Source organism: Nitrospirota bacterium, from assembly GCA_040754395.1.
Lineage (GTDB): Bacteria > Nitrospirota > Thermodesulfovibrionia > Thermodesulfovibrionales > SM23-35 > JBFMCL01.
Map to the genome: position 1 here is coordinate 1 of JBFMCL010000016.1, position 57,671 is coordinate 57,671.

The window sequence follows — 57,671 nt, forward strand, 5'->3', positions numbered from 1 at the left end:
CCGTCTACAGGAACCAGTATCTTCATTTTTTCCTCCTTAGACTTCCTTCTTTACTTTCGCCTTCTTCATGCTCAGTCCTATGCCCTCAAAGATGAAGAAGATCGCATATCCCCACCACATTGTATAGACCACATAGAATACCAGCAGGGTTGTCATCATGCCGGCTTTATCCTTCACCTTCACCGCATCAACCTTGTAGAAGTTGTAGGAGGCCTCAATCGCCTTCTTGGTCACATCCGAAACTATCTTGGCTTCCTCGATCTTCTTCTCCTTCTTGAATGCCTTGTCTATCTTGGGAAGGACATTGTTCCACTGACGGAACATCTGCTTTTCGTCATCAGTCGCCATGGCCTCCGCATATTTGGCTTTTATCTTGTCGCCCTCATTCCTAAACATGACATCCGCATCCTCCAGGGCTGCCTTCAGGACCATGCCAAGGTCGCCTTCGATTTTCATTTCCGCGCCATTCACCTCTACCGTGGATCCGGGATTCACCGTGAACAGCTTTGATGCGCGCTCAGCCCTTTTTTCGGACTCTCCGGGCTTATCCTCAGGTTTGCTGATATTGATGGTGACCGAAAACATCTTTCCCATAAACTGTTCGTTGTTTTTCTGTACCTTGGGGATGAAATACGATGACCCCTTTGCAAGCTGGTTGAACATCTCATCAGCCCACTGCAATCCGTTCTGCGGCTTTCCTTCTGGCGTCTTCGGGAATATCGGTGAAAACATCAGAAACAGCACCACGAAAAAGGATATGGCCAAAATTATGCCGATCCCCATATGTTTTTTTGCCTGTGCCATTGTTATCCCTCCTCTCTTAATTTCCCGATGTTGACAAAGAACTTGCTGATAACCCACACACCGAAAAACCCGATTATGATCCAGAATACGATATTGCCCACGAATTCGATCTGTGTCACCAGGGACTTGGACATATTTATGTACTCAAGTTCGGTCAGTTTTTTCGGCAGCACCGTTGCCCTGTTGACAAAGCCTGCGAGGATTGACATTGCATAGAACCCTCTGATGTGTATCCCCTTCACGACCTTTGTCGTCAGCGCTCCTACCTGGATCCCGATCAGGGAGCCGATCAGCATGCCCATGGCGAGGGTGTAGAACACGTACCCGTAAATGGCATACTGCGCGATCGATGCAAGACCCGCGGTAAAGATGATCTGGAGGATATCGGTACCGACAGTTGTTGCGGTAGAGACACCGAATATATACACGAACATCGGAAAGGTGATAAAACCGCCGCCGACACCCATGATCGCTGCGAGCATTCCGACAATGACTCCACCCATCGCAAGAAACAGCCAGGAGATTCTCCTGCCGCCGAAGTCCTCATCAAAGGTGATCATCGGCGGGATATTGACCTTCTGAATGCTTACTGCAAGGGAAGTCATGCCTGTCGGTCCGCCATGGGCGTCATGTCCGCCTCCGCCACCGGAAGGTTTTCTCGTCGCCTTCAAAAAATCTATCATGGCATATGTGCCGAGGAACCCCAGCAATACCGCATACACCGTGCTGATAAAGGCCTCGCTCAGAAGCGGGTCCTTATTGTACAGCGTTTTATTGATCCAGCCGCCGATAAACGTACCGCCAGCCGAACCGACAAGAAATGCAATGGCAAGTTTGACCGAGACGTTGCCCAGTTTCTTGTGCACCGCGGTTCCCATGATCGCCTTTGCAAAGATATGGAACACATCCGTGCCGACCGCAAGAATTCCTTTCACTCCCGCTGCCATCAGCGCCGGAGTAATGATAAAGCCGCCCCCCGCGCCAATGCAGCCGGTAATCAGACCGGCCGCAAGGCCTACCGCGATCGAAACAATAAAGATCAGGTTTGAATAGTGGGCAGGCGCATATGCCGTCTTTCCGCCTATCACATCTGCTGCCTGTATCCAGGATACACCCAGTATCGGCAGCAGCAGGAGAAACAGGATCAGAAGTTTTTTCCGGTTTTTGATGATGTTCATCGAAACCTCATAATCCCATTTCGCATGAGCAATACTGGCCATTTTCAGAAATTCATACATCCTTCTTGGGAAACTCATTTCATCCCCTCCTTTTTGAAATTTCTATCGGTTATTTGATACGTTCGAATTCCATCTGGAACTTGTGCTTTTTCCAGCTTCCGATAAGCCTGGAATACGCAAGAACAGTTCCGTCTGAACCTGACAGGATCCTGCTGATCAGCAGTACTGAAGAACCCTTTTCGAGATTCAGATCTGCTGCAATGTCATTCTTCACTGCGGAGACTTCAACAGTCTGAACAATTTTAAATATCTTTTTTGTACCCTTTTCCTCTATCAGATCATAAAGGGACCTTTGGCGGATATCTTCCTGATCGATATCGGGAAGCAGGAACAACGGGATGATAAATTCTTCCGTATACGGTTCTTCCCCGATAACCTTTTTGCTCCTGATATAATAGACCTTATCCTGTGACATCATGATATTCCCGATGTCCTCAGAGGCCCCCCGAATGCCTCTCTCAAGTATCTCTCTCTCTGCCGTCACCTCCTCTCCATCGATATCTTCTGATAATCTTGTTCTCATCATAACCCCCGGCTGAGGGACAGAATACATTACAAAAGTGCCCTTGCCCTGCTGCCGTTTCAGACACCCTTCACGAACAAGTTCCTGAATTGCCTCTCTCACCGTCACCTTGCTTACATCGTATGTCCTGCAAAGCTCATCTTCGGTAGGTATTTGTGTGCCTACCGGCCACGCTCCGCTGTCTATCTTTTCCTTAATGATGGCATAGATCTGAACATACAGTTTCAGCTTGCTGTCTCTGTCTATGGTCTTTTCAATCCTCATATGCTTATTACTTCATGTCTTTATAATCTTTCCGTTAAAAAGCAATGATCATGCCATCTTTGCAACTAATTGAATTATCGATGTTATTTTATCTCAGCAATGGCAAGGTGCACCATTTTGTTGCGATTATTGGGGTTTTTTGGGACAATTAGTGCTGATTCATTATGTTGCAGTGAACTACTATGTTGCTATTTTTAGTTGCTTGATTTTTCTCTGGAGCTGTTGTCGGTACACACCAAGTTCCTTTGCCGCCTTCGAAATATTGCCACCCGACCTTTGCAGCGCAGACCATATTAATTCCTTCTCTATGTCGGTAATCGTCTCCTTCAGTTTCGGGGTTGCGATCACCTGCTGTGTCGGGGTCTTCAGCAGATACGAGGGCAGATCGGAAGGCAGTATTTCAGGGCTGTTTGCGAATGATATCGAATGTTCAATGATATTTTCAAGCTCCCTGATATTTCCGGGATAGGAGTAACTCATGAGGATGTTCAGGGCCTCTTCGGAAACCGTGCGTATCAGGATATCCTTTCTTTTCGCGGCATGCTTCTTCATGAAATGATTTACCAGAGAGGGAATATCTTCCATTCTGTTTTTCAGCAGAGGAAGATGGATGTTGATGACATTGATCCTGTAGAAAAGGTCTTCCCTGAAAACTCCCCTTTTACAGGCTATTGAGAGATCCTTGTTCGTCGCTGCAATGATCCTGACATCTATCTTGATATTGCGTGCACCCCCGATTCTCATCATCTCGCCTTCCTGAAGGACCCGCAGAATCTTTATCTGAAACAACGGGGAAACATCCCCTATTTCATCGAAAAAAACCGTACCTCCGTCAGCAACCTCAAGCAGACCCTTTTTGGTATAATTCGCACCGGTAAATGCGCCCTTTTCGAAACCAAACAGCTCCGATTCAAGAAGCGTATCAGGGATTGCGCCGCAGTTTATCGTCACGAATGACTTTTCATTTCTCGGACTCCACTTATGGATAGCTCTCGCCACCAACTCCTTCCCGGTTCCGCTTTCCCCGGTGATGAGCACGTTACTTTCGCTTACCGCTGCTTTTTTAATGAGACCGAACACCTCCTGTATAACAATGCTGGTACCGATCGTCTCGTCAAAACCGTATTCGGTGTCGAGTATCTTCTTTTTATGGTCCCTGACTACTCTGTTGATAATCTCGCCTGTCAGAGGTTTTTCCAGAAAATCGGTTGCGCCAAGTTTCATGGCTGCTACCGCTTTCCTGATATCGGAACTCCCGAATGCGATAACCGGAATGCGCTGCCGGAGCTCAAAAAGGTTTTTCTGCCAGTTTTCCATGTCGAGATCAAGAAACGCAATATCATATTTCAGGGGATTGACCGGGTCAGTGCCGACAGAAATGCCTTTCAGTTTCACATCTTTCCTACTGGCAGACTTGAATAAGGAACTTATATCTTTGGATTCATTCGACAGAATCAATATACTTCGCATTTCTTATTGTAAACCAGTCCGGGGGGAAAAAAGAATATCAGCAGGAAATGCATGTTCTGAACAGTCCTGCAAGGGTACCCGGAATCCCGGGCTTCTGCTCTGTCAGTCTGCATCCTCATGAATCAGGTCTATCACCGTCACTTCAGGGGGTGACAAGAGACGGATCGGCGGCCCCCATGTGCCTGATCCCCTGCTGACATAGAGCCAGGATCTTGCAGAGAGCTGTGCCAGTCCCGCCTGTGTAGGATAATAAAACCATGTAATGATGCTGAAAGGGAATATCTGCCCCTTGTGGACATGGCCCGAGAGCTGCAGGTCAAACAGTCCTGTTGAATTCGGGTCAATCAGCGGCCGGTGTTTCAGCAGCATAATAAACCTGTCTCCCGGGAAACCTGAAAGCAATGCAGTTTCGGTAATTGTCGGGGCAAGGCCTGCAGCCTTTACCTGAGAGTCATCTACTCCGGCAATAACAATGCTGCCTGCAGCAATTTCAGCCTCCCCGCGGAGCAGTCTGAACCCTGCCTTTTCGGTGAAATTCATCGCCTGACCGAGACCTGCATACAGTTCATGGTTCCCTGTGACCGCATATTTTCCGAACCTTGGCCTGACCTCCTGCAGCATTTCAGACAGTCCCGAAAGGTTGTCGAGCTGACCGTCCACAAGGTCACCTGTTGATACCAGGATATCCGGGTTTGCCCCTTTCACATGCCGGAGAATCCTTCTCAGTCTTTCCTCCCGCATAATCAGGCCGATGTGGACATCGGATATCTGCACTATCCTGAGTCTGCCGGTTTCCGCGGGTATCTTTGGAGTGGGTATCACTATTGTTTCAGTACGGATGTCTTTCGCCTCAAAATACCCGTATATTGAAAAGAGCAGGGCCAGTGAAAGCGGGATGAAAAACGCAGAATTCTTCGATACTGAGAGAGATGACAGGTCTTTATTGAGCATGACTCCCGAAGCATGCACTGTGAGCCTGTAGACATCGATTACCAGTGCAACAGATATGAATAAAAAAAGGATTCCCAGCCACATATATCCTGCATATGACGCCAGTCGTGCAAACGCCTCAAGGCCTGCCCTTTCGGACAGTCGTACGATGACCGGGGCAAAAATCATTGCCAGCATGAAGAGTGCAACGACTATGCTCGCAAGGGTGTTGAACGCGAACACAGACCTTGCCTTCAGGAAGACATACAGATGCATGCTGCCGTAGATGAGGAAAAAAGTGAGCAGAAAGAGTGTCATGACAAAATACCGTTATTCTTTATAATACACAATCGCCGGGAGAACATTCTTTTTCAGCTACTTTATCAGTCCTGATTATTCATGAACCATATTTACTAATAACAGAACATAGCGTGTTCTCTCATTCCCGGTCTTCGCCCCTCTCAATGCATTCCCGGTGCAATGCCCGCCTCTCCTCTCCTCATGAAAAAGACGAGCGGAACAATACAGAGCATCAGAATGCAGACAAGAAAAAACGCATCGTTGAATGACTGCATCGATGATTGCCTGAGGAGTTCCTTATACATGAGCCCGAGTGCCCCCTGCCCTGAGACTGATTCCTGCACACCCCTGTGTTCAAGGAAAGCTCTGCTTTGCTCGGCAAAAATCTGATAGTTGCTGTCAAAAGGGGTAAGATGTTCAACAAGACGGTTCTGATGGAACTGTGCCCTGCGTGAGAGAATCGTGGTAACGAAGGCAACACCGAAACTCCCGCCGAGGTTTCTGAGCAGGTTGTAAATGGCAGAGGCGTTCCCCATATCTTCCTTCCGTATCCCTGACATGGTCATGGTCGTGAGCGGAATGAAAAAGAACCCCATCCCTACGCCGAGAACGATCCTCGGCCATATGACGGTCCCGAAATCGGCATACAGGTTGAAATTGGACATCAGATAGGTTGCGTAGGCATTCACGATGATGCCGAAGGCGAGCAGGAACTTCGGATTGACCCGGTTCACCAGATTCCCTGCAACAGGCAGGGATATCAGGGTTGCCATGCCTCCCGGTCCCAGAACAAATCCAGCGAGAAAAGCGGTATAGCCCATGAGCGTCTGGAGATAGATCGGCAGGAGAACGATGCTGGCGAAGAGATTGAAAAATCCCATAAACATGATGAGGTTGCCGGTGCTGAACGAGATGTTTTTGAATGCCCTCAGGTTTACGACCGGGGATTCTGCATACAGCTCAACCACCACAAAAGCAATCAGGGAGACTACCGAAATGATGCTCATCCAGAAGATGAAGGGCGATGAAAACCAGTTCTCCTGCTGGCCCTTATCAAGGACTATCTGCAGGCAGCCGAGCCCAAGGGCGAGCAACACAAGCCCCCAGTAGTCAATCTTCAGTTTCGCCTTTGTCATATACGGCGGGTCCGTGATCACGAGCATGGTGAGGAAGATAGAGAGTATTCCTATCGGCACATTGATAAAGAATATCCAGTGCCACGACCAGTTGTCGGTTATCCACCCGCCGAGAAGCGGTCCCACAATGGGGCCGAACATAATTCCGACACCAAATACTGCCATCGCGATTCCGTGCTGCCGGGGGGGGAATGTCTCGAGCAGGATTGACTGGGACAAAGGCTGTAACGCCCCGCCTCCGATCCCCTGAAGGATCCTGAAGAAGATGAGACTCTGGAGACTCCATGCAGCCCCGCAGAGAAAAGAGCTTATGGTAAACATGGTGATCGAAATGATCAGGTATCGTTTCCTGCCGAAAAACCTGCTCAGCCATCCTGTCATGGGGATGATGATCGCGTTGGAAACAAGGTAGGAGGTGATCGACCAGGTCGACTCGTCGATGCCTGCAGACAGGCTGCCCCTTATATGGTCGAGGGCTACGTTGACCACAGAGGTGTCAATGATCTCTATGAGGGTGGGGATCATGACGGTGAGTGCAACGAGCCACTTATTCATGGCAACTGAGGAATTCTCTCACCTTTGCCCTGTCATTCGATCAGAACCGTCGGCACCACTGACATCCCAATGCGAAGGACATGTTCTTTGTCCGTATCTTTATCAAGCACAATCTTTACAGGAATTCTCTGGACAACTTTTACGTAATTCCCGGTCGCATTTTCGGGCGGGAAGAGAGAAAACACTGCTCCGGTACCTGACATGATGCTCTCTACCCTGCCTGAGAAGCTTTTCCTGCTATAGGTATCAACCTTTATCTTAACCTTCTGCCCCGGCCTTATCTTTTCGAGCAGCGTCTCCTTGTAATTTGCGGTCACCCAGATGTCGTCAAGCGGGACAACCGCCATGAGCGGCTGTCCCGTCTCAATCTGGTTACCGGTCTCAACCGATTTTTTCGTGATATACCCGTCGGACGGGGCATAGATCTTTGTATAGCCGAAATTCAGCCTGGCTGCATGGTATTTTGCCTCTTTCTCCCTTATCGCGGAATGCTGCGCCTCCTTCAATGCCTCAACCTGTTTTGTCACTGCTTTTTGTGTCTCGAGCGCCTTTTCTGCCTGCTTCAATTGCTCTTTCGCAGCCCTGACCTGTGCCATCGCAACATTATATGCGGTCACGGTCTTTTCGTATCTCTCCCTCGAGATGGTCTCCGATTTGTAGAGGTTCTCTGCCCTTTCGCTGTCCCTCGCTGCCTGCCTGAGCAGGGCTTCCTGCAGGTCGAGACCTGCTTTTGCGGTTTCCACTGCTGCACCAAGTTCTGCCAGTTGCGTGCGTGAGACGCCGATTCTTGCTTCTGCCTCTGCGAACTTCGCCTTCTCGGCACTTACCCCCGACATAGCCTCCTGAACCTTTACCTCATAATCGGCAGGATCAATTTCAATGAGCAAATCTCCCTGCCTGACCGCCTGATTCTCCTTTACATAGACGGCCTTCACGGTTCCCTTGATTCTTGATGCAATCGTATGTATCCTCCCGTCAATAAAGGCATCGTCTGTGGTAATATGAGTAGCCTTGTATCTGAGATAGAAAAAAAGGGCAACAGCACCGAGAAGTACAATCACACCAAGGACAAGAAATCCTATCTTTTTCTTTTTCTTATTCCCCTGTGCCGATGCATCGTTCATTTCATCTGTCATGTCCTTACCCTTTTCTCTTCTTTCCCATTTTTTCCTGCAGCTCATCAAAAAGGTCGTACACGACCGGCACTACCACAAGGGTTAAAAGAAGTGACGTGAGAAGTCCCCCGATGGTGGATATCGCCATCGGTGATCTCGTCTCAGCACCCTCACCGATTCCCATGGCAATCGGCATCATACCGAAGACTATCGCAAACGTCGTCATGAGTATCGGCCTCAGCCTGATCGGCCCCGCTGTGAGGATCGCTTCTTTTCTGTCCATTCCCTGGGCTCGTAACGTATTCGTATAGTCCACCAGAAGTATAGCATTTTTCTTCACCAGCCCCATGAGGAGGATCAGCCCTATGAAACTGAAGAGGTTAATGGTTTTCCCCGTGAGAAACAGTGCGCCGAATGCACCGATAAACGACAGGGGCATCGAGAGAAGAACCGTGACCGGGTGAATAAAGCTCTCGAACTGGGACGCGAGGATCATATATGCAAGTACAGCCCCGAGCACAATAGCAAACATCAGGTAATAGAAAGACTCGCCCATCACTTCGGCAGTTCCCTTGTAACTGCCCGCATAGCCCGGGGGAAGGATTCCCGCAGCTATCGAATCGAGTTCTGCCTTTGCCTGACCCAGCGGCTTTTCTTCCAGGTTTGCGAATACGGTGACCGCCCTCTGCCTGTCAACCCTGTTGATCACGCTCGGGCCACCGGCCTCCTGGATCCTGACGATATTCGAAAGCTCCACGAGTCTGCCGTCTCTGGCCCGCACAAAAATCCTCCCGATATCTTCAGGCATTGATCTGTCTTCGGGTGTCAGCCTGGCCCTCACATCATATCTTCGTCCCTTTGTTTCATCCTTGAATTTGGTCACGTCAGCCTCTCCCCCGATCAGAAAATTTGCCGCTTCCGCCACCGTTGCAATATCGACCCCCAGATCAGCCGCCTTGTCTCTGTTGATAAATACCTTGATCTCAGGTTTCCCGGTCTCAAGAGAGGTGTCCACATCGACTATTCCGGGAAGCTTCGAAAATTCCGTAATGATCTGTTTGGCATACTGTTCAACTGCCTTCAGATCGCTCCCCATGACCGAATACTGTATCGGCACGTTCCGGATTCCGCCGCCGATCAGCGAGACATCCTCTGCCGTGCCCTCCAGGCCTACGATGCCCCGGAACTGCTTTCTGATCTCCGCCATGATCTCCTGCTGTGTTCTGTCCCTCTTGTCTTTAGGCACAAGTGAGATGAACATCAGCCCCCTGTTCACCTGCCCCATCGAGAGCCCCTGTGCATAAAAGCATGTCTTCACCTCGGGGGTTGACCGCACAATATCTTCGGCCCTCTTGAAAAGCCTGTCAACCTCATCAACCGAATAGTCTATAGGGGCCTTCAGCCTTACCATAAATCTCGACTGGTCCTCAGGAGGCACAAATTCCTTGCCGATGAATGCGGTCATGAACATGCTGAGCACGAAGATGCCCGAGGCCGCGAGAATAACAAGCGCCCTGTGGTTCAGGGCAACCTGAAGAATCTTCCGGTAGAGGTCTTCGAGCTTCCCGTACCAGGCTTCGAGACGACCGGAAATCCGGGAAAGGACCGGTTTTTTTTGCTCAGGTATTCCCCCTCCGGGTTTTTTCCCGGCTTTAAGAGATCCGCCATGTCTCCCGAGATACCGCGATGCCATCATCGGCGTGAGCGTAAACGATACAAAAAGGGAGACGAGTACGGAAAAGACCACAGTGAGCGCAAACTGTAAAAAGAATCTTCCGACAATTCCTTTCATAAATGCGACAGGGAGGAAAATGGCGACTATCGCGAGGGTTGTTGCCATTACCGCAAGCCCTATCTCCTGGGTCGCAAAAGACGCAGCTTCCTTCGGGCTCATCCCCCGGTCGATATGGCGGTGGATATTTTCGATGACGATAATCGCGTCGTCAATCAGTATGCCGATAGACAATGAAAGTGCGAGCATCGTCATGTTGTTGAAAGTGAACCCGAAGACATTCATGAGGGTGAACGTTGCGATCACCGAAGTGGGGATGGCCAGTGCGCTGATAAGCGTCGTCCGGATATCCTTCAGAAACAGGAACACAATAAGAATGGCCAGCAGTCCTCCGTAGACCATGTGATACTGCACTTCACGGATAGAACGGTTGATGAAATCCGACTGATCAAAGGAAATGTCCAGTTTCATCCCCGGAGGGAGTGTCTTTCTGATATGCACAAGTTCCTTTTTTATCCGGTTAATCGTCTCGACCGTATTTGTCCCTGATTGCTTCTGGATGCCGAGACCCACCGCAGGAAGTCCGTTAAACCTCGCAATGGTACGTTTTTCCTCCATCGCATCCTCTGCCCTGCCAATGTCACTCAGCCTGACCGGCGCTCCCTTGTAATATGTGAGAATGAGATCATTGAACTGCTGCACATCCGGGAACTCGCCTTTGATCTTGACCGTGTACTCCTTCGTCCCGCTTTCGATTCTGCCGCCGGGCAGTTCCACATTCTGTCTCGCGAGAGCAGTCATAACATCCTGCGCGGTCATACCAAAGGCATTCAGCTTGTCCTTTTCAAGCCATACCCTCACCTGCCGGAGCCTGAGCCCTCCCAGCCTGACCGAACCAACACCGTTTATCCTCTGGAACTGTTCCTTCAATATTTCATCTGCATATGTGGAAAGATCCCGGATGGATTTTTCTCCGGAAAGGCCGAACCACATGATAGGCGTGGCGTCAGGGTCGACTTTTTCGATAATCGGATCATCGATGTCCTTCGGAAGCTTCCCCCGTATGACGGACACCTTCTCCCTGACATCCTGCACCGCCAGATCGATATCCCTTTCAAGGACAAATTCGACCGTAACCACGGAAACTCCTTCCGTGCTCGAGGAGGTGATGCTTTTGACGCCATTGATCGTATTGACTGCTCCCTCGATCTGGTCCGTTACATCGATGTCCATGATCTCGGGATTGGCACCCTTCAGGGTAGTGGTGATGTTCACTATCGGGAATTCCACCCTCGGGAAGAGGTCAACGCCTATTCTCGGGTAACTCACGACCCCGAGGATGACGAGTCCGAGAATCACCATGACTGCAAAGACAGGCCGTTTTATTGAGGTATCAGCAAGCCACATCTATTGTGTACTTCCCTTCTCCTGTCCGGCAACCGCAATCTTCGCCCCGTCGAACAGACTTTGCTGACCTACTGTCACGATCATTTCGCCTTCCCGGACCCCTTCAGTAATTTCAGTAAACTCTGCGTTGCGTCCGGCTGATGACTGGCTTCTAGCCCCGGCGGGAAGATGATATTTCTGCCCGACCTTTACCACTCTTTCCTTTGCCCTGTCCCCTTCAGCAACAAAGACCTTTATGGTGTCCCCTTCATAAAGCAGGGAGGTGACCGGGACAAGAATCACATCCCGCTCAGCTCCAGTATAGAGAGTTATGCGTGCAAACAGGCCGGGCTTGAGCTGCCCGCTCTGATTCGATATCTGTGCTTCTACCTGGAGAGACCTCGTATGTTCCTCAAGGCTTGGATAGATCGTGGTCAGTTTTCCCTGAAATTCCCTTTCCGGAAACGCATCTACCCTGAAGATGATCTCCTGTCCGCGTTTGATCTTTCCCAAATCCTTTTCCGTGACGGTGAATATCAGTTTTATGGGGTGGGATCTGATGATCGAAAAAAGAGGCGTACCATTCTTCACATAGTTCCCGCGCTCTATTTGCTTTTCCTTGACCTCCCCTGCGAGCGGGGAATGGATTTTTGTCTTTGCCTGCTTCTGCCTCGCAAGGGAAAGCGCAGCCTTTGCCCTGTCCACTTCCGAATCCGCAAGGGCCATTCGCGTGCGGACATCGTCAAACTGCTGTTGTGTGACAAGCTGCTCCCTGTAGAGCGCCTCTTTTCTCTGATATTCGAGCCTTATATTTGCAAGGGTTGCCTCCGCCTGTTTTACGGAGGCTTCAGCCCGCCTCACCTCCAGCACATAATCGCTATCATCAATCACTGCGAGCACCTGTCCTCTCGCAACACGTGAACCATTGTCTGCCCTGACATCCTTCAGAATTCCGTCGACTTCGGCACTCACCGTCACCTCTTCATACGGTATCAGTGTTCCGACCGTTTCTATGAACGGCCTCAGGGAACGCTTTTCTGCAGGCTGGGCATGGATATTCAAAATCCTCTCGGCAGGCATCCGGGCCTCTTTCTTCCTGCATCCGCCGAGAGATATCAGCGAGAACACGGCAAGCAGCATGCAGCCAATACCTAATACCAGAATATTTCTTTTCATTGTACGCACCCTTTCCTGTAGTCAGATAAGAACTTGCATCATCTTCACGGAGATCATTTATCTTTGATGACTGACTTCAGCAGAGTTCCTGTCGAACGCTTAAGCCTGAGAATTGCGAGATGATAATCGTATTCTGCCCTTGTCAATTCCCTCTCGGAATCAACGAGCAGGGTATTTGCATCGATCACATCGATACTCGTCGCGAGCCCGAATTCAAACTGTTTCGAGACAGCGTCATAATTCTCTCTCGCGAAACGTGCCTGATCTTCCAGCGATTTCAGGATGCCCGCTTGGGTCCTGGCGTCGAGAAATGCATTTTCCACTTCTATTCCGACCGTCTTTTTCATGTCATCGTACAGCATCTCGGACTGCCTTTGCTTTGCCACTGCCTCCCTCACCTCGGCCCTTCTCAAGCCCCCTTCAAAAAGGGGAAAGTCGAGCCTGAGCGCACCGTACACAGTCTCATCATTCAGAAAAGAGGATTGGGGATCCTCATCCCTTCTGGAATATATGCCCTCGAATGAAAGAACCGGCAGGTAAGATCCTTTTGCATATCTCACCTGCTGCCCGGCGATTTTCTTCTGCAGCCCGAGTGATTTCACCTCGGCCCTTTCCCCCATCGCCTCGTCTTTCAGAGATGAAAGGGACTGAAGATCATGCACCGGCGTCGCTGTGGCATCTTTGGTCACTCCTGGTTCCCTGCCAACCGGTTCCTTCAGAACAAAATCCTCATCAATACCGGACAGCCTTGCAAGCACTGCTTTTGCGAAAAGCAGGATATTCTCTGCCCTGACCAGACCGGACTGTGCACCGGAGAGTTCTGCCTCTGCTCTCAGAAGAGCTGTTTTCGAGACCTCACCCACTTTCAGCTTTATCTCTGCTTCATCCCTGTACTTCCTGAGTCTCTGCACATTCGCATGTGCAATCTCGACTGCACTCATTGCCTTCAGGACGTCATAATACGCCTCGGCGATGCGGAAAATATACGCCTCCCTGACGGCATCCGCATTATATCTGCTGCTCTCTATCCCTTTTTGGGCGATATCCAGCGCAATCACCTCTTTCCCGCCGAGAGATACCGATTGCTGTATCACCAGCCCCCATGAGGCAGATGACTCGGGCTGGACGCCAAAGCTCCCGGCAAAGCTTGAAAAGCTTTTCTTCTCGCGGTACCGTCTATAGTCTCCAAACGCCGAAATTCTCGGCAGGAGCGCTGAGACTGTCTTGTCTTTCTCTCTTTCTGCGATGAAGAGGTTCTCCTCTGATATTTTGACTTTCTCAGCACGTTCAAGGGCAATCCGGAACAGATCGTCGAGCGTATACGCCCCTTCCGCACAAACAGCGCCGGGACTGCAGAGGCAGATGGCAACAACAAGGATTGACAGACGTTTCAACACCGTGCTCATTTCGCCGTCCCTCTGATAAATATGTCGATGAAATCCCTCACGACTTTCTCTGAATCAATTTTCCCGTATTTTCTGAACAGATGGATTTCCCGCGTGTTGAAATACGAAAAGAACATCCCGAAGAAGGCACGGGCCCCGTTTTCCGTGTCGAACTCCCTGACAACCCCCTTCCGGTGAAGTTCATCGAAATACGAGGCGAGAGTCCTCAGCATCTCCTCTATAAAGCCATGGTATATCTTGTGGATCTTCTCCGGGTACCTGCGGACCTCGGAATGTATGATCTGGATCATTTCCTTTCTTGATTCGAGCGTTTCGAGGAAGCGTTCTGCGATAAGTACCAGCGCTTTTTTATATGGCATTTTCGTAATTTCAGGGAGCAGCCCCCGGAGCACGGGAAGGAATGAGTACATGCTCAGCACTTCTTCAAAAAGTTTCTCCTTTGAGGGGAAATGCCTAAAAAGGGTTATCTCCGCGACTCCTGCGTCCCTGGCGATTTCCCTGGTGGTGGCTCCGAGATACCCTTTCTCAGAAAACAGTTTCAGGGCTGTCTCAAGTATCTTGTCTCTCGTGGGAGAAATCACTTCGCCATGATTCATCGATCCTCCATTTATTCATCCCGGCAAATGATACGACAATGAATGTTAGCGCTAACTAACATTCTATTCATCGTTTCATCCGTTGTCAAGGATTTTCTGAACGCTGCGGGGGTTGGGAGGTTCCGCTATTCGTATCTCAGCGCGTCTATCGGGTTCAGCATGGATGCCTTATAGGCCGGGTAGAACCCGAAGAACAATCCTACCATTGCGGAGAAACCGAACGCAAGGAAGATCGAGAGTGGGGACACGATCGTTGACCATCCCGCGATCATTGCAATTATTTTGGAAGCCGAAATGCCGGTAATGATTCCTGCCACTCCTCCGATCAGGGACAAGGTGAGCGCTTCGATAAGAAACTGCAGCCTGATATCCCAGGTCTTTGCCCCGATCGCCATGCGTATCCCGATCTCCCGTGTCCTCTCGGTGACCGACACGAGCATGATGTTCATGATCCCTATCCCTCCCACAAGAAGAGAGACGGATGCAATTGCAGCAAGCAGAAGAGTCATAACCTGTGTCGACTGTTCAGCGGTCTGCATGATCGAGGTCAGATTTCGCACGGTAAAGTCATTCTCCTGTTTAGGTCCGATATGGTGCCTCTGCCTGAGCAGTTCGGTTATCTGCTTTTCTGCAGCCGCCATGTCTTCCTGGCTATTTGCTTTGACCATAATCCTCCGCACCATACCGGGGAACGCGGTGCCGAAGAGTTTTTTCTGGGCTGTGGTGATAGGGACGTAGATCGAGTCGTCCTGGTCCTGTCCCTGTAGGGACTGCCCCTTCGCAGAAAGAATCCCGATGACGGTAAATGGCACTTTTTGTATTCTCACTACCTGGCCGACCGGATCGGCTTCCCCGAATAAATTATCAACTACGGTCTTTCCGAGCAGACAGACCTTTGCAGCGTTTCTCACATCCTGCCGGGTAAATGCTCTTCCGGATTCAAGCGGCCAGTCCCGTATCGCGAGCATTCCCGGCGTTGTCCCTGTTACCCCGGTCGACCAGTTCTGTGAACCGTAGACGACCTGCGCAACGCCGTTATGGATAGGGGCAACGTCCGAAACAGCGGGACATTCGCTCTGTATCGCCGCTGCATCGTCGATGGTGAGCGTGGTCTGGGTGCCGGAGCCCATCCTCACCCCTGCCGAGGTCGTGGCGCCCGGAAGGATCATGATGAGGTTGCTTCCGATGCTCGCTATCTGTTCCGCGATTCTTTTACTCGCACCCATCCCGATGGAGAGCATGGCGATCACCGCTCCGACACCTATGATGATGCCGAGCATGGTGAGCGCGGAACGCATCTTATTGCGTTTCAATGCCCTGAATGAGATGCGTATTGTAGTCGGGATATCAATCATGACATCCCTGTCCTTTCGTCGCTGATAATCCTGCCGTCGAGGAATCTGATAATCCTCCGGCCGTACGCAGCGATGTCCTGCTCATGGGTCACGAGTATAACCGTGATGCCTGATTCTGTGTTCAGTCTGGTAAAGAGTTCCATGATCTCGGCGCTCGTCTTGGTATCGAGGTTCCCTGTCGGCTCATCTGCGAGGATAATCGCCGCGTTATTCACGAGAGCCCGTGCGATGGCAACCCTCTGCTGCTGCCCGCCGGAAAGCTGGCCGGGAGAGGAATCCTCCCGTCCTGCGAGCCCCACGTTTTTCAGCGCTTCTTCTGCGCGGCCTCTCCGGTCTTTCGCCGGAAGGCCGTTATAGAGCATCGGAAGTTCCACATTCTCGATGGCAGACGTCCGGGGGAGAAGGTTGAAGCCCTGGAAGACAAACCCGACCTTCTTGTTCCGAATCTGCGCCCGCTCGTCCCTGCCGAGAGTTCCCACATCCGTGCCCTCCAGCAGATACTGGCCGCGTGAAGGAATGTCGAGGCATCCGAGGATGTTCATGAACGTGGATTTTCCCGAACCCGACGGTCCCATGATTGCAACGAATTCTCCTGATTCGATGCATACGGAAACCTGCATGAGGGCATTCACTTCGATGGAACCGGTCCGGTATATTTTGCAGATATCCCTGGTTTCTATAAGCGCCATATCAGAAAAATCTCGGTCCCGGAGGCGCCTCCTGCTTCTTCTGCCCCCTGGCTGCGGACTCGATGATTACGTTCTGTCCTTCCCTGAGGGTATCCGAAGTGATTTCGGTATAACTTCCGTCGCTGATACCGGCAGCAATATTGATACGCTTTGGCTGCCCCTGTTCCAGTATCCATATTCCTGGACCGCCTGCTGCTTTTTTCTCCGCCCTCTTCTTCTCATTTTCATCGAGTTTGAACCTGAGCGCAGCATTCGGTATTTTCAGGACATCTTTTTTTATCGAAATAATAATCGACACGTTCGCGGTCATTCCCGGTTTGAGTTTGAGTTCAGGGTTCTCCACCTGAATCACCACATCATAGGTCACAACGTTCTGGACCGTAATCGGCGCGTTCCTTACCTGCCACACCTTTCCCTTGAATACAAGATCGGGATATGCGTCAACCGTAAACTCGACATCCTGTCCGTCTTTCACCTTTCCTATATCGGCCTCGTCCACATTCGTGTCGATCTGCATCTTGGTGAGGTCCTGGGCTATGGTGAACAATGTCGGAGTCTGAAAACTTGCTGCAACGGTCTGCCCCACATCCACGTTCCTTGATATCACCACACCGTCCACAGGAGAGAGTATCTTCGTATAGCGGAGATTCGTCTCGGCAAACTCGAGTGCTGCCATTGTCTGGGCAACCTGGGACTTCGCGGCGCTTACTGATGCCTTTACAGTCTCATAGTTTGTTTCTGCCGTATCCAGATCGCTCCGTGCGATGATATTCTTCGAGAACAGTTCAGTATTTCTTTCCAGAGTCCGTTTTGCGTCTACCAGGGTTGCTCCGGCTTTTTCAAGATTTGCCTGAGCCGCGAGGAGGTTAGCGCTTGCCTGCTGCACCTGCGCCTGGAATGTTGCAGGATCTATCTGCGCGATGATCTGGCCTTTTTTTACCAGGGAATTGAAATCGACGGATATGCTCTTGATCGTGCCGGAAACCTGGGTGCCGACAAGGACCGTGGTGACTGCATTTACCGTGCCTGTCGCGGTAACCGACGTCACGATATCACCTTTGGAAACTTTTTCTGTTTTGAACTTAACGTCACCGCTCTTGTTTTTAAGCAGAAAGAACGTTACCGCAACTAGCACTGCCCCTATGATGACAATGAAGAGTGTCTTTTTCATTTCAGCCCCATGGCCTTTACAAGACTTGCCTGGGCGATCTTATCAGCATAAAGTGCCTGGATATAATAGGTTCTTGCATTCGCCAGACCTACCTCCGCATCAGTCACCTCTATGGGGTTCCCGACACCTGCTGCGTATCTGCCGTTTGCTATTTCCAGATTCTCCTGTGCCTGTTCTACACCGAGTTTTGCCGTGGGGATTGCTTCTTCGGCTGCCCTGAGGGTCAGGTATGCCTGCTGTACCTCAAGGAATATTATCTGTCTCAGTAACTCTTCGTTCGCTTTCAGGATATTCAGGTTCGCCCTTGCTTCTTCCACCTGATGTTTCGTAAGGAAACCGTTGAACAAAGGGAACGACAGGGTTGCCCCTGCATTCCATCCATGTTCAAGCGGGAACTGTTCCCCTGACCAACTGTATCCTGCGCTCCCGGTCAAGACGGGATAATACCCTGTCTTTGCAAGGCCGACCGCACTCTCTGCCGCCTTCCTCTGTGTAACGATTGACTTCAAGTCAGGCCTGTTTTCGTATGCTTTTTTCATTGCTTCTTCCAGAGTGATATCATATTTCTCAAAAGTCATTGTTTCATTGAGTGTGTATTCAGGTGCATCAGGAACTCCCATAACATTGTTCAGGGTTACAACAGAGACCTTGAAAGCGTTCTCATTCCTGATCAGGTTCAGCTTCGCATTGCTCACGTCAACCTCTGCTTTTGTCACATCAAATTTCGGTTTTGTGCCTACTTCATAAAAACCCTTCGCCTGTTCCAGATGCTGTTGGGTTTGCTTCACAGTATCTTCAGCGACCATCACATTATATTTTGCCTGCACAACCCCATAGTATGCCTTCTTGACTGAAAGGATAATCTGATCGCTGGTATTTCTCAGGTCTGAACGGGATGAATCGAGGGTTAAGTTCCGGATTCTTACCTGGGTTGGAGTTTTGCCGAAGTCATAGATCATCTGGCTGAGATTTAACCCGGTGGAATATTCATCAAATGCATCTCCTGATGAACTGAATGAAGCCCCCTGAGTACCTGATAAACGGGATAAACCTCCTGACGCCGGCGATATTCTGCTATAGCTCGATGACCAGTTGACCTGTGGGAAATAATTTGACCTTGCCTGGCCAACCCTGCTCGCATTCACATCAACTGCCCCTTGTGCAGCGATGATGGACGGCTGCATTTGCAGCGCTATTTCAATACACCTCTCCAGAGTGAGGGTTTCGCCTTTTTTTATAATCTCCTCTGCTTCTGCTTGCAAGGGTACAATCAATACAAAAAATGATATAAAAACAATCCATTGCCTCATCGCAACCTCCTATGGGTTCTCCGCCATCTCAGACTTTTTTCTTCCCGCATGCCTGCCGAACAAGGCTTTCGCTTTCGCCTGAAATATATCCATGTAATAGTACACAACAGGGGTGATATAAAGGGTCAGAAGCTGCGACACCGCGAGTCCCCCTACAACCGCAAGTCCCAGGGGACGGCGTGACTCTGCCCCTGCCCCGAAGCCGAGTGCAATCGGAAGTACTCCCATAAAGGCTGCCATGGTAGTCATCATGATAGGCCTGAAACGTATGATGCAACCCTGGTAGATGGCTTCGAGGGGCGGCTTGCCTTCTTTCCTTTCTGCATCGAGCGCGAAGTCGATCATCATGATCGCATTCTTCTTCACGATTCCCAGCAGCATGATGACGCCGACGAATGCGAAAACGTTCAGGTCTTTCTGGAAAATCATCAGGGTGATGAGCGCTCCAAACCCTGCCGCGGGAAGGCCTGAGAGGATGGTCAAGGGATGGATAAAGCTTTCATACAGGATACCGAGCACAATGTAAATGACGAATATGGCCATGATAAGGAGTATTGCCAATCCCTTTGTTGACGCCTGATATGCCTGTGCCGCTCCCTGAAATGTGTAGCTGACTGTCTGGGGAAGGGTTTCACGGGCGATTTTATCGATAATCGGCACTACGGTTCCCAAAGACACGCCGGGTTTCACGTTAAACGATATGGTTACCGCAGGGAGCTGCCCGAGATGGTTCACGCTCAGAGGTCCTATGCTCCGGGTGAGTTTTGCAACCGAATCCAGGGGAACAAGGCTCCCGTTTGATGACCTGACATAGAGCAGGGAAAGCGCAGAAGGATCCGTCTGATAGCGGGGTTCCAGTTCAAGGATTACCTGGTATTGATTGTTCGGGGCATAGATAGTGGAAATCTGCCGGGACCCATAGGCATAATAAAGCGCATCTTCAATCTGCTGTGCCGTTAAACCGACCGCAGATGCCTTGTCCCTGTCTATCTCGACGTTCACCTGAGGGTTTGTTATCTGGAGATCATTCGTGACATCCTGAAGTTCGGGAATCTTGCCCATCTTTTCCTGCATCTGGGGAACGACCATGTAGAGTTCGTCGGTATCAGGACTCTGGAGGGTGAACTGATACTGCGCCTTGGTAAGCTGCCCGCCGATCCTCACCGGAGGCGGGTTCTGGAGAAACATCATGATGCCGGGAACCTGCATGACCTTGGGCCGCATTTCCTGGATCACACCGTCTGCATCAAGACGCCGCTGGTCGCGCGGTTTCAGCCGGATAAACATGAAACCCGAATTCCCTCCAACCCGCGTCCCCCCCGGTCCGACAAACGACATGAACGATTCCACGTTTGGGTCCTTTGCAACGATATCGGCAAGGGCCTGCTGGTGGTGAACCATGTCATTGAATGAGATGCCCTGCTGCCCCTCGGTAAAACCGAATATCCCTCCGATATCATCGCTCGGCAGAAACCCCCAGGGAATGATCTTGAAAAGCGCCACAGTCACTATGGTAAGGATAAATGTGAATACCAGTGTGGCGAAGCGATATCTCAGTACTGTCCTGAGGGTCCGCTCATAGAGATTCAGCATGCCGGCGAAAAAGCGCTCCAGAAGGAGATAAAGCCTTCCGTGCTTCTCTTCTGCAGGAGGACGCAGGAAACGGCTGCAGAGCATCGGGGTCAGGGAGAGGGAAACAACACCGGATATGAGGATCGCAACGCTGATCGTTACCGCAAATTCATGGAGCAGACGTCCGAGGATGCCTCCCATAAAGAGCACGGGAATAAAGACCGCCACAAGGGAAAGAGTCATCGATAAGATAGTGAAGCCTATTTCTCTTGAACCGTTCAGGGCAGCTTCAAGCACGCCCTCTCCCTGCTCCATGTGACGGACTATGTTTTCGAGCATGACGATCGCATCATCGACAACGAATCCCACTGCGAGGATCAAAGCCATGAGAGAGATATTGTTCACCGTAAAACCCATGAGATACATGGCGGAGAATGTGCCGATGATCGAGAGGGGCAACGCGAGGCTCGGGATTATCGTTGCCGAGAGATTCCGGAGGAAAAGGAAGATAACCATGACCACGAGACAGACCGTGAGAAAAAGAGTAAATTGTACATCTCGTACCGAATCACGGATGGACGCCGAGCGGTCAAAGAGAATGTTGAGGTTCATCGAAGCAGGCATCTGTGACTGAAAAACCGGGAGGAGCTTTTTTATGCTGTCGACAACTTCAATGGTATTGGTGCCGGGCTGGCGCTGAATGGCGAGCACTATTGCACGGGTATTAGTATACCATCCGGCAATCTTGTCATTTTCGACACTGTCTATGACCCTCCCCACCTGTTCGAGGCGAACCGGGGAGCCGTCACGATAGGTAACGATTACCGGGCGGTATGCGTTCGCATTATAGAGCTGGCCGGTCGCCTGAACCACAAAGGATTTCTTGTCACCATAGAGTGTACCGGTAGGGAGGTTTACGTTTCCCTTCTGCACTGCTGCTGCCACTTCATCGATCCCGATCTTCCTGCTCGCAAGGATCAGGGGATCGACCTGTACTCTCACCGCATATTTCTGAGACCCGTAGATCAGGACCTGAGCAACACCGCTCAACATCGAAATTCTCTGGGCAATGAACGTATCCGCATATTCATTGACTGTGGACAGAGGGAGGGTCGGAGAACTGAGCGCAATATACAAAACAGGCTGATCAGCAGGATTGACCTTCCGGTACGAAGGAGGAGTCGGCATATCCGGAGGGAGTTGCCGCGTTGCTTTTGCGATCGCTGCCTGCACATCCTGGGCTGCCGCATCAATGTCTCTCTCAAGCGCAAACTGCAGCGTAATCTGGGTAATCCCGTTGCCGTTTGTAGAGGTCATGGAATCTATTCCGGCAATAGTGGAGAATTCTCGTTCAAGGGGTGTGGCAACGGCAGAGGCCATGGTCTCGGGAGTAGCACCCGGCAGATTGGCCGTCACCTGTATCGTCGGATAATCTACGTTCGGAAGATCACTGACCGGCAGAAGATGGTAGCCCATAAGTCCGAACACAATGAAGGCAAACATGACAAGAGACGTCATGACTGGCCTCCGGATGCACAATTCAGGGATGTTCATGCCTGATTATTTCCGTTCCGCACCGACAGGGGGTTTCACCTCGACAATGGCTCCGGGGAAAATCCTCATCTGACCGTCGGTGACGACCCGTTCGCCGGGTTGAAGCCCCTTCTCAATGACTGTTTCTTCTGCATGGGCCAGACTGACCTCAACAGGTCGCGACTCTACGGTAAGATCAGGTTTGATCACAAAGACATAGGAACCCTGTTGTCCGGTCTGGACAGCCTGAGAGGGAACCACTGTCGCATCCTGCATTGCGGTGAGCGTCATCGATACAGCGACGAACTGGCCCGGCCAGAGCCGCCTGTCGTTATTGGCAAACGTTGCCTTGAGCTTTATGGTTCCCGTGGCAACATCCACAGTATTGTCCACAAAAGTAACTACTCCCTGCTCCGGATATTTCTCATCCTTTCCGGTAACCACTGCCACATTCAGTCTTCCGGAAGACATATACTTCTTGATCTCCCCGAGGTATTGCTCGGGTACTGAAAAAGTTACATAAATCGGCTGGACCTGATTGATGGCAACCATTGCAGTATCGGCATTTGCCTTAATAAGATTTCCCTGATTGGCCATGAGATTCCCGGTTCTTCCCGTGATGGGGGAATGGATAGAACAGTATTGCAACTGCAGTCGTGCATATTCAACCAGCGCTTTGCCTGCGTTGACAACTGCTTCGAGGGTAGCAGCGCTGGTGCGGATCTGGTCGTACTGTTCCTGCGCCACATAGCCTTTCCTGACGAGTTCCTCATAGCGGCGGACTTCAACCCGTGCGTTTTCCAACTGAGCGGCATCTTTTGCAAGGTTTGCTTCAGCTTGTTTTAGCGATGCCTCATAAGGCCGTGAATCAATCGAGAAAAGGAGGTCGTCTTTCCTTACATCTTGTCCTTCCCGGAAATGGACCCGGGTGAGAATGCCACCTACCTGAGATTTCACCGAGACTGTGGAATATGGCTCCACATTGCCGACTGCCCTGATCTGCACCGGCACTGTTTTTTTCACCGCCTCGGCAACAACAACCGGAACAGAAGGCGGTTTGGAGGATTGCGATTTATCTCCTGAGCATGCGGCAATGATAGTGAACACCAGTACCAGGGCAAATATGAAACAGGGCGTTCTTCCCCGCATTTCCGGATATCCATAATTGTAGCTCATCCTTGACCCTCCCTCTGTGGATATTTCGCAGACCTGCCTGAATGCACGGACACATCCCTCCCCTTGCGGGAAGAAAGCAGCCCCTCCAGTACAAATTCATTCAGCATTATTGGCGTAACACGCACATCCGCATCCAGGGCCAGTGAAAGGACAACTCCTCTGAGTGCCCCGACGAGGATCGTGGCCATTGCCTCGGGATTGCATTCCCTGAACTCCCCGGACCGGATCCCGTGTGCGATAATATTTTCTATCAGTTCGCGCTGTTTTCTGAAAAAATTCCGTTTCTCACGAATCCCGAATGCAAACCCGTGCTCTCTGATGTGGAGAAGAATGAATTCCTTGTGCTTCAGAGCATATTCGAGATACAATTCCAGAAATTTTGATAACGCCCCCGATGCAGACTCTGCCTCTGAAACGGTCCTTTCGATCATGGCGGCCATCTCACGACGCTTGTCATGAATAAGGTTCCGGTAAAGTTCCTCCTTGGTATTGAAATACAGGTATACCCCGCCGATACTGATCCCCGCAGTCTTCGCAATCTCCCTAATACTGGTTTTTGCATAGCCTTTCCGCGAGAATACATCCATTGCGGCCTGCATGATCTTCTTTTTTGATTCTATACCTGAACGTTTGTTCATGTGAACCTGTGTTCAGTATATGAAAATAAATGCGGAGTGTCAATATGAATATTGTGCAGCGAAGTGGAATGCATTGGTGCGTACAGACTTCCTAAAAGAGTCGGAGCTGATCAGTTTTCCGTCCTGAAATCTTTTCTCAAAAAACCACCCAGTTACTTAGGGGGGAGCACAACTCCACACGTGAAAAACTCTATTCCGCGGGAAAGCTGTTGATGGCTGCCTGAAAAGGTATTCTGTCAGGAGCACCCGGTGCAATTTCCGATACCTGAAAGAATTTCAGAAATCAGGGAACATCTTGAGATAAAGTATGTTGCCATTTTCAGTTATTATATGGGCGGTGAGTATGCCGCCTTCAATATACTGCACACTGAATCCCTTATATCCGGCTGATTCAAGGTCTTTCGCATTTGCCGGACAGCCGCGTTCACATCCGGCGATGCCCCTGATCATGTTGAGAATCAATCCTTTCACATCAAGGGTCTCTATCTCGGTTTCTTTTGACAAGGCAAATCGTTGAATCTGTGAATGTATCGCATCAATATCAGGCTTATGAGGCTTATCAATCTGAACTGATATGGACGCGTTATTGATAATGACATCAAGAACCACAAGGCCTCCTCTTTTTTACGCTTTTCACTGAATATTCATCCCATGCGGCAACAGAAGAATTACGTCTGTTTCACATCTCCGGCTTGATTACAGCAAAAATACCGATGTGGCATTCTGTCGCATCGATATTGATCAGCCGGTATTATTGTACAGGCATGTACCGCTTACCGCCCGAGTACAAGGGCCTTGTTATGCGTCATTGGTGTTCCTTAGCCTTCGTTTTATTACCGCCAGAAGCCGCAACTGCAGAATCACCTGGAGGGCTTCCGGGTTCTTTTATCCGGCTGCTGGATTCGTTCGTTTCTTTCTCTTGCATAATGCTCTCCCTAACCAGCGCGGGCAACGCGGCGGACGCATTTGAAGCACGCTATTCTGGGTGTGGGATGAACAAGGCAGAACTCCGGAAACCGGATATTATTTTACCCCGATGATCCTGTTCTTCTCGTCAAGAAGCACAATCGTCGGTTTGAATCCCCTGAGTTCCCTGTCCTGAAAATACCTGTAACAGAAGATGATTACCCGGTCTCCGACTACGCCTTTTCTTGCTGTGGGGCCGTTGAGACAGATCTCGCCGGAGCCTTTCCTGCCGGGGATAACATATGTCTCGAAGCGCTCCCCGTTATTGAGATTGCTTATCATCACCTGCTCATAAGGAATAATTCCCGCCTTTTTCAGGAGTGATTCGTCTATGGTAATGCTGCCCTCATATGAAAGGTTGGAGTCTGTTACCGTTGCGGTATGTATTTTTGCCCTCAGGATGCACCTTAGCATGCTGTAATTTTCTTCCTATTCTATTATTTTCGGGACCCTGTAGAACTTCTCGGTATGCGATGGTGCATTCATGAGAGCGTCTTTACCGGGCAACGAAGGTTTCAGCACATCTTCGCGCATGACGTTATGCAGCGCAAGGACATGGGATGTGGGTTCAACATCCCCTGTGTCCAATTCATTCAGCTTCTCCATGTATCCGAGAATGCTGCTCATTTGGGAACTGAACAGTTCCTTCTCTTCCTCGGACAGGGAGAGCCTTGCAAGCATGGCGATATGTTCAATTTCTGTTCTTGATATTTTCACGGGAAAATCTAGATTTTTTCCAGGTTGGCGAACCTTACCGCAAGTCTTTTTACCCCGAAGTTGGGGAAATTGACCATGACCTTCAGGTCGTCTCCATCCCCGTAGCAGTCCCGGACTACCCCGATACCCCATGACGGATGTTTCACCCTGCATCCGGCAGTGTACAGGGTAAACGTATCTCTGGGCTTGACGCTTTTCTTGACAGGAGTAAGCTTTATCATCTGACGGCCTGTTATCTTTTCGATCCAGTTGCAGCACTCTCTGGGGATATCCCTCAGGAACCTCGACGGTTCCTGATCCTGCATTTTGGAATACAGTCTCCTCCTGCTGGCACCTGTGAGCCAGAGTACGTCCTTCGCACGGGTCATTCCCACATAAAAGAGCCTCCGCTCCTCGGCAATCTCATCCTCGTGATTCATCGCCTTGCAGTAAGGCAGAACACCTTCTTCAAGGCCTGTAATAAACACCACCGGAAACTCGAGCCCTTTTGCGTTGTGCAGGGTCATGAGAGAGACAAACTCCCCTTCCTTCACCTCGTCCATGCCGGTTATCATCAGCACCTTGTCGAGGAAATCTTTTATGTCCCTTCCCTCAGCAGAACTGATCAGTTCCTCCACATTTTTCATTCTTTCCTCGTTAAGGGTATCTGCATAGCCGGATTTTACTGCGATGCATCTCAGCATCTCTCCGGCGGACTTGAATTTTGACGGAGAGAACTTCTCGATTGTCTTTACGAATTGAGAAAGCTTTTCTTTCGCTGTACTCGAAAACTGATCTCCGCGGAGCATCGTCTTCAGGGCATTGAATAAGGGAATGGTCTTCTTCTTTGCCTCGGTCTCGATTCTTGAAAGAAGGGACGCGCCTATTCCCCTTGACGGGGTGTTGACAACTCTCCGGAAACTTACATTGTCTCCGCTGTTTACGGACAGGCGCATGTATGCGATGATGTCCTTGATCTCCTTTCTCTGGTAAAAACTGACGCCCCCCATGATTTTATACGGGAGCCCTTCATTCCGGAGCGCATCTTCGAGCACCCGTGACTGGAGATTAACGCGGTAGAATATCGCGAAGTCCCGGTAATTGTATATGCCTTTGAGATAGTATTCCTTTATGGCTTTTGCGATGTATTTTGCTTCGTCCTCATAGGTATTCAGCCAGCAATGGTGCACTTTTTCCCCGCTGCCCCTCTCTGTCCAGAGTTTCTTCGACTTCCTCTTCAGATTCTGCGCAATCACTGCTCCGGATACATCGAGGATATGCTGCGTCGAGCGGTAGTTCTGTTCAAGTTTGATGATCTTCACCTTGGGGAAATCATTTTCGAAACTGCTGATATTGCTGACATTGGCTCCCCTGAACTTGTAGATGCTCTGGTCATCATCTCCGACAACACAGATCTTCTCATGCCCCGATGCAAGGAGTTTCAGGAGCTTGTACTGCGCAAAGTTGGTGTCCTGGAATTCGTCGACCAGGATATAGGAAAACTTGTCCTGGTATTTCTCGCAAATATTTTTTTTCGTTTCAAACAATCTGACTGACAGCATGATGAGATCATCGTAATCCAGCGCATTGCTCCTTTTTAGTTCATCCTGGTACCGCACATAGACCTTCGCAAGTTTCTCGTCAAAACCGAACCCGTCAGCTGAAGAGAGAAAATCCTCGGGGCTGACGAGGGATGATTTCAGGAAGCTGATCCGTGAGCTTATGCCTTTGTAAAGGGCTTCATAGATCTTGAACTCCTTCAGAATATGGCGTATGAGGCAGCACTGGTCGTCTTCGTCGTAAATGGAAAAATTGGGATCGTACCCAATGGCCTTGCTTTCCTTTCTCAATATCCTGTTGCACTGTGAGTGAAATGTGCCTATCCATGACCCGTTGACGTCCTTATCGATGAGGCTGCTGATCCTGTGCTTCATTTCGTCGGCTGCCTTGTTCGTAAAGGTGACCGTCAGGATAGAATCTTTTGCATGCTTTTTTAACCTGGTCAGGTAAGAGAACTTGTGGGAAATGACCCGTGTTTTCCCGCTTCCCGCCCCCGCAAATACCATCAACGGGGTGTCATTGCACAAAAGAGCTTCTTTCTGCTGGGGGTTTAAATCATGCATTAATATCTCCTTTGACTTATTCATGTTAACAGATTCTCACCATTTTAATCTATGCTGCATCCCGGTTAACACGGTTTCTCGTGTCTTCCACGGTTCCTTAAAGGCAGGTCAACCCTGTTCCGCGAAAAACTCCGGAAACTCATAACTTCCCGACAGCCTTATTCAACGGTCACGCTTTTGGCAAGATTTCGTGGCTGATCGACATCACATCCCCGCAGGACACCGATGTGATACGCAAGCAACTGCATGGGAACCGCCATCAGCACCGTTGACAGATACGGATTCGTTGTCGGCACAAAGATGCTCCTGTCAGCGGTCCTGCAGATATCATCATGAGCATCATTTGTGATTAAAATAATTTTCCCCCCTCTGCTTTTTACCTCCTGGATATTGGAGGCCATCTTCTCAAACAACTCGTCCCTGTGTGCAAGTACCACGACAGGCATCTCTTCATCTATCAGCGCGATAGGACCATGTTTCATTTCACCTGCTGGATACCCTTCGGCATGAATATAGGAGATCTCTTTGAGCTTCAGTGCTCCCTCGAGCCCTACAGGATGGTGAATGCCCCTTCCAAGATACAGAAAATCCTGTGCTTTGAAAAATTCTTTTGCTACAGATATGATGTCTTCATCTGTTTTCAGAGCCTGTTCGACTTTTCCCGGCAGCATGAGGAGTTCTTTCAGAAGCGTCTGCGATTCATCGGTTGTGATTACCTTTCTGACTGTGCCGAGCGCAACCGTGAAGAGGTACAGACCTACAATCTGGGTGGTGAATGCCTTGGTCGAGGCGACCCCGATTTCAGGCCCCGAATGGGTATAGAATACGGCATCAGCCTCCCTTGAAGACGTGCTCCCGAGTACATTGCATATGCTCATTACCCTTGCGCCAAGTTTTTTTGCCTCCCTCTGTGCAGCAAGAGTGTCAGCGGTTTCACCTGATTGTGTGATGACAATCATAAGATCTCCGGGCCGGATTATCGGCTTTCTGTAGCGAAATTCCGACGCGATGTCAACCTCAACAGGGATTCGTACAAGTCCCTCTATCATGTATTTGCCGATGAGGGCTGCATGGTAGGATGTTCCGCAGGCCACAAGAAAAATACGCTCTGCCCTCGTAAGCGCCTCTTTGCTCATGCCGAATTCCTGAAGGTTCACTTCAGCATTTTCAAGACTGAACCTGCCTCTAAGGGTATCTGCGATTGCCCTGGGCTGTTCGTAGATTTCCTTGAGCATGAAATGCTTGTACCCGCCCTTTTCAGCCATTGAAGGGCTCCATGACACTGAGTTCACCTCTTTTCGGACGGTATTCCCTCCGGAATCGATGACACTGACTCCATTGCGGGTCAGCACAGCCATCTCTCCGTCATCAAGGAATATGACATCTCTCGAATAGCTCAGGAATGCCGGGATATCAGATGCGACAAAATATTCGCCTTCACTCAGTCCCACGACAAGGGGGCTGTCCTTTCTCACTGCCACTATCTTGTCCGGTTCATCCTGACTGATCACGGCTATCGCGTACGTGCCTTCAACCTCTTTCAGCGCTTTCCTGACCGCATCCTCCAGCGTGCTTCCCCTTGTGTGTTCGTGAATAAGGTGGCAGAGCACCTCAGTATCAGTTTCCGAAGAGAAAACATATCCTTTCCCGGTCAGTGTCTTTTTTAGGGCAAGATAATTCTCAATAATGCCGTTATGCACGAGAACTATTCCGTCAGACCTGTGTGGATGTGCGTTTTCATCAGACGGTCTTCCATGCGTGGCCCATCGTGTATGGCCTATCGCGTTATGGCTGGACGGGCTCTCTGATTCAATGAGAGAAGAGAGTTCCTTTATCTTTCCGAGACATCTTCTGACCTCGATCCCCTTATCCGAAAAAAATGCAACCCCCGCAGAATCATACCCCCGGTATTCAAGGCGCTTCAGTCCTTCCAGCACAACGGATACTGCATTTTTCGTTCCGACATAACCAATTATCCCGCACATACGTTAATCAGCCGGGCAAAAAACACTTGGATGAGAGCCAACTGCAAGGAGTATAGTCGCCTGCTCCTGTCTATCAGATCTCCGCTTAATGTTTTCCGCTCCGGGCTCCTTTCAATTTTTTCCTTCTTTTCTGGACCCAGCCTTCGATAGTTTTCTGCTGCACCCTGGTTAGGGCCAGGGATCCCGAAGGCACATCCTTTGTGATCGTCGAACCCGCGCCCACATAGGCTCCCCTGCCTACCTTTACAGGCGCAACAAGCTGCGAATCACTTCCGATAAAAACGCTGTCCTCAACCGTAGTTATATGTTTGTGATGGCCGTCATAGTTGCAGGTTATGGTTCCAGCCCCGATATTCACATTTCTGCCAATCTTTGCATCACCCAGATACGCAAGGTGCGATGCCTTTGTATTGGGGCCTATGACTGACTTTTTCACCTCGACAAAATTCCCAATCCGGGCACCTTCTCCTATCTCTGATCCGGGTCGTATATGGGCAAAAGGTCCGACCGAGGCCCCCTTTTTCACCACAGACCCTTCGATCAGTGTAGAGTCTTTGATCGTTGCACCTTCTTCCACAATACTGTCCAGAATTCTCACATTCGGGAATATCGTGCAATTTTTCCCTATCCTGGTGCTGCCTTCGAAATGGACATTCGGATACACCGTGGTCCCCTGCCCGAGGGAGGTATCTGCAGAAATGAACACCGATCCGGCATCAATAAACCTCACCCCGCGGGCCTGCCATCCCCTGACCATCCTCTGTTTCATCATCTGTTCCGCCTCGCGGAGTTCTGCAATGGTATTTATTCCGGTGAATTCCTCTTCCGATCCGATACAGAACGCACTGACCTTAAAGCCCCTGTCCTTTGCGAGACGGACAATGTCGGTCAGATAGTACTCACCCTTCGATGCATTCAGCGGGATGTCCTTCAAAAGATGCAATGCGTCTGATTCAATTGCATATACCCCGCTGTTCACTTCACGGACCTTTTTCTGTATTTCGGTTGCGTCACGGTTTTCGATGATGGCGGTTATTCTTCCCCTGTCATCCTTTATGATTCTTCCGTACGAACCGGGGTCTTCTGCAACAAAAGAAAGCACAGATATCCTGTTTTTTCTCTTCCTGTGAAGTCCAACGAATTTTTTGAGACTGCCGGCGGTGATCAGGGGAGTGTCTCCATTCACAATCATGACTGTGCCCCTGAAACCCCTCAGGGAAGGCAATGCCACGGATACTGCGTTGCCTGTGCCTTTGGCTTCTCTCTGCAGTGCAAAGGTAACTGAATCTGCATTCCGCAGTGATGCCTTTATTTCTTTCGCGTGTTTTCCGATGACTACAATGGTCTTTTCCGGCCTGACCTGAAAAAGGCAGTTCAGCACATATTGCAGCATGGGAGTTCCGTGCAGCCTGTGGAGCACTTTGGGCAGAGATGAATTCATCCTTGTTCCGAGTCCGGCAGCCAGCACAACGACCGCCAGCCTCATCCCTTTACCTCGGAAATCTTGGCAGGAGTTGCTATCCCGCCGGAAAGGATAATTCTTATCCCCTCTTCAATCGAAATATTCGTAAAAAAGATATGTTCGTCCTGGAAGAGTGCAATTTCACCGAAATATACAAGATTGGTTGGAATATAGACCGCCTTCAGCACGGTCTCTTTTCCGTCCCTTGCAGTTTCCATCACACATTCCTTGGTGAGGAATCCATATGCGTAAACCCCGGGCCTCGGATATTCGACAACCACGAATTTCTTGAAAGAGGTTTTCTGGCTCTCAGGGGAAAATGCATCGACAAGCTGTTTCACCGCGGTATAAATTCCCTTGAACCCGGGGATTTTCAGAAAAATGTTTTCGATCCACTCGATGATTCTTCTGCCAATAACATTCGTCGAAATGATCCCGACTATGAATATAAGAAGCACGGCTGAAAAAAACCCGAGGCCGGGAACATGATAGCCCAGGACCTGAAAATAGAGGGGTTCAAGAAGGCCGTCAACAAAGTTGAAAAACCAGCCTACAACGAGAAAAGTGATGACGGTCGGAATGGAAATCAGCAGGCCTGCTAAAAATCTTCTGCGGAAGGTTGCCCTGATGGAAATACCCATCTTATTTCTCAACCTTGGCGATCACCTCGTCAGGAACGTCAAAATTTGAATATACATTCTGGACATCATCATGATCTTCCAGCGCTTCGATCAGCCGCATGATCTGTTCTGCCTGTTTTTCTTCGACGACTGCATACGTTTTCGGCAACATGGTAATTTCTGCAAGGGATACCGGGATTCCCGCTTTTTCAAGTGCGGTTTTTATCTGCTGCAGATTTTCAGGAGCAGTGATAATTTCGTAATTCTCCTCTTTCTGGTTATTCTTCATGTCTTCGGCGCCACCCTCAAGCGCAACCGCCATGAGGGTATCTTCATCGGTCCTGTCTTTTTCTATGAGGATGTATCCCTTTTTTTCGAAAAGCCATGCTACACATCCTGCTTCACCCAAATTGCCGCCGTTTTTTGTCATGAGATGCCTTATATCAGAGCTTGTCCTGTTCTTGTTGTCTGTCATAATATCTATAAGAATCGCCGCACCTCCCGGACCATACCCCTCATACTGGAATTCTTCATACGATACTCCGGGAAGCTCACCGGTGCCCTTCATGATTGCCCTCTTGATATTGTCACCCGGCATGTTTACTTCTTTTGCCTTCTCGATCGCGGTCCTCAGCCTGGGGTTGCCTGAAAGGTCACCGCCTCCAAGCCGTGCAGATACGGAAATTTCCTTCACGATCTTGGTGAAAACCTTCCCGCGTTTTGCGTCGGTACTCGCTTTTTTATGCTTGATTTGCGCCCATTTGGAATGTCCTGCCACTATCCCCCTCCGGTAAGAACATGTGAATGTGTAATCTTTATGATAATGCCACAGAGATTGGCCTGTCAAGCCTCAAGCCCGTATTCCTTTATCTTCGTGAGGAGTGTCTTGTAGCTCACCTGCAGGATTTCAGCCGCCTTCGTCTTGTTCCCTTTTGTCTCTTTCAGGACATCAGAGATCCTCCGGGACTCAGCCTTTCTCTGCGCCTCCTTTGACACCGCTTCGAGCGGTCCTGTCATCGTGAACACCTCTTCGGGAGCACTGAATCCGGGTTGCCTGCTGAACATAAAAAGCTCCGGGGGCAGCGTGTCTCCGTCAGAAAGAATCACCGCTCTTTCGACGGCATTTTCGAGTTCTCTTACGTTGCCTTTCCAGTGATAATGCATAAGCAGATCCAGTACCTCCTTCGAAATACTCTTCAGCGGCGTCTTTATCTCACGGCAATACTGGTTGACGAAGTATTCCGCGAGCAGTGGGATATCCTCCCTTCTCTCCCGCAGGGGCGGTATTTTGACCGGAAATACATTCAGCCGGTAATAAAGGTCCTCCCGGAACTTTTTATCCTCGACCGCCTTTTCAAGGTCTTTGTTGCTTGCAGCAACAATCCTTACATCAACCGTGATAGGCCTGACCGCACCGACCCGTTCAATTTCTCCCTCTTCGATCGCCCTCAGGAGTTTTGACTGTATCGTGAGATCCATATCTCCGATTTCATCGAGAAAAATGGTTCCTTTGTCCGCCATTTCAAACTTGCCCAGCTTTTTGGTCTCTGCACCAGTAAATGCACCTTTTTCGTGCCCGAAAAGCTCTGACTCAAGCAGGTCCCTCGGGATTGCAGCACAGTTGATCGGAACGAACGGGTAGCTTTTCCTGTTGCTCAGGTGATGAATTGCCCTCGCAAAAAGCTCCTTACCGGTACCGCTTTCACCAATCAGAAGCACCGTTGCGTTTGTAGGGGCAACCTTCTGAATAATCTGCGCAACAGAGACTATCGCCTCGCTCCTTCCGATAATCCTCGGCATCCCGAACTTTGATGCAAATTCTTCTTTTAAAAGAATATTTTCAGTGGTAATCCTCTGGTTCTCCAGTGCCCGCCTTATGAGCACAAGGAGGTGATCGGTATCAAACGGTTTGGTGATAAAATCAAACGCACCCTGTTTCATCGCCTCTACCGCGGTCTCAACAGACCCAAAGGCGGTCATGATAATGACCGGCCGTATCTGGTTTTCTTCTTTCGATACCCTGAGAATTTCTATCCCGTTCTTTTGCGGCAGCTTCAGGTCTGTCAGAACAAGGTCAATCTTTCCCTCCTTCAGACAATTGATCCCCTCCATCCCGTTTTTCGCAGAAATTACCCTGTATCCTTCAGCCTCAAGGGTCAGTTTCAGCATCTCTGCCATGGATTCCTTATCTTCTATCACAAGAATCGTTTCCATGGAATCAGACTTTCGCCTCTCTCAAGGCTTCTTTACAGGAACATTTCCGCGCTGAAGGAACCAGTCTGAGAGTCTCTTTCAAAAGTGTTCTCAGGCGCCCGGAAGCTTTCTGCATTGTTTCCACAACCTCTGTTGCGGTAAGCTTTTTTTCCCGCACTCCGGGGGCGAAGTTGGTAACAACGGCGATGCCGGCATAGCACATCTCTGCTTCCCGGGCAAGGGCAGCTTCAGGCATTGCCGTCATCCCGACAACATCCGCACCCGCACGGGCAAAAAAGCGTATCTCAGCTCTCGTTTCAAGCCTTGGTCCGTTGGTACATACATAAGTTCCTGATTTTTTAACAGATATTTTTGTTTTTTTACCCGCAGTCAGAACGACCTTCCTCAGTGCGGCACAATACGGTTCCGTAAAATCCACATGATACACCCCTGTATCGCCCTCCCAGAATGTAGATTTCCTTCCATCTGTCATATCGATGACCTGATCAAGCACTACCAGGTTCCCGGGAATCAGTGCCCTGTGAATCCCTCCTGTAGCACCAATCGATATGATCTTCGTGACCCCGAGCTCACGGAAACCCCATATGTTAGCCCTGTAATTAATCCTGTGCGGTGCGATAGAATGACGTTTGCCATGTCTTGGCAGGAATATGACATTTCGTTCTGAGAATTCTCCCATCAGATATGCATCAGAAGGTGAGCCAAAGGGCGTTTTGACCCTTTTCTCCCTTTTGATCGTGACTCCTTCAATCTGATAGAGACCGCTGCCCCCGATTATACCTATCATATTGCCCCTCTCCCGTTACCGGACATTGTTTCGTGGGGTAATCATTCCTCAGTAGGAGTATTGTACCTCAGAAACCGGAATTTTGATATATTGGGACCGCTTTTTCACGGACTGTAGTAAATAATACACACATTATTGTCGTCAGACAACACACTTGATCCTCATATGAAACAAATAATATCAACAAAAACTTTAACTTATCGTTCAAGAGCCAGTTTGTACGCCATTCCCGGGAGCAATCAGAAAACAGTAAAAAAAAACGGGTTTTTTCAATTCCTCTGGCATCGTATTTGCAATCTATTCCCATGTTTTTATTGATTAACGCCATGCGATTACAGAGAACTTTAAAACAGGAAATAAAATTCGAGGGAATCGGGCTTCACACAGGCCGGTATTCGAAGGTCTGCCTTAAACCGGCGCCGAGGGATACCGGGATCATTTTTGTACGGATAGACAAGGATCTGGCGATAAAGGCTTCTATCGGTTCCGTAACCGATACCGCGTTTGCCACAACTCTCGGCCTCAACGGGACAAGGGTCAAGACGGTTGAACACGTCCTTGCTGCCCTGGCAGGCCTCGGAATAGACAATGTATATATTGAACTGAATGGTACCGAGATCCCTATTCTGGACGGGAGTTCCCTGGAACTGACAAGCCTGATCCTCAACGCCGGCATCGCAAAACAGAGCAAAAAAAGACCGTATATACGAATCACACACCCTGTAGCTCTTACTGACGGCAATGCCGAGATTGCAGTGTTTCCGTATCATGGAAGACGGATCACCTACAGGATCCACTTCAATCATCATCTTCTCGGTGAACAGCAGCTGAGCCTGGATCTCACCGAGGAAAGTTTCACCCTGGAAATTGCCCCTGCAAGGACATTCGGATTCCTCAAGGACGTTGAGTATCTGAAGGCAAACGGGTTTGCAAGGGGCGGCTCATTCGACAACGCAATTATCCTCGGAGAAACCGGCATCCTGAATGCAACAGGTCTCAGGTTTAAGGATGAATTCGTGCGTCATAAAATCCTTGACCTTATCGGCGACTTTTCCCTGATCGGCTACCCGATTTACGGGCATGTTATTGCGAATAAGTCTGGCCATACGACAAATCTGAAGTTCCTGAAAAAGCTGCTCACCCATTCCGAATGCTGGGAGCTGGAGGCTGAAATCAGCCCGCAGCCTGTTCTCTCTTACTCATAATAATCATTTATTATCAATTATTTGCAATTTTTACTTGAATTTTTCCTCAGAATAGAGTTTCATATCTATGAAGACCGCAAAAAGAAGGCTGGAGAATTTCTCCTCCAGCCATAAAAATGTAAATACGCGTGTAAAGGAAACTTATTTCTTCTTTGCGGTCTTCTTTGTTGCCTTCTTCGCTGCTTTCTTGGTTGCCATGTAAGTTCACCCCCTTTCTACCCGCATTTTCCTGTGCAGAAAATGCCGGGCGTGCTACACTCAATGCCTCCCTATGAGAGTAATCCGCTTACCTCTCAAAAATTTTTTAAGGCTTGCCTCTCCCTTCTTTTTCCTGTATCTGTACTCTTCTTCATCCATAACAGTGCAGTCGATTTTTTGATCAAACCTTTTTTCAAGGTCTTTCAGTTCTTTCGCGAGTGATGACGATGCGCCGATAACAAATAAATCCACCGTCTCCACATCATCTTCCCCTTCTGCATATGGACCATAAAGGAAGGCGGCTTTTGCGCCGGAGGCCCTCAGGACAGCTTTTAAAGCTCCCGGCAGTCCGAGGGATTTTGTAATGAGGTTCTTGAGTTCGGAAAACAGGGGTGATTCCTTGTTTGCCTGGAAATACTTGAGGTTCACTATCTTTTCACTTGTTACGATACCCATCTTCTCGAGATTGTCGAGTTCCCGCTTGATGCCGGAAGGGTTTTTTCTGAGGAGCTTTGCTATTTCCCGGATGTAGAACTGCTCATCAGGGCTGTTCAGCAGCACGGAGAGAACATCTGCTCTGATTGATGACGAGAATAAACTTTTCAGCATATATTCACCTTAAGAATTTATACACTATTAAATCCTATTTGTCAACAATAAAATTCTATTTGAGAACAGATAATGCATTTTTGTAAACGATCCATATTTTAGAACAATTGTTCTCAATTGTTAAACTGTTATTGCGATATTGTCATCTTCCTGACCTTTGCCAGATTTATCAGATCATCGGCTTCATTCTTTTTCGGGGTCTCGAGAATCAGGGGGATGTTCCTGAATGCCCGTCTGTTGATAAACCGGCTCAGTGCGCTGATGCCAATGTTTCCGAGGCCGATATGCTCATGCCTGTCAACACCTGCGCCCGCCTCGCCCTTCGAGTCATTGAGATGAATAAGCTTCAGACTGTCCAAGCCGATATATTTTTCCATTTCACTCGATATCATGTCGGCCACGACTGTTTCCCTGATATCATAGCCGGCGGCAAACGCATGACAGGTATCCCAGCAAATGCCTGTATGAAGAATCACGTAATCCGCCCCGATCTTGTCAGCCCTTTCCATTTCGGTAACCAGCATCCCGACCGACTTCCTGCGCAAGGCTCCGTCCCGTGACGCCAAATTGACAAGGTAGGAGGCGTGGATAAATACCGGGGAAATATCGCGTTCCGCCCTGAGGGACCGGAACCTGGAAGCCTCCCGATCAGACAGGATTTTCACATCCCATCCCCTGGGATTATGAGAAAAAATTTGCAGGGTATTGCATCCGAGGGCATGGGCCCTTTCAAGGCTCAGATGCAGCCCGCCGGCTATGGAGGTATGGACGCCAATCCTGCGCATCAGCGCTCCTTCATCTGATTTGTGCACAGTATCATAACCCAGCCTTCCTATTCCTTTTCAAGCCACCGCTCCCCTGTGAGTTTCATGCCGATTGCTCCGAGGGGTGCAGTGAGAATTATGGAGAGAACAGAAACCGCAAGAATAACATCGCCGGACTTTATCCCCATTTCGAGCGGTACCGCGCCAATTGCTGCCTGAACTGTGGCTTTCGGGACATATGATATCACGCAGAAAAGACGCTCCCTGAAACTCATGTCGGTTCCCGTGACACTGAGATAGGTCCCAATGCTTCTGCCTGCCAATGCAACGAGTATGAGCACTACACCTCCAAGCCCGGAATCCCAGGCAACCTGGATATTGACCTGGGCGCCGACGAGCACAAACAGGAGGATCTCCGCGAAAATCCATATCTTGGAGAGCTTGCGGGAAATCTTGTGGGCCTTCGCCTCTGCTTTTTCGAGGAGAATAAAACCGATGGTCATAACACCTAACAGTGCAGACATCGATACCCTTGTTTTCAGTTCTTCTTCGAGCCACGTGAGAAGAACTGAAACAGCTACAACGACGATTGTCATCTTTGTCGCCCTGAGCCTGTATTTGTCGAACAACCGGTAAAGTATATATCCCGCAATTGCGCCTGCCGCGATTCCGAGCAGAATGGACTCAGGTATCTCAAGCAACTTCATGCCGATATCCGTGCCGGCTCCGGAGTACATCCCGAGGAGTATTGAAAAGACCACGATAACAAAGACATCATCAACTGATGAGGCGCCAAGTATGAGGGTAGGAATCCCTTTTCGTACCCCTCTCTTTTTGTCAATCAGTTCTATCATATACGGGACAACCACTGCAGGGGAGACAGCAGCAAGGATGGAACCCAGGATTGCAGCTTCGAAATAACTGATCCCGAGCAAAACCGGGGCAAGAAAAACAACAACAGCCCCCTCAAAAATGGCGGGGACACAGGACATAATGAGCGCGGTTCTGCCTACCCTGTTCAGGGTATCCTTCCTGAGTTCGAGCCCGGCCCGGAGGAGTATTACAATAAGAGCTACCATTCTGAGGTCAGCAGATACTTTCAGAAGTTCCGGCTGCATGACATTGAAAATATGCGGACCGCAGAGTATCCCTATAATGAGCATGCCAAGCAGGCCCGGCAGTTTTGCCCTGGTCAGAAGATAATCAGCAATAAGGCCAAGGATAACAATCAGTGCGATACTGATAGCCATGGAAACCTCCTCCGGTAGAGATTATCCGGCATCTTTACCTTCAACAAAAAAACCCCTACGCCCTCGCCTGCCCCTCTCATGATCGGAGAGGAACAGAAAAAGGAGTAGGGGTCATCAGTCCTTTGCAGGGACGGTTAAAGGCGAACCCCATCGCCTGTCTGAGTACACTATACAATGATCAAAAGACGCCTGTCAATGCACTGCAACCTCACTTGTTGCCGCAGCGCTTGCTTTTCGACGCCTGCGTTGTTTACTATCATCTGTATGAAAGTGCGAATCATTCCCGCCCTTATCCTGATGGTGCTGGCCACAGCGACCATATCACCGGCCGCTGATCAGATTTATCCTTTTTCACCAGACGAGATGGTAATCGGATCAATCCGGACCCATAAGATCGTGGGAGACGAATCTCTCATCGAGCTTGCAAGGACATTCGGGATCGGTTACAACGAAATCGTCGATGCAAACCCCGGACTGGACCCATTTGTTCCCGGTGAAGGAGAGGAGATAACGATTCCGACAGCCTGGATATTGCCTGACATCCCTTCGTTTGGGGGATTAATCATTAATATTTCTGAAATGAGGCTCTATTTTTTTTCGAAACATAGCAGCAGCACTGTCAGGACATTCCCCATAGGGATCGGAAGCGAAGGCAATGAAACCCCTGTAGGAAGCTTCAAAATAATCAAAAAAATGGTCAATCCAAGCTGGAACGTCCCCGAGTCCATCAGGAAAGAGAGACCGGAACTTCCCAGGGTGGTGCCCCCGGGCCCTGAAAACCCTCTTGGCACACATGCATTGCGTCTTTCTCTGGGAAGCATCCTGATACATGGCACAAACAGGCCCTTCGCCGTGGGAAGACGGGCAAGCCATGGCTGCATCAGGATGTATCCCGAGGATATTCCAAAGCTCTTTCAGGCTGTGCCGAAGGGGACGGAAGTAAGCATTATTCAGCAGCCGGTAAAGGTAGGCTTGCTCGGCAACAGGATATATCTGGAAGTGCACGAAGATCAGGCTATGCGGATTAATTATTTCGATGAAGCGGTGACATTGTTAAGGAAGCTCATGAAGAGACATGAAATCTACGACACCATTGACAAGGAAAAAATGCTGGCCGTCCTGAGGGAAAAAAGCGGCATGCCCGTTGATATTACCCGATAAAATAAAAGGGCTAAGAACCTTATATTCTTAGCCCCTGCAAAATTCAGGCGATGAGTCTTATTTCTTCTGCTGCAACTCAAACGATTTGGCGCACTTCTTTGCTGCTTCTTCGGCCCTTCGTGCAGAATCTTCAGCTTTTGCCGCAGCGGCTTCTGCCTTTCTGACAGCAGCATCTGCCTTATCGCAACATTCCTTTGCGGTCCTTATTGCATCTTGAGCCAATGACTTCGCTTCACGGGCATCCTGCTTTGCTGCATCAATCTCTGCCATTTTGCCTTCAATCGCAGAGAGACGCGACTCAATGGATGTAACTCTTGCTTCGAGTCTGCTGATTCTGTCAATCAAAGGATCAATCTGCTGTTTCACGTATTCTTTCGTCGCACAACCAAAAAGAGAGAGTAATAATAAAGAAAGGACTACCAACAACGTTACCTTTTTCATTTTACACCTCCTTTCTTATATATCATAGTTATCCCAATATTAAAGTAAAATCTACTGAATGTCAACAAAATAATTGATTTTGATGATTAATTTTTATATTTTTGCATAACTTCTGGGTATACACTGAAAAAAGCCTTGTTTCTGTGTTAGTATTGAGCGGTCATGGTCATAAAAGTAACTCGGCAGAATATCCGTGAGGTACTCCTTCATGCGGTTAATTTGCTTGAAAAGGGCGGCATCGTAGCGTTCCCGACTGAAACGTTTTATGGTCTCGGTGTGAAATTTGATAATGAAGAAGCCCTGAAAAAACTCCATGATATCAAGCAGAGACCAAAGGATAAAGCAATTCCGCTTATTATCGGGGATATGGCTCTTCTTGACACAATTGTAGCTTCCGCTAACCAGAAAGCGCATCTTCTCATGCAGAGACTGTGGCCCGGTCCTCTCACCTTCCTCCTGCCCGCCAGAAAAACTCTTTCCCAGCTCTTGACTGCGGGCACCGGGAAGATCGCGGTCAGGATGCCGGGAGAGTCGTTTGCTCTCCGTCTCGCAAAAGCCGCCGGGTTTGCGATAACCGCAACAAGTGCGAACCCGTCAGGCAGTTCTCCCGCATCTGATGCCTCCGCCGTACTCGGATATTTCGGCGATCGCATTGACCTCATCATCGATGCCGGGCCTTCTCCGGGAGGTCTTCCCTCAACTATAACTGAGGTGACCGATACAGGAATAAAAGTGCTCAGGGAAGGAGTGATCAGGAAGGAGCTTCTGTACTCTCTCTGACCTGTTTTTTCAGGCAATGCCTTTCAAATGAGGATGATATGGCAGCCGGTTTATCCTGGGGGTCTGACTGCCATACCTTGGAGGGGAAGAAAAAGTAAACGTATTCTTTTACTATAATAATAGTGGAATATTTTTTTACTTCCTGTGATCTGAATCACAAAAAAGAGAACAATCCAAAAAAAATGGTGATTCAGCCACACTCAGGCCAGTAAGAAAAGAAGACTGCGTAAGCAGCAATTCTGACTCAGAGGCCGGGCTCTGTTTTCCCGGTGTCCGGGTGCCCGGTATCCGGTGCCCCCTTCTTGCCTTTCGGTTTGAAGCGTATCATCGAAACGATAACCGCAGCAGCAATCATTCCAAAGAGTACGGAAAGAAAAATGACTATCGCGAGAGACGCTTCAAACTTCCAGAAAAAAAAGGTAATGGCGACCGGCAGCGCATTCTGTACAGAAAATACCGCCACAACGGTTAACACAATAAATACGAGAATTATCGTTGCCATAGATATCAGGAAAACCTGTTTGCCCTATCTGCTTTTTGGCTTTACGGAACGTTTCTTCGCCGGTTTCTTCACCGCTCCTTTCTGCGTGCCTTCCAGCTTCGTGATCTGGGCTTCGAGTTTTTTGACCCTAGTGAGGATTGCTTTCACCTTCTTGTCAAGCAAAGGGTTCTTCATCTTTGAACTCAGGTCATACACCTTTCCTCCGAGTTCTGCTATCTCACGCTGGACCTTGGTCTGAAGCTCAAAAATCTTCAATCTCCGCTTTCCTTCAACAGAAAGCTCTTCAGCCTTTTCCTTTACTACCGTTACCCCCTCCTTCACAATACCAACCCCTTCTTTCAATCCCTTCTGGATATCAGACTTTATTTTCTCCCAGAAATCCATTTTCCCCTCCTTGTTCATGTTGAATGAGAGTTTAGCAGATTCTCAGAAAGACGTAAAGAGAGTTTCTCCCCTGTATTATGTTCAGGAAGTCAATGCTCAGCCGGGTCTTCTGACTGATCCTGCCAGTGTTGCAGAAGCCGCATATAGCCACCAAAACCAGCGAGTGCATGCAGCAAGTCTATTGCCTTCATCTCATGACGTACAGGAGCATAATATTGGTAATGTACACCATTACGATCATGATGGTATCCCATGCCAGAAAAAGGGGTTTTTTCGTCGCACGGCACGTCAGGCCGATAACCGCGATAGTCATCATGATGATCGCTGACTGGGCGGAAATAATATGATCCGGACTAGCGGCCCCTGGGTAAAGAAGATATCATCGATTGCCAGAATGAAAATATTGAAGATGTTGCTTCCGAAGAGATTGCCGATGGCAAGGCCTACTGCGTCAATTTTCATTGCAGAAAGGGACACGACCACCTCGGGGAGGGATGTAGCTATTGCGATAAAGATATTTCCCACAAAGGTCTGACCGAGACCCGTCTGTTCGGCAATGCCTTCTCCGATTGCCGGCAGGAACGTTGCGGCTACAATCACAATAACAGCGTTGATGCTGTATTTGATGACCGCATCTCTTGTAGAAATGTCCTCGTATTTAAGTTCAGCAGCTTTCTCTTTCAGCGCCTCGGCAATAAGCCTTTTCTCATACTGATAGACAAACCGCATTGCAACCAGATAGATGATGATGAAGACGATGCTGTAAGGGCCGATCCATCCGAAAGGTGCTACTTCTTTCCCCATATAGATGCTTAAAGAAACAATCCCTATGAGGAGTATGCCAAAGGCTGCAGCAAGTATATTGCCCTAATGTGCCTTCGTTGATATGGGCATAACCCGGTAATTGGCATCCAGAATGGAAATGATCAGCATATTGAAGACACAGCTCCCGAGCACATCCCCGATCGCAATGTTCGGAACTCCCGCAAAGGTAACGGCGCTGATCCCTGTGACAAGTTCGGGGAGTGACGTAACTGATGCGATAAGCACCATTCCTATCCAGGCTCTGCCAAGTCCGGTCTTTTCCGCGATAATATCTCCATACCTCGAGAGCTTTGCCCCCGCGTAGATGATCAGTCCTGTGCAGATGAAAAAGCCTGTCCAGAGAAGTATCATGGTCCCCCCCTGAAATATGACAGCGCATTGTTGATGTTTTCCCTGTCCCCGGTGAAGAGCAAAAAATCTCCTTTTTTCAGCCTGAAATCAGGCTCGGGATTTGTATAAACCGTTTTCCCTCTTCTTACCGCGATTATAGTCACTCCGGTTTTTTTTCTGACCTGCAGATCTTTGATCGTCTTTTCATCGATATGGGATCCCTCTTCCACCCTGTATCCGTCGATTTCTATTTCGGGAAGCCATTCATACTTATCGAACAGGTGTCTTCTCGGCACTTCAACACTTCGCAGTGCAGTGTAACTGTTGCTCCTTATTTTTTCAACCATGGTGAGAATTGCGTTTCTCGGGAAACTGTACCGGTGCAGCACCCGTGAAAAAATCTCTATGGATGTTTCAAACTCTTCAGGGATAACCTCGTCAGCTCCCAGTGATTTGAGGTCATCCACTTCAATGAGATAACGGGTCCTTACGATGATATAAATATGCGGGTTCGCATGTCTTGCTATTGAAACGATCCTCCTCGTCGAGACCGGATCAGAAATCGCTATCACCAGAAGCCTTGCCTTTTCTACGCTCAGTTTATGGAGTATTTCCTGACTCGTCCCGTCTCCGTAATAAATCGGTTCACCCTTTTTCCTCATCTCCCGCACAGTATCACTGTTCATCTCAAGTACCGCATAGGGAATCTCCGCCTCTTTCAACACCCTTGCGAGATTTTTGCCGTTCAGACCGAATCCGATGATAATGACATGGTCGTGCTTTCGCCGCGGAGTTCCGTCAACGGCCTCTGAAAACCTTTTTCTGCTCAGTCTCCTGAGCATAGTTCTTGAGGACAACCATTCGGCTGCAGATGGAGCAACCTGCAATAAGAAAGGGGTAGCAATCATTGTGACGACTGAAGATGCAAGGAAAATCTGATAGAATTCTTCCTCAACAAGTCCTGACGCCTTTCCCGCCACAGCAAGCACAAACGAAAACTCGCCTATCTGTGCAAGACCAAGCCCTACGAGTACGGAAGATCTCAGGGAAGACCCAATCATCATGGCAGCTGCGGTACCGGTGGTCACTTTCATGATGAATATCACTATGACAACCTGTCCAATCCGGAAGACATTCTCCAGCACAAAGCCGGTATCCATCAGCATGCCGATGGATACGAAAAAAAGCCCCATGAAGCTGTCCTTGAACGGCAGTATGTCTGATATCGCCTGATGGGCGTATTCTGACTCTGATATGACAAGTCCTGCGAGAAAGGCCCCGAGGGCAAGGGAGAGTCCGAATTTTGATGTCAGGAGAGCGATACCGAGACAGAGAAGAATAATCGTGGTTAAGAAAAGCTCCCGGCTTTTGGTTCGAACAACCTGATGAAGCAGCGCAGGGACTATCCATCGTGCACTCAGCAATACCACCACTATTATCAGCGCTGCATTGCCCATCTTGATGCCCACATCGAGAATATCGATGCTGCTTCCGGACAATACCGGAACAAGAAGCATGAGCGGCACAATGCAGATGTCCTGGAAAATAAGGATACCGACCATGATGTGGCCATGAGGAGAGTCTATTTCACCCCGTTCGACAAGGAGTTTCAGGACAATCGCAGTGCTGCTCAGGGCATAAAGAAAACCGAAGAAAACTGACTTATTGACATTTCCTATCGCGATATACGTGGCAGAGGCCGATAGGATAATGGTAAGCAAAACCTGCGCTCCGCCTCCGCCGATTACAGCTTTTTTGATCCTGATAAGCTTTGTTAAGGAGAATTCGATACCGATTGTGAAGAGCAGGAGAATCACGCCGATTTCCGCAAGTATTTGTATAAAGTGAACGTCCTTGATTAACCCGACACCATGGGGACCTATGATAATTCCTGCAACAATAAACCCGATAAGCGAGGGCATTTTGAGCCGGTAAAGCAGCAGGATAACCGCTGCAGATGCAATAAAAATGACTTCAAGGGATTTGAGAAATTCAAATTCTATCGTCATTCTATAAAGGAAAAGTTATGGACTATTTCCCGGGACGGTATTCGCCATGAGAAGGTACCCTGAAACAGGGCCTTAACCGCGTGAAACTCCGGCTTCTCGAGAGAAGCAAAACCGGATCTGTTACATGCACAAAATGCCGTCATATTCCGATGCTGAAACGGTTTTTTTCTCACCCTTACCTGTAATATGGTGGATTTGTTATCTTTTCTTCAGATTCTTGGAGAATCCCTCAGCAATGCACATTACAGATGACTGATCTCATCCGTCTTTTCCTCACCTTTTATCTTTTTCTCAAGATAATCCTTTGCCACATCCCTGCCGCCAAGCCCGAATGCAAGAGAAATCGCAAAAACAACACCCCCGAAAATCACCGCAAAGGCAATGATTATTGTTTCCCTGCCGATTCCGAGCTGTTCCAGCGCCATGGTAACGGCGAGAAGAAAAATGGTCAGTTTGACAAATCTCGCCATCATGCCTGACAGCTTGAATCCGGCATTCACGGAGGCGATCAGCGCTGCACGTCCGAGAAAATTACTGAGAAAATACCCGAGAAACAGGATCAGTGCGGCAACGAAAACATTCGGCAGATACAGGATGAACCTTTCGAGTATCCGCTCAATAACAGGGACATTCAGTGAACGCAGTGAGAGGATTATAAAACTTATGATGGTTATCCACCCGATAATTTTTGAGAGGATAACTGAAACGGGCTCCCTGACCCCTCCTTTCTGCATCATTTCAACCATACCGGACTTCTCCGAAAATTTATCGAGTTTAATTGCTCTGAAAAGTCTCAGGAACACCGATTTGAGAATCACGCTGAGAACCAATCCCGCAACCAGAACAAGGACGGACGTCAGGACATCGGGAAGAAATTCCACTACCCTTTCAAGAAATCTATCAAATGGTTCGACAATCACTCTATCCAGAAAACCGTTCATTCATGCCTCCTTTCATTAACTCCACCTGTTCAATAAAAAGCTTTTATGTTCCTCGAAACTCAAACTCAATTTGTCGATCTTCTCCTCAACTTCTGCAGCGCTGCATTCCCATGTCTCAATGACAAATGAGGCGACTCTTCCTATATACAATGGGGTAAGTGACTTCAGCAGGTGTTCCCTGTTCAGCACCTTGCTGTGCGCTGCAAGTGCAAAGCTGTAAATAATCTCTACCCATATTTCATCCGGGATATGGAAATCAGTCTTCTGCATGACATCCGTCTTGTGCAGAAACCTCATGACCTCATCCGGCATAAAGCCCTTCCATATATCGTGCAATTCCCGTATACCAAGCCTGAACTTGTCAATCATTCTGTCGAGGTTTACCGCCACCGGTTCAAGTCCTACCGCGTACTGGAACCCGAAGGTTGGCACCCCCTCGGAACCTTTGACCGCCTTCCATGCATCAGCATATGTCTCCATCAGTTCAAAGGTTGCGCCGACGACCTGATAGAGCATAGCGCTGAGATCTGCTCCCGGATCCTTCGGATCATGGATCTTTGCGCCGAGGAATGCCTGGCATACCTTGAATTGGTTAGCAACTGCAGTTGTTGTCATCCATATGTCTATTCCGTACCTTGCCACATCAGTTTCCCAGACATCCTTTTCCAGATAATATTCTGCAAGCTTTCCGGAAAATCCGAAGTCTCCTCCGATAGGCTGTCGTATTCTCCTGCCATATAATGCCCTTGTCAGAGGGTAGATAATGCTGTTTGTTATTGTCCCGTCGTATTTATGCCTGTGATAAAGGGGTGCAACGTAATCAAATCCCCCCTCGATCAGGGGCTTTATCAGAAGCTCGATCCATTCGGGCGTAATGCTTCTGAGGTCCGAATCGACCACTGCGCATGCCTTCACGTTCAGGTTGCTGGCAATCGCGAAGATCGTTCTGAACGCGCTCCCTTTTCCGGGAATCCCGTGGTACGGCGTGGCTATCTTGAATACCGGCCCGACTTTATGATGGAGAAGGATTGCCTGGAAATCCTCCACAGTGGTTTTCTCGACAACCTCAGTTGTGCCATCGCTCGATCCACCGTCTGAATTCACCAGCACAGACTTCCTGTTCGGGAAATATTTTGCCAGTCCCGCCTGCACTGCCTTCACCACATGGCCTATCGTAGATGCATTGTTGTAGCTTGGGATGCCGACCAGAATATCGGCTTCCTGTATTTTCTCAATCTCTTCCTGTATCTCTTTTTTTATCATGACTCCTTCCATCTTCACCCTTTGTTTGTCCTGTTATGATTCCTTTCACTGATGCATCCGTGTTTTCCGCCATTTCCTAATTTATATCATAAAACCCACGGGTATGCGACATCTCCCCCTCATGCTGTTTCCTGCGAAGGGTAAATCCTCTCCAGCATGGCAACCGGGAAGTTGGCAAATACCTCCGAAAGATACAATGAGGTAGCATCCTTATGCGTATGAGCCTTTATCACCTCATCGGTAAAAATATTGCGATACAGGGCGCCTGGCTCCGCAATAGGTACGATCACGAACGAATTGCCCCAGACCACTTCACCAAAGGGAAGGTCATCCTGCCCGGAGATGAGTTGTGTCAGAAATCTCGGGGCAACCGCAATCAATCGTGCGTTTCCGAGTCTTCTGGCAAAGGCGCATACATTGTCAGCGCGGCTGCCCATTGCCTCAAGGGGGATATATTCCCCTTTCTCAAAAAGTTCCCGGTTTTCCCTCCGGTAATTCAGCGCCCTGATCGTGACAAACAACTTAACCTTTCCGTCTTCTTTATTCACCGTCAGATCCCTTGCAAGTTCATGCAGGGCACTTGCAGACTCTCGTGTCTTGAGCTCTTTGAGCGCCTCCATTCTCCTGGTGAAATCCACCGGTCTCCGGTTGTCAGGATCCACGAGGCTGAAATCCCAGAACTCCGTCCCCTGGTAAAAATCCGGAATGCCGGGAGAAGTTATTTTGAGAAGCACCTGGGACAGCGAATTGAACATGCCGAAACAGGAAATTCTCTTCTGGAAGGGAACAAAATCAGACAGGAACTGATTGTCGTCCGTACCGTCCAGAACCAAATCCACAAAGATCATGAAGGCTTCTTCATATATGGTATTGGGACTGATCCAGCTTGTATTGACCTTTGCCTCCCGTGCCGCCTTCAGCATGTATGCCCTGATCCTGCGTCTGAACATATCCTTTTCAGCACCGTCCATCTTGCCGGCCGGCCATGCCCCGATAAGCGTCTGATACAGAAGATATTCCTCGTTCAGGTCAGGAACCATTTGCCCCTCAACAACCGGCTTTTTCCTTTTATTCAACCGTCGCCAGTAAGCCAGATGTTTTTTCCACTCATCGGGAATCTCCGAGAGGACATTAATTCTTGCCCTCACATCTTCGCCCCGTTTTGTGTCATGTGTTGCAGTCGTGATGAGGGCATGGGGCCAGAATTTCATCCGCTCGATGTTCTTTCCGTGAAACGTCTCGAGGGAAGTACCAAATCGTTCAGGACATCCTCCCACTTCATTGAGCGAAACCAGCCGGTTATAGACATAAAAGACCGTATCCTCAAAACCCTTTGCCATGACGGGTCCGGTAAGCTGCTGCAGCCTCATGACAAAATCAAGCCACTCTTTTTTGTCGATGTCAGCAAAATTATCAGGATAATTCAGCAAAAGTATGTTCTTCAGAAAATCAAAGACAGATTCGCTGATCGCAGGGTTTTTGCGTTTCGCTTTTGAAATCGCAAATTCTATGTATCTCCGGTCCCTGTCGTCAACACCTGCCTGGTCGATATACGTTCTGTACACCGGGAAAATAGCGATCACTTCCACGATTGCTGACGTGAGACTGTTGAGGGTAAAATCACGGGTATGCCTGTCCTTTTCGGAAAGCCTGTCCAGGTAATGTCCCAGGGTGTTGATTTCGCTTGACATCGCCACCTGCATGATCAGTTTCTTCTTCTCATAGACGATCTCCTGGAAATTCATCCTTGATTTCGTAAATCTTTCATAGATATCGTCGAACACCTTCGCGTTCCCTGTCCTGATGAATATTCCGTTCAGCGCATTCAGAAAGACGTACCCGGTGGTGCTGAAAATCGTCCAGTCATCCGGCATCCTCTCCTCTTTCATGAGGATCTTCTCCCCGACTATATAAAAGGGTTTAAACTGCATATCCGAAGCTGTCAGGTCGTGGTACTGCTTCAGGATCTCATTCCTGAGTTCACGTCTCCTGTAAGGCAGCGCATTCTCTTTTTTCACACGTTCCGAGTAATGTAGCCGGGTCTGAAGAAAGCATTGTCGCTGCAGCTTCCGAAAGTACTCCGCAGGATTGTAAAGCCCGTCAGGATGATCAATCCTCAACCCGGTAACTTTTCCCTGTCCGATAAGCTTCATGACAAGACTGTGGCTTTTCTCGAACACATCGGGATTCTCCATCCGGATTGCCGCAAGACTGTTAATATCAAAGAACCTTCTGTAATTTATTTCCTCGGTTGCTACACGCCAGAAGGAAAGCCTGTATGCCTGGATCATGAGAAGCTCATCGAGAAGGTTAAAGCTTTCGGGATTACCCTTCGTGCCGTTGAACTCCCTGATATTGTTATCGATAAAGGATCTGATGTCCGGATTGTCCAGGTATATTTTTGCGATCCGCTTTTTTATAATCTCCTTCTCACGGTACCTTTCTGCAACTTTTTCGGGCTCGATTTCAGTGTAAAGGGGCAGATGCTCCAGTGCTGTAATTATGCTCAGCAACTCGACATACTCCGGATTATCCGGAGTCAGGATACGTTCGAGCTGATCAATCCGGTGCTTCAGAATATAAATATAGGTTTCTGGAATCACCGGAAACCTGTGTTCATAATAATGAATGAAAAATGCGCCTGCCTCGTAAGCCAGCCTGATTTCCTGGGCTTCGAGAACGTCACCGTACTGGTTGCCCAGGATGGGAATAAGTACCCTGTGTGTTAGGTCTTTTTTCAGGGGCCCCCAGTCTATATCGAAAAAGTCCGCATACCGGGAGCTTGTACCATTCTCAAGGATATCCTGCCACCAGATGTTGTCTTTGCTGTCAATACACATATGGTTTGGGACAATGTCGAGTATCTGCCCCATCCCGTATTTGTGAAGTTCCCTGATAAGGGCATTATACTCCTGCTCAGTGCCGACCTCGGGGTTCAATGCAGTCGGGTCAACGATATCGTATCCGTGCAGGCTTCCTTCCTTCGCTCTGAAATAGGGTGATGCATACATGTCAGTAATGCCGAGATCATGCAGATACTGGATGATCCTTTTCGCATTCCTGAATCTGAACTGCGTATTGAACTGCAGTCTGTAAGTCGAAACCGGGATCCTTGATACCAACAGCATTTCCATATTCTGAATGTTTTTTCCTCTTCTATTCCGACAGCACGGATGCGATGTTGAAAAAAAGCATCTCGCCCAGATATTTGAAATGATCAATCCACCGGATGGCATTCTCATCACCAGCTTGTGCCTTGGCGAGAAATGCGCGGTACGTGGTGCCCGCAATCCTGTAGAAGACGTTCTGGGTCTGCCAGAAATTCATTTCGACCGGCAGCAGTCTCACCAGCTCAAGCCCCTTCAGTATTTCCTGCATCAGACTGTCATCACTTGGGTTCTTCAGAAGGGCAGCTATCTGCTCCTCGAATTTTTTCCTTGCAGCGAACTCTATATCGACGGAATCCAGGACAACATGCCATTTTTTTATCTCACTGATCAGGTACTGTATCCTCTCTGCATCAAGATGCGGCTCCATAAACGCCTTCCTGATGTCGAAATTGAGGGTAACCTCGGCAGCGGCAAAAAAGGCTTTTTTCAGAGGTATCCCTGTCTCCTTCAGGAAACTCATCAGGATCCTGTTATTCTCATACATCTGACGATAGGCGTTTTCGAATTCCTCAAGCGTCTTCTGGATGAGCGTATTGATGATATTCCATTGCTCGTCCCTGAAAAGATTGGAGAGCGAGTAATTATGCATTCCAAAATGGTGATCCATGAGCCTCACGATATCCGCAAAGCTGCCCTTCTCAAACGTCGAGGATATTTCGTTCTTCATCGCACTGTAGGCAGCATGCCCGAGAAATGTCCTCACCCCGCCGCTGAGGGCATGCCCACCAAAATGCAGCACGCAGAAACTCACGGTCTCGGCTTCTCTGGTTATTGTAGACGATACCGATATCCTTCCTATCGCCAGCCTTGTCGCACCTGCCTCTATCCGGTAATAATCCTCCCTGCCGACACGATAACTGTTGATTACTGTTTCTTCTGCGTAGTCTTCGAAAAGCGAGCTGATCGCATAGTGTGCTCCCACTTTCTTGAGATCGATCATGGCAGGTTTGACATACTTTTCATAAATCTGTGAACCGTTTTCGTGTTCGGGCATATTGCTCTTCGCCAAAGACAGCCTGACCTTAAAAGCTTCTTCAAGACTGTCAGGGAAAATCTCCTCACAGAGCTGCACAGCCCTTCCCGCATACTGCATTACCTGAACGGTTTCGAGGCCGGAAAGCTCATCGAAAAACCAGCCGCAGCTGGTATACATAAGCATGGCATGCCTCTGAATCTCGAGGAGCTTCAGTACCGTAATCTCTTCCGAAGGGGTGAGTTCCCTTGTTGCATGCTCTGCAAAAAAGCGCTGCATCGAGTCCCGGGAACGGTCGAGAATCACCTCGATATATCTGTTGCGTGCCGCCCAGGGATATTGAAAATACTCCGAGGCAAGGTTTTCATAGATTGCCGCGAGTCTGTCTCTCAGCCAGTCAAGCGCAGCTCGCAGCGGACCTCTCCATTCCTGATTCCACGACGGATAGCCTCCTGAATTACATCCGCAGTTGCTCTTCCAGCGCTCGACCCCGTGAATACAGCTCCATGACGAATTCTGGAATATTTCGACTTCATAGGTCGGAGGGTGTTTTTCGAGATATTCGCCATAATTGGTTATTTGCGCAAGCCCGTTTTCCTCCAGATAATTCAGGGCATATGCGAGAGCCATATCACCAAACCGCTGATGGTGTCCATAGGTTTCGCCATCCGTGGCGATGTTCAGCATCTGCGGCCATTGTCTGATATCGGAGAAACCGCTCAAAAGACGGTTTGCAAAACCTTCGCCCCGTTTCAGAAGACCTTCGAACGCTACTGCCTGGGATATCGGCCCGTCATAAAAAAAGAGTGTGATCGACCGTCCCGAGGGGAGTCTGCACAGATAGGGCATGGTGGGATCGACCCGTGCCCCGCTCACGTCCCTCCACTTTCCGGTATTGATCTTCCTGACCCTCGACGCCTGGTGTGGCGCGAGAATAGTATAGACAATGCCGAGTTCGGAGAGGATTTCCAGGGTTGCGGTATCGACCGCGGTTTCCGCGAGCCACATTCCTTCAGGAGACCTTTTGAACCGGTATTCAAAATCCCTTATTCCCCACAAAATCTGTGTGCGCTTGTCCCTCTGGTTTGCCAAAGGCATAATGATATGGTTGTAAACCTGTGCAATGGCATTACCATGGCCGGAGCGCCATTGCATACTCTGCCGGTCTGATTCAAGAATTGCAGCATATAGTTCGGGAGAGTTCTTCTCGATCCATGAAAGCAGCGTCGGACCGATATTGAAGCTCGTTCTCGCGTAGTTGCTTACAATATTGAGGATCTTCCCGTCGCCGTCAAGGTTTCTGGATGCAGAATTCGGCGCATAACATTCAGCAGAAATTCTCTCATTCCAGTCATGATAGGGATGCGCGGAATCCTGTATCTCGATTGCCTCAAGCCAGGGGTTTTCTCTTGGCGGCTGGTAGTAATGCCCGTGGATGCATACATATCTTTTTGACATCAGTGCATCTTTCTCCTGTAGATCATGAAACTCCTTCCCCTCAGGGTTACTTTTTTGTTTCCTTTCAGCCTGTCAAGCAGCAAAGTACCCGGTCCTTTCCATTTCTTGTCGGAGGAATCAAGCACCTTGCTCCAGATACCCTGCGGAAGGTAGAGCTCGAATTTCCTGTCTTCCTCATTGAAATTGAAGCTGCAGAAGACATGGTCATCATCCTTCCACCGTCTCACGAACAGTATCCTGTCGTTTTCGGACACAATCACATCAAGGCTCTTCTTGTCATGATTCGAGAGGGCAGGAATATCCCTCCTTAGTCTGATCAGATGCGTATAGAATTCGAGGAGATTTTTATGGTTTCCCGTTTTTCTCTTTTCCCAGTGAATCTTGGAATTCTTAAACGTCCCCGGGCTCTGGGGATCAGGCGGCTCGCCGGTCCACGCAAATGCCCTGAACTCTTCCTTTCTTCCCTTCCTGACAGCCTCTATCAGATCCGGGTCGGTATGGCTGACAAAATAAAGGAACGGCGCGTCCTCTCCATATTCTTCTCCCATAAAGAGCAGCGGCACATATGGTGAAAGCAGCACAACTCCTGCAGACAGCTTGAGGGATTCGAATGAAATAAGGCTGGAAAGACGTTCGCCGAACATCCTGTTCCCGGTCTGATCGTGGTTCTGCGAAAAAACGATAAGCTGCGAGGCCGGGATATCCTTTGAGGAATTGCCATGGTTTCGTTTCCTGTACTCCGAATACTCACCCGAATAGACAAAGCCCTCTTTCATGGTCTTGACAAGATGCTCCATCTTCCCGAAATCTACATAGTATCCGCCTTTTTCTCCGGTGAGAAGAGTGTGGAGCGAATGGTGAAAATCGTCACACCATTGTGCATGAAGATTGAATCCCCCCGCTTTCCGCGGTCGTATCAGCCGCGTATCATTCATGTCGCTCTCGGCTATCAGAGAGAACCGTCTTTTCTGATAGGCTGAAAACTGTTTTACCGCACGCGCAAGCTCCTGAAGAAACGTCTTTGCGCTCAGGTCCGTAATACCATGGACAGCGTCAAGCCTGAGTGCATCGATATGATAATTGCCAAACCAGTGAAGTGCATTTTCGATGAAGAAGTTTCTGACTTCGTTGCTGTAGGCATCATCGAAATTCATGGCCATTCCCCAGGGGGTTCTGTACTTATCGGTAAAATACGGCCCGTAATCCCAAAGGTAGTTGCCTTCAGGACCAAGGTGGTTGTATACGACATCAAGGATGACGGCGATATCATGCTTATGGCATTCGTTCACAAGTCTCTTGAGACGTTCAGGCCCTCCGTAAGAGTTCTGGACCGCATAGGGAAACACACCGTCATATCCCCAGTTTCTCTCGCCAGGGAACTGGGCAACAGGCATAATCTCAATGGCATTTATCCCCATATCCCTGAGCCGGGAAAGCCGCGGTATCACCGCATCGAACGTGCCCCCGGGTGTAAAGGTTCCGACATGCAGTTCATACATGACCATCTCCGAGAGGGGGATTCCTTTCCAGTCGCTGTCAGTCCATCTGAAATTCCCGTGGTCAACAATCTGCGAGGGACCGTGAACACCTTCAGGCTGAAAATGCGATGCAGGGTCAGGCATGTCTGTTCCTTCCTTCAGACGATAGAAATACCGTGCATTTTCGGCTATGTCAGGCAGTGCAAGCTCCCAGTATCCTCCATGGGTTTTTTCCATGGGGACGATCTTCTCCACAGGGGAAACAAGTTTCAGTTCTACCGCCTCATGGAAAGGCGCCCACACCACAAATCTGCACTGTCCGCTGCCGGAGTGAAGAGCGCCGATTTTCATCTGTGTGTACCCCTGTGCCTGAAAAACAGAATGCCAAGCGGAGGCAATGTCAGGGAGAGGGAAAAAAATTTCCCGTGCGACGGCACCGGCGAGGCTTCCATGCCACCGATGTTTCCATGTCCGCTTCCCATATAGGTAACAGCATCGCTGTTCAGGATTTCCTGCCAGAACCCGCCCAGCGGCACACCGATCCTGTAATTGTAGCGGGGGACAGGGGTAAAATTGCAGACGATGAGAATCCGTTCATCAGAGATTCTTCCCTTCCTGAGAAAACTGATGACACTTTCCTCCCAGTTGTGGAAATCCACCCATTCGAACCCCTCTGTGCCGAAATCGACTTCATGAAGCGCCGGCTCTGACCTGTACAGATGATTCAGATCCCTTACCCAGGCCCGGACGCCCTGATGTAACGGATACTCAAGCACATGCCACTCGAGGCTTTCATCGTGATTCCATTCCTTCCATTGCGCGATCTCAGCCCCCATGAAGAGCAGCTTTTTGCCGGGGTGCGCATACATGTACCCGTAAAGCATTCGCAGATTTGCATATTTCTGCCACTCATCTCCTGACATCTTGCCAAAAAGCGACCCCTTGCCATGAACAACTTCGTCGTGTGACAGCGGGAGGACAAAATTTTCGGAAAAGGCATACCATATGCTGAAGGTAAGCTGATTATGGCGATATTTTCTGAACACCGGGTCGTTCGAAAAATAATCAAGCGTGTCGTGCATCCAGCCCATGTTCCATTTCATACCGAAGCCAAGTCCGCCGACATATGAAGGCCGGGAGACCATGGGCCAGGCAGTCGACTCTTCCGCAATAGTCTGTACATCCGGGAATTTTTCATAGACCATCTCATTGAACCGTTTCAGGAAGCTGATGGCCTCGATATTCTCTTTCCCCCCGTATTCATTCGGTATCCATTCACCTTCCTTCCTGCCGTAGTCGAGGTAGAGCATTGATGCGACTGCGTCGACCCTGATGCCGTCGATATGATATTTTTCAAGCCAGAACAGGGCGCTGCTGATGAGGAAATTCCTCACCTCATGCCGTCCGTAATTGAAAATATAGCTCTTCCAGTCAGGATGAAACCCTTTTTTCGGCTCTTCATGCTCATACAGATGGGTTCCGTCAAAATAAATAAGTCCGTGTTCGTCATCCGGGAAGTGAGAAGGCACCCAGTCAAGGATTACCCCGATGCCGTTCTGGTGCAGATGATCGATCAGGTACATGAAATCCTGCGGAGGCCCGTATCTGCTCGTGGGAGCAAAAAATCCCGTTACCTGATACCCCCACGAACCGTAAAACGGATGCTCCATGACCGGAAGGAATTCGACATGCGTAAACCCCATATCCTTTACGTATTCCGCAAGATAACGAGCCATTTCCCGGTAGGTTAGCGGCCTGTTTCCTTCTTCAGGAACCCTTCTCCATGACCCCGGGTGCACCTCATAGATCGACCATGGTGCATTGAGAGAATTGCGGGGCCGCCTGCTGCTCATCCATTCGCTGTCATTCCATTCGTAGTCCAGTCTCCGGACAATTGAAGCAGTTTTGGGCGGAACTTCACAATGATATGCAAACGGGTCGCATTTCTCGACCTTGTATCTGTTGTGTCGTGAGGCGATATGGTATTTATATACGCTTCCGTGTCCGGCACCGGGAATAAAACCCTCCCATATGCCGGAACCATCCCATCGTGCAGTCAGGGGGTGTGTTTTCCTGTCCCAGTCATTAAAATCACCGATTACTGATACCTTCTCAGCATTCGGAGCCCAGACCGAAAAAAGAGTGCCCTCAATACCGTCAACCGTCAGCGGATGTGATCCGAGCTTTTCATGCAGTGTAAAGTGGTTTCCCTCCTTAAAGAGATATATGTCATGATCAGTAAGGAGACTAACGTCATGCCTGATCAAATCTTTTTTCCTTCTTTTTTTGTCTGCCATTGTCATTCCTCCAGTAACCGACTTATCCCCTTCAGCGGAATCATGATCCAGTCAGGACGGTTATTGAGTTCATATCCGACTTCATACACCGCTTTTTCAAAGAGGAATATGTTCAGCAATATCTCAATGTCTGCGGGATTATCCGGGATATGCGAATTTCCTTTTGAGGCATCGAGATATGATCTGAGAAAAACCCCTCCGACACAGAGATACCAGCAATCAATCCACGGTTCAAGCGCCGGCATATCCTCCGACTTTAACAGTATGTGCTTGAAAAGCGCGGTGTACGCTGCATAATGAAAGGAGCGTATCATTCCCGCAACGTCCACAAACGGCGATCTCTTGAGCCTTCTCTCACTCAGGGATCTTGCAGGTTCCCCTTCGAAGTCGATAATCACAAAATCATTCCCGGTAAAGAGCACCTGACCGAGATGATAATCTCCGTGAACCCTCATTTTTGTTGCAGACATCTTCTGTCTGAGGAGCGCCTGATATCTCTGCACGATTTCCTTTTCAAACCTGAGAATCCTCGCCGATTCATTTCTCACTTCATCCGGGAGAGATGCCATGTTCTTCTTCAGGAGGTGAAAATTTCTCTTTGTGAGACTTTGCAGTGACTGGTAAAGTGACCTCTGGTAAAGGAGTGAAAAAGCCTCAGGTGCAAAGTCGGGCGATTCCCTGTCAGAGGTGAGCGAAAGGTGGAGT

49 protein-coding genes and 1 riboswitch (1 of these 50 running past the window's edge) are annotated in these 57,671 nt (G+C 49.2%); of the genes, 3 read left to right on the forward strand and 46 right to left on the reverse strand.

Annotation, left to right across the window (positions count from 1 at the left end):
- Positions 1-36: 36 nt before the first annotated feature.
- The 28 genes from AB1552_09060 to mtnP all read right to left on the reverse strand — a co-directional run bounded on the left by AB1552_09060 (position 37) and on the right by mtnP (position 34,928).
- Entirely contained in the window at positions 37-804 is a 768-nt protein-coding gene (locus AB1552_09060) for a hypothetical protein (protein ID MEW6053920.1), read from the reverse strand.
- 2 nt (positions 805-806) lie between these two features.
- On the reverse strand, positions 807-2,060 hold the full coding sequence (locus AB1552_09065) for a sulfite exporter TauE/SafE family protein (protein ID MEW6053921.1): 1,254 nt from the start codon (positions 2,058-2,060) through the stop codon (positions 807-809).
- Between the two features lie 31 nt (positions 2,061-2,091).
- A complete protein-coding gene (locus AB1552_09070; GenBank protein ID MEW6053922.1) occupies positions 2,092-2,829 on the reverse strand; it encodes a GntR family transcriptional regulator in 738 nt (245 codons plus the stop codon).
- A gap of 180 nt (positions 2,830-3,009) precedes the next feature.
- Complete coding sequence (locus tag AB1552_09075) at positions 3,010-4,224, reverse strand: sigma-54 dependent transcriptional regulator (GenBank protein MEW6053923.1); 1,215 nt, start codon at positions 4,222-4,224, stop codon at positions 3,010-3,012.
- Positions 4,225-4,401: 177 nt separating this feature from the next.
- Positions 4,402-5,547, reverse strand: a complete 1,146-nt coding sequence (locus tag AB1552_09080) for a metallophosphoesterase (protein MEW6053924.1) — start codon at positions 5,545-5,547, stop codon at positions 4,402-4,404.
- Positions 5,548-5,690: 143 nt separating this feature from the next.
- Positions 5,691-7,220, reverse strand: coding sequence for a DHA2 family efflux MFS transporter permease subunit (locus AB1552_09085; GenBank protein ID MEW6053925.1), 1,530 nt, complete (start codon positions 7,218-7,220; stop codon positions 5,691-5,693).
- A gap of 32 nt (positions 7,221-7,252) precedes the next feature.
- Positions 7,253-8,356 carry an HlyD family secretion protein gene (locus AB1552_09090; GenBank protein ID MEW6053926.1) on the reverse strand — a complete coding sequence of 368 codons (1,104 nt, stop codon included), beginning with the start codon at positions 8,354-8,356 and terminating at the stop codon, positions 7,253-7,255.
- Positions 8,357-8,360: 4 nt separating this feature from the next.
- A complete protein-coding gene (locus tag AB1552_09095) occupies positions 8,361-11,474 on the reverse strand; it encodes an efflux RND transporter permease subunit (GenBank protein MEW6053927.1) in 3,114 nt (1,037 codons plus the stop codon).
- On the reverse strand, positions 11,475-12,629 hold the full coding sequence (locus tag AB1552_09100) for an efflux RND transporter periplasmic adaptor subunit (protein MEW6053928.1): 1,155 nt from the start codon (positions 12,627-12,629) through the stop codon (positions 11,475-11,477).
- 53 nt (positions 12,630-12,682) lie between these two features.
- Positions 12,683-14,035, reverse strand: coding sequence for a TolC family protein (locus AB1552_09105; protein MEW6053929.1), 1,353 nt, complete (start codon positions 14,033-14,035; stop codon positions 12,683-12,685).
- A complete protein-coding gene (locus AB1552_09110) occupies positions 14,032-14,631 on the reverse strand; it encodes a TetR/AcrR family transcriptional regulator (GenBank protein ID MEW6053930.1) in 600 nt (199 codons plus the stop codon). The genes AB1552_09105 and AB1552_09110 overlap by 4 nt, the downstream gene beginning before the upstream one ends.
- Before the next feature lie 125 nt (positions 14,632-14,756).
- Entirely contained in the window at positions 14,757-15,986 is a 1,230-nt protein-coding gene (locus tag AB1552_09115) for an ABC transporter permease (protein ID MEW6053931.1), read from the reverse strand.
- Positions 15,983-16,675: an ABC transporter ATP-binding protein gene (locus tag AB1552_09120; protein MEW6053932.1), complete on the reverse strand. Its 693-nt coding sequence runs from the start codon at positions 16,673-16,675 to the stop codon at positions 15,983-15,985. The genes AB1552_09115 and AB1552_09120 overlap by 4 nt, the downstream gene beginning before the upstream one ends.
- A 1-nt stretch (position 16,676) precedes the next feature.
- Positions 16,677-17,846: an efflux RND transporter periplasmic adaptor subunit gene (locus AB1552_09125; protein MEW6053933.1), complete on the reverse strand. Its 1,170-nt coding sequence runs from the start codon at positions 17,844-17,846 to the stop codon at positions 16,677-16,679.
- Positions 17,843-19,156 (reverse strand): TolC family protein, encoded by a 1,314-nt coding sequence (locus AB1552_09130; GenBank protein MEW6053934.1) that lies wholly within the window; start codon positions 19,154-19,156, stop codon positions 17,843-17,845. Before AB1552_09130 ends, AB1552_09125 begins: the two co-directional genes overlap by 4 nt.
- 9 nt (positions 19,157-19,165) lie before the next feature.
- Positions 19,166-22,282, reverse strand: coding sequence for an efflux RND transporter permease subunit (locus AB1552_09135; protein ID MEW6053935.1), 3,117 nt, complete (start codon positions 22,280-22,282; stop codon positions 19,166-19,168).
- Between the two features lie 6 nt (positions 22,283-22,288).
- Positions 22,289-23,437, reverse strand: coding sequence for an efflux RND transporter periplasmic adaptor subunit (locus tag AB1552_09140; GenBank protein ID MEW6053936.1), 1,149 nt, complete (start codon positions 23,435-23,437; stop codon positions 22,289-22,291).
- On the reverse strand, positions 23,434-24,075 hold the full coding sequence (locus AB1552_09145; protein MEW6053937.1) for a TetR/AcrR family transcriptional regulator: 642 nt from the start codon (positions 24,073-24,075) through the stop codon (positions 23,434-23,436). Before AB1552_09145 ends, AB1552_09140 begins: the two co-directional genes overlap by 4 nt.
- A gap of 276 nt (positions 24,076-24,351) precedes the next feature.
- Positions 24,352-24,684, reverse strand: a complete 333-nt coding sequence (locus AB1552_09150) for a hypothetical protein (GenBank protein ID MEW6053938.1) — start codon at positions 24,682-24,684, stop codon at positions 24,352-24,354.
- A gap of 414 nt (positions 24,685-25,098) precedes the next feature.
- Positions 25,099-25,455 (reverse strand): aspartate 1-decarboxylase, encoded by a 357-nt coding sequence (gene panD / locus AB1552_09155; protein ID MEW6053939.1) that lies wholly within the window; start codon positions 25,453-25,455, stop codon positions 25,099-25,101.
- Positions 25,456-25,470: 15 nt separating this feature from the next.
- The gene (gene gatC, locus AB1552_09160) at positions 25,471-25,758 is read right to left on the reverse strand and encodes an Asp-tRNA(Asn)/Glu-tRNA(Gln) amidotransferase subunit GatC (protein MEW6053940.1); all 288 of its coding nucleotides are present in this window, start codon (positions 25,756-25,758) and stop codon (positions 25,471-25,473) included.
- Between the two features lie 8 nt (positions 25,759-25,766).
- A complete protein-coding gene (locus tag AB1552_09165) occupies positions 25,767-27,860 on the reverse strand; it encodes a UvrD-helicase domain-containing protein (protein ID MEW6053941.1) in 2,094 nt (697 codons plus the stop codon).
- 158 nt (positions 27,861-28,018) lie between these two features.
- Entirely contained in the window at positions 28,019-29,845 is a 1,827-nt protein-coding gene (glmS, locus tag AB1552_09170; protein ID MEW6053942.1) for a glutamine--fructose-6-phosphate transaminase (isomerizing), read from the reverse strand.
- Between the two features lie 85 nt (positions 29,846-29,930).
- Positions 29,931-31,331, reverse strand: coding sequence for a bifunctional UDP-N-acetylglucosamine diphosphorylase/glucosamine-1-phosphate N-acetyltransferase GlmU (gene glmU / locus AB1552_09175; protein MEW6053943.1), 1,401 nt, complete (start codon positions 31,329-31,331; stop codon positions 29,931-29,933).
- The gene (locus AB1552_09180; GenBank protein MEW6053944.1) at positions 31,328-31,948 is read right to left on the reverse strand and encodes a DUF502 domain-containing protein; all 621 of its coding nucleotides are present in this window, start codon (positions 31,946-31,948) and stop codon (positions 31,328-31,330) included. Before AB1552_09180 ends, glmU begins: the two co-directional genes overlap by 4 nt.
- A 1-nt stretch (position 31,949) precedes the next feature.
- On the reverse strand, positions 31,950-32,705 hold the full coding sequence (locus AB1552_09185) for a YebC/PmpR family DNA-binding transcriptional regulator (GenBank protein ID MEW6053945.1): 756 nt from the start codon (positions 32,703-32,705) through the stop codon (positions 31,950-31,952).
- Between the two features lie 65 nt (positions 32,706-32,770).
- Positions 32,771-34,141 carry a sigma-54 dependent transcriptional regulator gene (locus AB1552_09190; protein MEW6053946.1) on the reverse strand — a complete coding sequence of 457 codons (1,371 nt, stop codon included), beginning with the start codon at positions 34,139-34,141 and terminating at the stop codon, positions 32,771-32,773.
- Between the two features lie 4 nt (positions 34,142-34,145).
- Complete coding sequence (mtnP, locus tag AB1552_09195; protein MEW6053947.1) at positions 34,146-34,928, reverse strand: S-methyl-5'-thioadenosine phosphorylase; 783 nt, start codon at positions 34,926-34,928, stop codon at positions 34,146-34,148.
- 326 nt (positions 34,929-35,254) lie between these two features.
- On the opposite strand from mtnP, the gene lpxC reads away from it, so the two are divergent.
- Positions 35,255-36,133: a UDP-3-O-acyl-N-acetylglucosamine deacetylase gene (gene lpxC, locus AB1552_09200; protein ID MEW6053948.1), complete on the forward strand. Its 879-nt coding sequence runs from the start codon at positions 35,255-35,257 to the stop codon at positions 36,131-36,133.
- A gap of 46 nt (positions 36,134-36,179) precedes the next feature.
- Here the strand turns inward: lpxC and AB1552_09205 are convergent, their stop codons facing one another.
- The 4 genes from AB1552_09205 to AB1552_09220 all read right to left on the reverse strand — a co-directional run bounded on the left by AB1552_09205 (position 36,180) and on the right by AB1552_09220 (position 38,954).
- Positions 36,180-36,395: a hypothetical protein gene (locus AB1552_09205; GenBank protein ID MEW6053949.1), complete on the reverse strand. Its 216-nt coding sequence runs from the start codon at positions 36,393-36,395 to the stop codon at positions 36,180-36,182.
- Positions 36,392-36,940, reverse strand: coding sequence for a winged helix-turn-helix domain-containing protein (locus AB1552_09210; GenBank protein ID MEW6053950.1), 549 nt, complete (start codon positions 36,938-36,940; stop codon positions 36,392-36,394). The genes AB1552_09205 and AB1552_09210 overlap by 4 nt, the downstream gene beginning before the upstream one ends.
- Positions 36,941-37,068: 128 nt before the next feature.
- On the reverse strand, positions 37,069-37,725 hold the full coding sequence (locus tag AB1552_09215) for a TIM barrel protein (protein MEW6053951.1): 657 nt from the start codon (positions 37,723-37,725) through the stop codon (positions 37,069-37,071).
- A gap of 47 nt (positions 37,726-37,772) precedes the next feature.
- Positions 37,773-38,954, reverse strand: a complete 1,182-nt coding sequence (locus AB1552_09220; protein MEW6053952.1) for a cation:proton antiporter — start codon at positions 38,952-38,954, stop codon at positions 37,773-37,775.
- Positions 38,955-39,052: 98 nt separating this feature from the next.
- Positions 39,053-39,118, reverse strand: a riboswitch (Fluoride riboswitch).
- Positions 39,119-39,218: 100 nt separating this feature from the next.
- Here AB1552_09220 and AB1552_09225 point away from each other — a divergent pair.
- Positions 39,219-40,115, forward strand: coding sequence for a L,D-transpeptidase family protein (locus AB1552_09225; protein MEW6053953.1), 897 nt, complete (start codon positions 39,219-39,221; stop codon positions 40,113-40,115).
- Between the two features lie 57 nt (positions 40,116-40,172).
- Here the strand turns inward: AB1552_09225 and AB1552_09230 are convergent, their stop codons facing one another.
- A complete protein-coding gene (locus AB1552_09230) occupies positions 40,173-40,556 on the reverse strand; it encodes an alanine-zipper protein (protein MEW6053954.1) in 384 nt (127 codons plus the stop codon).
- Between the two features lie 162 nt (positions 40,557-40,718).
- On the opposite strand from AB1552_09230, the gene AB1552_09235 reads away from it, so the two are divergent.
- Positions 40,719-41,336: an L-threonylcarbamoyladenylate synthase gene (locus tag AB1552_09235; protein ID MEW6053955.1), complete on the forward strand. Its 618-nt coding sequence runs from the start codon at positions 40,719-40,721 to the stop codon at positions 41,334-41,336.
- A gap of 244 nt (positions 41,337-41,580) precedes the next feature.
- Here AB1552_09235 and AB1552_09240 read toward each other — a convergent pair whose 3' ends face one another.
- The 13 genes from AB1552_09240 to treS all read right to left on the reverse strand — a co-directional run.
- Positions 41,581-41,838: a LapA family protein gene (locus AB1552_09240; GenBank protein ID MEW6053956.1), complete on the reverse strand. Its 258-nt coding sequence runs from the start codon at positions 41,836-41,838 to the stop codon at positions 41,581-41,583.
- 24 nt (positions 41,839-41,862) lie between these two features.
- Positions 41,863-42,222, reverse strand: coding sequence for a hypothetical protein (locus AB1552_09245; protein ID MEW6053957.1), 360 nt, complete (start codon positions 42,220-42,222; stop codon positions 41,863-41,865).
- A 187-nt stretch (positions 42,223-42,409) separates the two neighbouring features.
- Entirely contained in the window at positions 42,410-42,538 is a 129-nt protein-coding gene (locus AB1552_09250) for a hypothetical protein (GenBank protein MEW6053958.1), read from the reverse strand.
- Positions 42,535-43,026 (reverse strand): hypothetical protein, encoded by a 492-nt coding sequence (locus tag AB1552_09255; GenBank protein MEW6053959.1) that lies wholly within the window; start codon positions 43,024-43,026, stop codon positions 42,535-42,537. Before AB1552_09255 ends, AB1552_09250 begins: the two co-directional genes overlap by 4 nt.
- 63 nt (positions 43,027-43,089) lie before the next feature.
- A complete protein-coding gene (locus AB1552_09260; GenBank protein ID MEW6053960.1) occupies positions 43,090-43,398 on the reverse strand; it encodes a hypothetical protein in 309 nt (102 codons plus the stop codon).
- Positions 43,395-45,386, reverse strand: a complete 1,992-nt coding sequence (locus AB1552_09265; protein MEW6053961.1) for a cation:proton antiporter — start codon at positions 45,384-45,386, stop codon at positions 43,395-43,397. Before AB1552_09265 ends, AB1552_09260 begins: the two co-directional genes overlap by 4 nt.
- 242 nt (positions 45,387-45,628) lie before the next feature.
- Positions 45,629-46,327, reverse strand: coding sequence for a hypothetical protein (locus tag AB1552_09270; GenBank protein ID MEW6053962.1), 699 nt, complete (start codon positions 46,325-46,327; stop codon positions 45,629-45,631).
- A 15-nt stretch (positions 46,328-46,342) separates the two neighbouring features.
- On the reverse strand, positions 46,343-47,590 hold the full coding sequence (locus tag AB1552_09275; protein MEW6053963.1) for a glycosyltransferase: 1,248 nt from the start codon (positions 47,588-47,590) through the stop codon (positions 46,343-46,345).
- Between the two features lie 119 nt (positions 47,591-47,709).
- Positions 47,710-50,718, reverse strand: a complete 3,009-nt coding sequence (locus AB1552_09280; protein MEW6053964.1) for a malto-oligosyltrehalose synthase — start codon at positions 50,716-50,718, stop codon at positions 47,710-47,712.
- 28 nt (positions 50,719-50,746) lie between these two features.
- Complete coding sequence (locus AB1552_09285) at positions 50,747-53,191, reverse strand: DUF3536 domain-containing protein (protein MEW6053965.1); 2,445 nt, start codon at positions 53,189-53,191, stop codon at positions 50,747-50,749.
- Positions 53,191-55,020, reverse strand: a complete 1,830-nt coding sequence (gene treZ / locus AB1552_09290) for a malto-oligosyltrehalose trehalohydrolase (protein MEW6053966.1) — start codon at positions 55,018-55,020, stop codon at positions 53,191-53,193. The genes AB1552_09285 and treZ overlap by 1 nt, the downstream gene beginning before the upstream one ends.
- Positions 55,017-56,966, reverse strand: coding sequence for a 1,4-alpha-glucan branching protein GlgB (gene glgB / locus AB1552_09295; GenBank protein ID MEW6053967.1), 1,950 nt, complete (start codon positions 56,964-56,966; stop codon positions 55,017-55,019). The genes treZ and glgB overlap by 4 nt, the downstream gene beginning before the upstream one ends.
- Positions 56,967-56,968: 2 nt before the next feature.
- Positions 56,969-57,671, reverse strand: the 3' end of a protein-coding gene (treS, locus tag AB1552_09300; GenBank protein MEW6053968.1) for a maltose alpha-D-glucosyltransferase. Its footprint extends 2,630 nt past the window's final position; 703 of the gene's 3,333 nt are visible here — the last part of the coding sequence; its start codon lies off the right edge, out of view — the gene reads right to left on this strand; its stop codon occupies positions 56,969-56,971.

Excerpts from the sequence above, each read along its gene's own strand:
- AB1552_09060 (MEW6053920.1), bottom strand. The coding sequence starts at position 804 with ATGGCACAGGCAAAAAAACATATGGGGATCGGCATAATTTTGGCCATA.
- AB1552_09065 (MEW6053921.1), bottom strand. The coding sequence starts at position 2,060 with ATGAGTTTCCCAAGAAGGATGTATGAATTTCTGAAAATGGCCAGTATT.
- AB1552_09070 (MEW6053922.1), bottom strand. The coding sequence starts at position 2,829 with ATGAGGATTGAAAAGACCATAGACAGAGACAGCAAGCTGAAACTGTAT.
- AB1552_09080 (MEW6053924.1), bottom strand. The coding sequence starts at position 5,547 with ATGACACTCTTTCTGCTCACTTTTTTCCTCATCTACGGCAGCATGCAT.
- AB1552_09085 (MEW6053925.1), bottom strand. The coding sequence starts at position 7,220 with ATGAATAAGTGGCTCGTTGCACTCACCGTCATGATCCCCACCCTCATA.
- AB1552_09090 (MEW6053926.1), bottom strand. The coding sequence starts at position 8,356 with ATGACAGATGAAATGAACGATGCATCGGCACAGGGGAATAAGAAAAAG.
- AB1552_09095 (MEW6053927.1), bottom strand. The coding sequence starts at position 11,474 with ATGTGGCTTGCTGATACCTCAATAAAACGGCCTGTCTTTGCAGTCATG.
- AB1552_09100 (MEW6053928.1), bottom strand. The coding sequence starts at position 12,629 with ATGAAAAGAAATATTCTGGTATTAGGTATTGGCTGCATGCTGCTTGCC.
- AB1552_09105 (MEW6053929.1), bottom strand. The coding sequence starts at position 14,035 with ATGAGCACGGTGTTGAAACGTCTGTCAATCCTTGTTGTTGCCATCTGC.
- AB1552_09110 (MEW6053930.1), bottom strand. The coding sequence starts at position 14,631 with ATGAATCATGGCGAAGTGATTTCTCCCACGAGAGACAAGATACTTGAG.
- AB1552_09115 (MEW6053931.1), bottom strand. The coding sequence starts at position 15,986 with ATGATTGATATCCCGACTACAATACGCATCTCATTCAGGGCATTGAAA.
- AB1552_09120 (MEW6053932.1), bottom strand. The coding sequence starts at position 16,675 with ATGGCGCTTATAGAAACCAGGGATATCTGCAAAATATACCGGACCGGT.
- AB1552_09125 (MEW6053933.1), bottom strand. The coding sequence starts at position 17,846 with ATGAAAAAGACACTCTTCATTGTCATCATAGGGGCAGTGCTAGTTGCG.
- AB1552_09130 (MEW6053934.1), bottom strand. The coding sequence starts at position 19,156 with ATGAGGCAATGGATTGTTTTTATATCATTTTTTGTATTGATTGTACCC.
- AB1552_09135 (MEW6053935.1), bottom strand. The coding sequence starts at position 22,282 with ATGAACATCCCTGAATTGTGCATCCGGAGGCCAGTCATGACGTCTCTT.
- AB1552_09140 (MEW6053936.1), bottom strand. The coding sequence starts at position 23,437 with ATGAGCTACAATTATGGATATCCGGAAATGCGGGGAAGAACGCCCTGT.
- AB1552_09145 (MEW6053937.1), bottom strand. The coding sequence starts at position 24,075 with ATGAACAAACGTTCAGGTATAGAATCAAAAAAGAAGATCATGCAGGCC.
- panD (MEW6053939.1), bottom strand. The coding sequence starts at position 25,455 with ATGCTAAGGTGCATCCTGAGGGCAAAAATACATACCGCAACGGTAACA.
- AB1552_09165 (MEW6053941.1), bottom strand. The coding sequence starts at position 27,860 with ATGCATGATTTAAACCCCCAGCAGAAAGAAGCTCTTTTGTGCAATGAC.
- glmS (MEW6053942.1), bottom strand. The coding sequence starts at position 29,845 with ATGTGCGGGATAATTGGTTATGTCGGAACGAAAAATGCAGTATCCGTT.
- glmU (MEW6053943.1), bottom strand. The coding sequence starts at position 31,331 with ATGAGGCTGGCGGTCGTTGTGCTGGCTGCCGGACTCGGAACAAGGATG.
- AB1552_09180 (MEW6053944.1), bottom strand. The coding sequence starts at position 31,948 with ATGGGTATTTCCATCAGGGCAACCTTCCGCAGAAGATTTTTAGCAGGC.
- AB1552_09190 (MEW6053946.1), bottom strand. The coding sequence starts at position 34,141 with ATGGAAACGATTCTTGTGATAGAAGATAAGGAATCCATGGCAGAGATG.
- mtnP (MEW6053947.1), bottom strand. The coding sequence starts at position 34,928 with ATGATAGGTATAATCGGGGGCAGCGGTCTCTATCAGATTGAAGGAGTC.
- lpxC (MEW6053948.1), top strand. The coding sequence starts at position 35,255 with ATGCGATTACAGAGAACTTTAAAACAGGAAATAAAATTCGAGGGAATC.
- AB1552_09210 (MEW6053950.1), bottom strand. The coding sequence starts at position 36,940 with ATGCTGAAAAGTTTATTCTCGTCATCAATCAGAGCAGATGTTCTCTCC.
- AB1552_09215 (MEW6053951.1), bottom strand. The coding sequence starts at position 37,725 with ATGCGCAGGATTGGCGTCCATACCTCCATAGCCGGCGGGCTGCATCTG.
- AB1552_09220 (MEW6053952.1), bottom strand. The coding sequence starts at position 38,954 with ATGGCTATCAGTATCGCACTGATTGTTATCCTTGGCCTTATTGCTGAT.
- AB1552_09225 (MEW6053953.1), top strand. The coding sequence starts at position 39,219 with ATGAAAGTGCGAATCATTCCCGCCCTTATCCTGATGGTGCTGGCCACA.
- AB1552_09230 (MEW6053954.1), bottom strand. The coding sequence starts at position 40,556 with ATGAAAAAGGTAACGTTGTTGGTAGTCCTTTCTTTATTATTACTCTCT.
- AB1552_09235 (MEW6053955.1), top strand. The coding sequence starts at position 40,719 with ATGGTCATAAAAGTAACTCGGCAGAATATCCGTGAGGTACTCCTTCAT.
- AB1552_09240 (MEW6053956.1), bottom strand. The coding sequence starts at position 41,838 with ATGGCAACGATAATTCTCGTATTTATTGTGTTAACCGTTGTGGCGGTA.
- AB1552_09245 (MEW6053957.1), bottom strand. The coding sequence starts at position 42,222 with ATGGATTTCTGGGAGAAAATAAAGTCTGATATCCAGAAGGGATTGAAA.
- AB1552_09250 (MEW6053958.1), bottom strand. The coding sequence starts at position 42,538 with ATGATGACTATCGCGGTTATCGGCCTGACGTGCCGTGCGACGAAAAAA.
- AB1552_09255 (MEW6053959.1), bottom strand. The coding sequence starts at position 43,026 with ATGGGGAAAGAAGTAGCACCTTTCGGATGGATCGGCCCTTACAGCATC.
- AB1552_09260 (MEW6053960.1), bottom strand. The coding sequence starts at position 43,398 with ATGATACTTCTCTGGACAGGCTTTTTCATCTGCACAGGACTGATCATC.
- AB1552_09265 (MEW6053961.1), bottom strand. The coding sequence starts at position 45,386 with ATGACGATAGAATTTGAATTTCTCAAATCCCTTGAAGTCATTTTTATT.
- AB1552_09270 (MEW6053962.1), bottom strand. The coding sequence starts at position 46,327 with ATGAACGGTTTTCTGGATAGAGTGATTGTCGAACCATTTGATAGATTT.
- AB1552_09275 (MEW6053963.1), bottom strand. The coding sequence starts at position 47,590 with ATGATAAAAAAAGAGATACAGGAAGAGATTGAGAAAATACAGGAAGCC.
- AB1552_09280 (MEW6053964.1), bottom strand. The coding sequence starts at position 50,718 with ATGCTGTTGGTATCAAGGATCCCGGTTTCGACTTACAGACTGCAGTTC.
- AB1552_09285 (MEW6053965.1), bottom strand. The coding sequence starts at position 53,191 with ATGTCAAAAAGATATGTATGCATCCACGGGCATTACTACCAGCCGCCA.
- treZ (MEW6053966.1), bottom strand. The coding sequence starts at position 55,020 with ATGAAAATCGGCGCTCTTCACTCCGGCAGCGGACAGTGCAGATTTGTG.
- glgB (MEW6053967.1), bottom strand. The coding sequence starts at position 56,966 with ATGGCAGACAAAAAAAGAAGGAAAAAAGATTTGATCAGGCATGACGTT.